The sequence below is a fragment of the Clostridioides sp. ES-S-0108-01 genome (genome assembly GCF_020662285.1).
Lineage (GTDB): Bacteria > Bacillota > Clostridia > Peptostreptococcales > Peptostreptococcaceae > Clostridioides.
Genome location: NZ_JADGMN010000002.1, coordinates 173,014 through 230,684, shown reverse-complemented (window position 1 = coordinate 230,684; position 57,671 = coordinate 173,014). Strand labels below are relative to the sequence as shown.

The window sequence follows — 57,671 nt, the reverse complement described above, 5'->3', positions numbered from 1 at the left end:
GATAAGTTAGTAAAATTCAGATATATTTTTACAATTTTAAGTATATATTAACAATATCAAAAAATATAATGTCTTAATACAACATATTATATATTAAAAGTTGTTAAAATGAACCTTTTCATAGTCCAAATCAGAGTCACTATATGCTTTCTTTTCTTCATCAGGATACCCTATAGAAATTATACATTCCACACTGTACTTATCAGGTACTTTCAACTCTTCTCTAATATATTTATCAGCGTCTATATTATCATCATGCATCCTATTTCTTACTTGTATCCAACAAGAACCTAATCCTAGTTCATGAGCTTGAAGTTGTATATATGAAGCAGCAATACTCGCATCCTCTATCCAAACATCATTTTTTTCTTTGTCTCCAATAACTACAATAGCTAAAGGTGCGTTTTTTAAGAAAAACCCACCCCCTTTAGTTCTACATTGAGATAAGTTAATCAGTTTTTCTTTATTATCTACCACTACAAATTCCCATGTTCTAAGACCCTTTGATGATGGTGCCAAAAGAGCAGCTTTTAGTATTTTATCTAGTTTTTCTTTTTCTATTTCAATATTTTTATACTTCCTAATACTTCTTCTTTTTTTTAAAAATTCAATCATCCAGACCATCCCTTTCATAATATCATTCAATAAGTCTATATAACACGACTATTAGCATTAAAAATATATCATTTACCCTTGTTATTATAAATGCCTTTTATAATATTTTATCATAACAATAAAAAGATTTCTCCTTTCCTAAAAAACTCATTTCTCCAATTTTGATAAAACCATACTTTGTAAGAAGTGAATTCATTTTTGAATTTATTGAATATGTATCACTCTTTAAATATAATACACTATTTTCCTCAGCTAATTTTTCTGCAAAATCAACTAACTTAGACGCTATTCCTTTCTTTCTAAAGTTTGGATTTACGGCCATTCTATGTATTACCATAGCTTTTTTATTAGAAGACCAATTTAAACCTACATATTCTTCTGGCTCTTCATAATTAAGACATATAAACCCCGCAACTTCTCCATCCACTTCTTCCACATATAAATCCTGTTTCTTAATATCTGAAACAAAGTCTTTTTCTAATGGGTAATTTTCATCCCATTGTGTATTATTATAAGTCTTCATTTCTTCCACTGTCGATTTTATAATTTTCATAATACTTTCTAAATCATTCATATTAGCTTTTCTAATCATAAAAATATCTCCTTAAATTAATGTATTTATTTACTATCTCTTTATTTTAAACCATTCTTTTTCTACATTTTTACTCATTTTTTCTAATATTTTAGTTGCCACTTGCTTTTCTTCATCTGTAAAATTTTCAAAACACATCTCTATACTTCTATTTTCTTCTTCAATTATCAAATCATAAACTTCTAAAGATTTATCCGTTGGAGTTAGATTGTACCCTCTTTTATCAAACTCATCTTGTTTTTTATTCACATACCCTGCTTTTATTAACTTCTGTATAGCCTTGGTTGTTGTAGCCTTATCTACCTTTAACATATTTGATAATTCTACAAGATTTATACCAGGGTTTTCACAAATTCTTGTCAAAAATGTAAATTATCCTTTTTGTAGCTTCAATTCCTTGTGCTTAATATCATTTATTGAATTTACTGCTCTAAATAAAGTACCTACTTCTCTTAATATATTACTGTCTAAGGTTTTAATAAAACACAACTCCAATCAATATATTCATTTTAGTTGAAAGTTCAACTTTATTTGAATTTTACCATATATCGGTTAAAAGTTCATTTAAAAACAATAAATTTATTTAATCTTTCTTTCTCTATTAATCAATTAATTTTAAAATTAAAATGGATATCCCAAAATGAACTTTTTCGTTCATGAGTAACTCTCTTTTGTATAAAATAAATACATTTTTATCATTTCAACAATGAAAAAGGCTTATCTCTATTTTGAGACAGCCTCTTTCTTTTAATCTATATTCTACTTTTTCCATAAATAAAATCTATACAATATATTTACATACTTCATCCACAAACTCTGTAGTTGAAGCTGAACCACCTAAATCTACAGTCAATTTACTTCCTTCAAGAAACACTTTTTCTAAAGCTGTTTCTATCTTTTGTGCATTTTCATACTCACCTAAGTATCTAAGCATCATTACTGATGATTGAATAAGTGCTGTTGGATTAGCTTTATTTTGACCAGCTATTTGTGGAGCACTTCCATGGACAGCTTCAAATATCGCACAATCTTTACCAATATTTGCACTTGGAATTATACCTAAACCTCCAACAAGCCCAGCACCTAAATCTGATAGTATATCTCCATAAAGATTTGGCATTACCATTACATCGTAATTTTCTGGATTTAAAACTAAGTTCATAGCTGCTGCATCTACAATCAAATCATCATACTCTACACCATGTTTTGATGCTACTTCCCTAAATACATCTAAAAACAATCCATCAGACATTTTCATTATATTTGCCTTATGTATAGCTGTAACCTTTTTTCTCTTATTATCTTTAACATAGTTACATGCAAAATCAACTATTCTTTCACTTGCACCTCTTGTTATTATCTTTATACTTTCAGCTGCATAATCACCTATTTTATGTTCTATGCCAGCATATAAGTCTTCTGTATTTTCTCTTACCACTACTAAGTCAACATCTTCATATCTTGATTTTATACCTTTAAAACTTTTAATTGGTCTTAAATTAACATATAAATCTAATGCCTGTCTTAAAGTTACATTTACACTTCTAAATCCTTTACCTACAGGAGTAGTAATTGGACCTTTTATGGCTATTTTGTTCTTTTTTATACTATCTATAATATATTCAGGAAGAGGAGTGCTATATTCTTCAATAACTGTCTCTCCGGCATTAACTTCTTCCCATTCTATCTCTACCCCAGTAGCTTCTACCACCTTTTTCATAGCTTTCGCAACTTCTGGTCCTATTCCATCTCCTGGTATAAGTGTCACTTTATACATTCAATATTCCCTCTTTTCATATTAATTAGCTTGATTTTTAGTGTAATTTAATTTTCCACCAGCTTTTAATACATCTACTTCTTTTGCTGATAATTCTACTTTAACCTTAAAGGAAGTTCCTTTAGTTGTATTCTTAACTTCCAAAATTCCACTACCTAGATTATCTAAAATATTTGGTATCTCCAGACTATCTAAAAGAGATATGTTTTCATAATCTTTCTCATCACAAAACTCCATTGGAATTATACCACTATTTATTAAATTAGCCTTGTGAATTCTTGCAAAGCTCTTCACTATCACCCCTTTAACACCTAAGTATAATGGTGCTAAAGCTGCATGCTCTCTACTTGAACCTTGCCCATAATTATCTCCTCCAACTATAAATCCACCATCGTTGTCTTTTGCTCTTTGAGGAAACTCTGTATCTACAGTGTTAAAACAATAATTTGCAAGATAAGGTATATTACTTCTAAAAGGAAGTAACTTAGCATTTGATGGCATTATATGGTCAGTAGTTATATTATCTTCCGTCTTTAATATAACTTTTCCATCTATAGACTGACTTAGCTCTGTATTAAGAGGGAAAGGTTTTATATTAGGTCCTCTAACTACTTCTACATCACTTCCTACATCAGCAGGTTTTATTATCATACTATCATCAATTAAAAATTCATCTACATCTAAGTCTGTAAATTTAATATCAAATTCTCTCGGGTCTGTAAGCTCTCCTTTTATTGCACTTACTGCTGCTACTTCTGGACTTACTAAGTATACTTGTGCTGACAGAGTCCCACTTCTACCATAGAAATTTCTATTGAAAGTTCTTAAAGACACAGAGTCAGTACCTGGAGATTGCCCCATACCTATACATGGACCACAAGAATTCTCTAGTATTCTGGCTCCAGCACTTATTATATCTGCCAAAGCTCCATTTCTAGCAATCATCTCCATAACTTGTCTTGAACCTGGTGCTATTACTAAACTCACATCCTTATATACCTTATTTCCTTTTAGAATTTGAGCTACTTTCATCAAGTCTTCATAAGAAGAATTCGTACAACTTCCTATTGCAACTTGGTCTATTTTAATTTTTCCTATATTCTCAACTTCATCTACATTGTCTGGGCTATGAGGTTTCGCAGCTAATGGTTTTAATTCATCCAAGTTTATAGTAATTTCTTCATCATAAACTGCATCTGCATCTGGTTTTAACTCTACCCATGCATCTTCTCTTCCCTGACTCTTAAAGAATTCTAGTGTTTTTTCATCACTTGGGAAGATTGAAGTAGTTGCTCCAAGTTCAGCACCCATATTTGTTATTGTAGCTCTTTGTGGAACAGATAAGCTTTTAACACCTTCTCCACCATATTCGTAAACCTTACCTACTCCACCTTTTACAGTTTGTTTTCTCAAAACTTCTAATATTATATCCTTTGATGATACCATATTATTTAATTTTCCAACTAGATTTACCTTACAGACTTTTGGTGCTTTTATATAATAAGCTCCCCCTGCCATAGCTAAAGCAACATCTAATCCGCCAGCTCCAATAGCCATCATGCCCACACCTCCAGCAGTAGGTGTGTGGCTATCAGAACCTAAAAGTGTATCTCCTGGTGTTGAAAATCTTTCTAAAAATACTTGGTGACAAATACCATTTCCTGGCTTAGAGAAATAAACACCATATTTATCCGCCACTGTTTGTATATACTTATGGTCGTCTGCATTTTCAAATCCTTGTTGTAACATATTATGGTCTACAAATGCCACACTTCTTTTAGTCTTTACTTTATCTATTCCCATAGCTTCTAGTTGAAGATATGTCATTGTTCCAGTAGAATCTTGTGTTAAAGTCTGGTCTATTTTTATACCAATTGAGTTGCCAGCAACAGCTTCTCCATCTACTATATGTTTTTTTATTATTTTATAAACTATATTATCTCCCATATTTTCCTCCTAAACAATTATGCCTTAAATATATGAACCTCTAACTGCTTCTTCTTCTGTTGTGCCCTTTTCATGTGCTAGTATATCACAATATAATTGAAGAATTTCCTTATCCATTAAACTTCTTTTTAATCTTATAGATGTAGCTCTTATAGCATTTAATAGTTTGGTAGCGTTTTCTGGAGAAATATACATTTCATACTCACTCAACTTATTTATAACTGCAGCTCTTCCTGAATGTTTACCTATTACTATTTTTCTTTCAAGATTTACTTCACTTGGGTCAAATGGCTCATAGTTATGTGGGTCTTTTAAAGCTCCATCTGCATGTATACCAGATTCATGTATAAACATATTATCTCCAACCACTGCTTTCCATGTAGGAAGAATTCTTCCTGATGCCTGTGCTACATACTCACATATTCCTCTAAATTTTCTAGTGTCTATATTGTTTAAATCACATTTATAAACGCACTTAAGTGCCATTAAAACCTCTTCTAAGGCTGCGTTTCCTGCTCTTTCACCTAATCCATTTACAGTAACTCCAACATAATTTGCTCCTGCTACTATTCCTGCAAGTGCATTTGCAGTTGCCATTCCAAAGTCATTATGTGTATGCATCTCTATGTCAAAATTAGTTCTTTCATAAAGAGTCTCTATTACATTCTTTATAGAAAAAGGATTCATAACTCCTACTGTATCACAGTATCTAAATCTATCTGCCCCTGCTTGTTTTCCAACATTTATAAATTCAGTTAAGAAGTCTATATCTGCTCTTGAAGCATCTTCTCCATTTACTGAAACATATAATCCATTTTTCTTTGCAAATTCAACTGTTTTAGCCATGTTTTCTAAAACCCAACCTCTAGAAGTTCTAAGTTTATTCTCTATATGAATGTCAGATACTGATATTGATATAGCTACTGCATCAACGCCACAAGAAATAGATTCTTCAACATCTTTTATTACTGCTCTATTCCAAGCCATTATATCTGATTTTAAATTTCTACTACATATGTGCTTTATTACATTTTTTTCATCTCCACCCATAGTAGGTATACCAACTTCAATTTGGTCAACACCTAGGTCACTTAGCATTTCAGCAATCATTATTTTTTCTCTATTTGCAAATACAACCCCAGCTGTTTGTTCTCCATCTCTTAAAGTAGTATCTACTATTTTTATTTCCTTTGCTCTATCTTTTGATATAATGCACATATTAACGCCCCCTTAGTATACTTTTAATTTTAAAAACATTAGGTCTTATTTTTCATTGATACCTCTAACTTATGATTATTTTTTTATTTTTCATTCATTTTAATTTCATTTGCAATTTATTTTTTTTACTTTTCATATCTTGTAATCTATTATATTACTTTATATCATTTATTGCACTATATTTTTTCTTTTTTATGAAAACTTCTTAAAAATGAAAGTTATTATATTTTTCTTGCATTTTAATTTAATTTTTAAATAGATTTATTTTCAAAAAACCTTTAAAAATAAACCTCTAAAATTTAATTTAAGCTACATTCCATTTTAAAGTATCTACATATATTTCTAAACTATATAAATAATAATTAAAAAAATTACTAAAAATACTTACAAATATGATATTATTAATTGGTTAATAAAAAAGAAAATTTTTTATGAAAGGTAAGATAATAATGAATTTTAAAAGCTTAGGGATTAGTGAAAATACAATAAACATTTTAAGAAAATCAGGAATAACAACACCTACACCTATACAAAAAGAAAGTATTCAATTGATAAAAGCAGGAAAAGATGTCATAGCAGAAGCTCAAACTGGGACAGGAAAAACATTAGCTTTTTTACTTCCGATATTTGAAAATATATCACTAGATATAAATGATATACAAGTGCTTATACTTTCTCCTACAAGAGAACTAGCTATTCAAATAACAGAAGAAGCTATGAAACTTAAAGAGTCTAAAGATGTAAGTATTCTAGCAGCCTATGGAGGAAAAGATATTGGTTCTCAAATAAAGAAGCTAAAAGGAAATATTCATATGATTATAGCTACACCAGGTAGACTTTTAGACCATCTAAATAGAAAAACAATTGACCTTAGTAAGTTAAAAACTTTTGTTTTAGATGAGGCAGACCAAATGTTGCTTATGGGATTTAAAAATGAAGTTGAGGCTATTTTAAAAGAAACTTCAACTAAAAAGCAGACATTATGTTTTTCTGCAACTATGAACTCCCAAGTAAAAAAATTAGCTTATAGATATACAAAAAATCCAGTTGTAGTTTCTATACAAAAAGAAGAAATTGCTCTTAATAATATAAAACAAGAAGTAGTGGAAACTACAGATAGAAAAAAATTGGATGCTCTATGTAAAGTTTTAGATAAAGACAATCCTTTTATGGCTATAATATTTTGTAGAACTAAAAGAAGAGTTGACAATCTTGAAGAAGCCCTTGCTATAAGAGGATATAATTGTCAAAAACTGCATAGTGATATTGCTCAGTCAAAACGAGAGAGAATAATGAAATCATTTAGAAATTTAGATATACAATATCTTATAGCTACAGATGTGGCTTCTCGTGGTCTTGATATATCTGGAGTAAGTCATATATATAATTACGATTTACCAGAAACACCTGAAGACTATATTCATCGTATTGGCAGAACTGGCAGGGCTGGTGAAGAAGGCTACACATGTGCTTTTATTGACCCTAAAAATGAACGAATGTTAAGTGAAATAGAGACAGCTATAGAATCTAAAATTAGTAGAAGAATTATAGAATTATAATTTATAGACTACTTAAATATAGACTACTTAAATATAGACTACTTAAAATACCAGGATTATATAAACACTGTAATATATAGAAAACTACAGAAAATATATACCAATCTGTTCTTTACTGTTATACTATTTTATATTAAATTTATATTAAAGAAAAAAAGCTGTCTAAAAATAGATATAAATGTATTTTTTATTGTCGAAATAATAAAAATATATTTGATTTCATATAAAAAAGAGTGCCTTATCAACTACAAAGTTCATTTTGAGACACTCTCTTTTTGTCTTTTATTCTTAGTTTTACGTTACCTGTTTCCAAATTCTTTAATATTAGGTTTTATAAATAACCTTAGTAAACGTATACAGCTATTATTCATAGTATTCTCTTTAACAATGTTTTTGCTAATACTTCTAATTTTCATTTAATTCTGCTGGCCATTTAGCCTCTGGATTTTCCTTGGCAAATTTCTTATTCTTATAATGACCTAATGTAAGGAATGGAATTACTATAGTGAATAGACCAAGATAACCACAGTATCCATATCCATATTTAACAATATTACTTAATCCTGTAAGTGATATAAGCATTGACACTACCATTATTGCACAAGCTGTAAATACCCTTCTTTTCATTCTTGAAGAAAGGAAAGAAAGTGCTTTATGGTCTTCAAATCTATTTACAAGACCAAATATAGTAGTTACTCCTGTAGACATTAGGCAAAGGAATAATGCTACATTGTAAATTATGTATATAGTATGATTTCCAGATTGACCTGCAACATAAAGAGTAGGAAGTGTTGTCTGCTCAGCAGCAATAATTTCTCTATACCATCCCATTAGCATAGTTACAGCAAGCCCTAATGCAATTGCATTCATAATAAATGAAAGTACCATTGCCTTAGTAGCTTCTTTTGAGTTCTTAAGAAGTGGTCTTGAACATCCTGCAAGTGTAGGTATAACAACCGATTGAAATCCTGCATAAATAAAAGTATTAAGTATTGGCTTGATATAGCCAGGTGTGAAGCTTGTTCTATTTGATAATATTCCAGTTATTTCTGGTAATTTGGCTTTTATACCTACTATAAAAATAGTAAGAGTGCATACTAGAATAGCTATTGTCATTGCTGTAGCTGCTTTAGATACAAGCATAGCTCCAAATATAGTAAAGACAAGAAGTACAATTCCAATAATAAATACAGCTACAAAATAATTTACCCCTATACTTTGAAACACTGCTGCTGCACCTGCTATAACAGCACTTACAGCTATTAAAACCATAAGATAGTAATATATTTCCCATATTATTTCAAGTTTTGGATATGGGCTCCAAAGCTCACAAAATAAATCCTTATAATTCCTACAATCATTATTATTATACATTATGATAACTTCTCTCATGGTAGCAGTAAGTATAATCATTGCTAAAATTGCCATAAGTGGTGCTGTCCATCCATACTGCACATAATACTGAGTTTCTTGATTCCCTGTAGCAAACCCTCCGCCTGCATGTGAACTAAAAAGAACGCTTGCAACTCCAAAAATAGCTAAAATAGAGCCTGTTACTTTTGCTTTCTTTACATTTTTTTGCATGAAATCATCCTCCTTAAAAATGATATTGAAAGTTTATATTTTAATACTTCTTTGATAAAACAATAACATTTTTGTTTATTAAATTCAACTATATTTTTCCAATAAATTTACATTTTTAACTTATTTCTACTCATATATCAATTTTTTTTACATATTTATTTTATATTCAACTTACTTTCAAATCTACTTCGTTTTTTAATTTTATGAAATATCTTTTTTAATGTTAAATTTTATACAAATTTTTCTTTATTATTTTACAATTATTTCTTTATAATTGTATAAAATCCCCTCTATTATTATATTCATTGGAATTATTTAGTTTGAAATACGACATCTTTAGTTTAATAGCATGATATCATAGAACATTTTACAATTTAATGTCTTTAATTTTCATAATAAAAGGAGAACTTTACAAAGTAAAATTCTCCTTTTATGAAATATATTATTTACTTATATAAATATCTATAGCTAATAGTTCCAAACTTCAATCTATACATGTTGTATATTTGTATAATTTGATATTTCAGAGTTAACTGTATACAAATCATCAACACTTAAATCATGTATATCCTTATGACCAGAAACTCTAGCAAAAGTCTTAAGTTCTTCTAAACTCACATTTAAGAAGTTTGCAACCCTATTGGCACTATTTTCTATATGTAATCTTTTTCTCAATCCCTCATCTTGAGTAGCTACCCCTACAGGACACTTACCAGAACCACATATACGATATTGTTGACATGCCGCTGCCATAAGAGCAGAACTTGCAATAGCAACTGCATCAGCTCCCATAGCTATTGCCTTAGCAAAATCAGTAGATATACGAAGACCACCTGTTATAACTAAGTCTATATCTAGTCCATGTGTATCTATGTATTTTCTAGCACGGTAAAGAGCAAATATTGTTGGAATTGAAGTTGCATCTTTAAGCAACTTTGGACTTGCTCCAGTAGCTCCACCACGACCGTCAATAGTCACAAAATCAGGTTTAGCATAAGCTATAAATTCCATATCTTTTTCAATATGACCTGCTGAGATTTTAACACCTATTGGACGCCCTTCTGAAACTTCTCTAAGTTCATCTACAAGTTTCTTTAAATCTTCTTTTGATTGTATTTCCTCAAAACAAGATGGGCTTATTACATCTTGACCTACAGGCTTATTTCTTACTTTTGCTATTTCTTCAGTAACTTTTTCTCCAGGAAGATGACCTCCCATACCAGGTTTTGTCCCTTGACCAATTTTTATCTCTATAGCATCAGAATTTTTAAGATTTTCTTCAGTGACACTGTACTTATTTGGCACATATTCAAAAATATACTTGTATGAAGCTTCCTTCTCTTCTGGTAATATACCACCTTCACCACTACACATAGCTGTCTTATTTTTAGCTGCACCCTTTGCCAAAGCTATCTTTAATTCTTTAGATAAAGCCCCAAATGACATGTGAGAAATATATACTGGATTTTCTATAACCATAGGTTTTTTTGCTTTTTTCCCTATTATCGTCGTTGTATTTACTTCATCATGTTCATTTAAAGGCAGTGGATTTAACTGAGCACCCATAATCAAAATGTCATCCCAAGAAATTACTGGTAGTTTAGTTCTCATAGGTTCTATTATAGATTTTCCTGTAACAGCCATTTCGTGAATTATGTCCATGTGCTTTTCAACTTCATCATCTCTTCTTAAATATGTACTTAAGTAATTTAAATCTCCTGCTTTTTCACTATTTAATTTAGATTCATCTTCAACTATATATTCACTTTCCTTTTCATCTTCTTCATAGTAAACAGTACTTATCTTTCCAAAATAACTACGACCTTTTGTACATACAGGGCATTCCCAGTCTTCATTTAATTCATCCCATGTTTTATCATTCTTAGATTCATCATAAATATATCCACAAACACTACATTTATAAATTGACATATTATTTTCTCCTTATGTTATATTGACATTAAATAAAATTAAAACTTGAATTTATATAAATTTATAGGAGGCTATTTGTATGAAAATACATTTATAGCCTCCTTTTTGACCCAATTTATTTAAATATTACAATTCAGCCTTCCATAATCCATGTAAATTACAGTAAGCATATGCAGAAATTACTTTATCATCATCATTCAAAGCAAATTTAACTATAGATTCTCCATCTACTGCTAGACACTTACGTTGACCACCTTGCTCAGTCATAAGGTATACCCATGCTATGTGGTGTTCTTTAGTCATTGGATGAGTGGCGCTACTTACTTTAACAGTAACATTATTTCCTTCTACTTCAATTACAGGTACATGCTTTTCAACTGCTGCATCTGTTGTATTAGGAACAAGTTCCTTCATAGGTTTTCCACAACAGAAAATAGGTACACCGCCACTTTGTATCATTCCTACAAGGTTTCCACAAGTCTCACATATAAAAAATTTTTGTTCACTACACATAAACTCACCTCATTAATCATTTTTTAGAATTTGAAAACTAACCTATTTGGCTACATTTTTTACAATTATTACAAATCCCTTTAAAACTTATGTTATAAGATGTTATTTTTATGTCTGTTTCCTCAGATATTAATTCTTTTAAATTATTAAGAACGTCAGATTCTAAATCGTATACCTCTCCACATACTTCACATATGATATGATAATGATTATCTATCCTACCATCAAATCTATCTGGATTTCCTGGAGTACTAACTTTCCTTATAAAACCATGTTCCGTTAACTGAGCTAAATTTCTATACACAGTTCCTAAGCTTAAATTTGGATTATCTTTTTTTAAGTTTTCATATAAGTAATCCGCAGTAGGATGAACCGGATTATTTAATATTTCATTCAAAATCAGTTCTCGTTGTTTAGAAAATTTCATAGTTAACATTCCTTTTTAATAATGATAATTTTTAATAGTTTTCAGCTTTTATATTGAAATATGCCTTTGGATGGTCACATACTGGGCATTTTTCTGGTGCTTCAGTACCTACGTACACATGACCACAGTTTTGACATTGCCAAACAACTTCTTCATCTCTCTTAAATATTTTTCCTTCATTTAAGTTTTCTAAAAGTTTTAAGTATCTTTCTTCATGTTCTTTTTCTATTTTTCCAACAGCTTCAAATAAATAAGCTATCTTGTCAAATCCTTCTTCCCTAGCTTCTTTAGCAAATTTTGCATACATATCAGTCCATTCATAGTTTTCACCTGCTGCTGCATCCTTTAAATTTTCTTCTGTTGAAGGCATACCATCATGTAAAAGCTTAAACCATAATTTAGCATGTTCCTTTTCATTGTTAGCAGTCTCTTCAAATATAGCAGCTATTTGATTATAACCTTCTTTTCTAGCTTTTGAAGCATAGTATGTATATTTATTTCTTGCTTCTGACTCTCCTGCAAATCCTGCCATTAAATTCTTTTCTGTTTTAGTTCCTTTTAAGTTCATAATTAATTCCTCCCTTTTTTAATAATAGTAATGATTACTATTTCTATATTTATATAATATATCAATTTCCACTTTTTGTCAACTATATAATATTATTTTTTTTATTTAAATATTCTTACTTTCAAATGTATTATTTAAACATGTATTTTAGGATATACTTAATATAATATACAACATATACATAACAGTGTCCGCCCTTGATACTACACCTATCGTAAGTATTAAGATGGTCGTGATTTAAAATATAAAAAGAAGCGACAGCTCTGAAAAATCAAACCTGTCGCTTCTTGGATACATGGTCATACAGCTACCGTACAACAAATTTTTTCTTTGTAACTGACCGGTAGCTTAAATAAAAGAAATAATATTGATTTTATTTATGAGAATACTTTTTATGCTTTGTCCCTTTTTTCTTAGATGTGGTCATAACTTTATCGTAATTTGGTGTAAATGCAAGTAAAATGGTTGTCAGGATTAGAATTACGACCAAAGTCACAACTCCAATAAGTGGCTGATAAACACTACCCGTACCATTATCATATCCAACTAGACCAAGCCCTGCTGTGATTGGATAAAAGTCTGTCAGATTCCTTCCAGCAACAAACACACCACAGAATCCGTAGACAAATGCAATCCCTACTCCTGTCAGAAAAGCATTTTGTTTATGACCAAAATAAGCAATAATCGGCAAAACAGCAACATAGCAACACAAATTAACAGCCAAAATCTGACCTAAGGATTTTACAACGAGTGTAATGGATATATTAATATTGCAAAATATCAATCCCAAAATAACTGTGCATAAGAAGCTGAAAAGACTTAGTAATATGGTAAGTCCTCCAACCATAATTAATTTTCCTGCTAGCAATTTTCGTAATGAAATTGGAACAGTCAGGATGTTCTTTAAGGTTTGGTCTGTATATTCTCGGTTAATAAGATATCCTCCAATAATCGTAATCCCAAAGGGAAAAGCAAGGCTGAAATTGTTCCAGATAACCCCGTTTGCAAAACTCTCATACGTTAAAGGGTCGCTTCCGTGGGAACTTACAATCTGGAAAAGTGCCAATAATACAGAAAACAGAGCAGCGACAACACCAACCCATAGAATATTGTATCGTTTTATTTTTTGAAATTCCGTAATAATTATATCAAGCATAGATACCTCCTAATTCTCCTGCTTCTTATAAATCATACAAATTAGCAGGGTTGCCACAATTGCTATCAAACATAAAATACCTACACAAGCAGGAGTTGAGAGTAAATATGGCTGTCTAAGCGCCGTATATTCACCAGTGGGATCTCCCCAAGATGCCATCCACCAACGCATAATAATGGGAGCAGGTAATACACTTAATAGCGGGTTATTTGGTTCAAAATTAATAAGATTTAAAGATATACCAAAATTGAAAATAGTATATGCAAAAGAAAGTATTATGGAAAAAATATAACTGCGATTGAAATATACAATGAGTACCACAACCGGAAGTGCAGCAATAAAAAACATAGTTCCAAAAGTTATACTCATTCCTAATTTTACAACTATCCCCTCTACTGTTCCAATAAAGAAACCTCCAATGATGGTAGCTCCTAAGCCAGCAACGGAATAAAACAGTGATATCACCAGAATCACAGCCAGTTTTGCCAGAGCCATTTTTCCTTTTGGCACTGGCACTGTTGCAAGATTTTTTAATACGTCATTATCCCTTTCTGTGAAAAACAGCTGGCTTGCAACAATGCTCAATACAATTGGTAGTAGCAAAAAATATCCAAAATTGATAACTAATTTGAACAATTGCTCAAAGGGCAAGTTGTCCTTTGCAATCAAAATTGTTGCGGGAATTGGGAATAGGCAAGCACCTAAAATAGAAATCAGGATAAATTTTAACCGCTTAATTTTTGAAAATTCACATAAAATTAGATCAAGCAATTCCTTCACCCCCTGTTACTTTCTTGAAGTAATCTTCAAGAGTATCCTCGCACAAATGAGATTCTGATACATTAATGTTGTTTTGAATGAAAGCGCGATTTATTTCTGCAACTGAAACATCTGTATCATAAAGCATAATATTGTGATTGTCTGCTACTTTGAAATTTTTCAGGTTAAGCCTGATTTCCAGAAGCCTTGCTGCCTGTGCTGCATCAGATACAGCAAAATGTATGTATTTACTGTTTTTTTCTTCCAATTGGGCAAGACTTTCTTCCTCCAATAAAATGCCATGGTCAATAATACCTATGTCATCTGCCAATAAGGAAATTTCAGAAAGAATATGGCTAGAAATCAAAATAGTTTTGCCTCGTTCTGTGCAGAGATTACGAATAAACTTTCTTACTTCTGCAATACCAATAGGATCAAGTCCATTGATAGGTTCGTCCAAAATCAACAGTTCCGGGTCGTGCATAATGGCGAGAGCAATCGCCAGCCTCTGTTTCATACCGAGAGAATATTGAGAAAATAGCTTTTTGTCATTGTTGGGTAAACCTACTACTTCCAGCGCTGATTCTACTGCATTTTTCTTTGGTATTCCCCTAAGTCTCGCAAAGATTTTGAGATTTTCTGTTCCAGTCAGATTAGGATAAAAACCTGGTGATTCAATCAAACATCCAATTCGAGGAAGAAGTTTCTTTTCGTTCTTCTGAATATCTTGACCAAAAATTTTAATTTCCCCATTAGTTGGTTTTGTTAGACCCAATAGCATTTTCATAGTAGTCGTTTTACCAGCACCGTTTCTTCCCAGTAAGCCGTAAATACGACCTTTCTGAACGTGAATATTCAAATTAGAAACGCTCTTTTGAGCGCCATACTGTTTAGTGAGATTTTTTGTTTCAACAATTAAATTATTCATATATAGTAAAAGCCTCCTTTGTTTATCAAAATAATCATACCACTTCAATCTTGCATTAACCTTACAACAACCTTGTATTAACCTTGCAACTTTAGAACTTACAAAAAATCCCCATGTGAATACATGCCACCTGGGGAGAAATAGCTTTATATTAATGGTAATCTCACTGTAAATACGGTGTACTTTCCAATGTCACTTTCTACGGAAATCTGACCTCCCATTCGCTCCACCATTTGGCTGACGATAGATAAGCCAAGACCACTGCCTTTTTCTGAACGCCCCTTATCACACTTGTACAGCCTCTCAAAAACGTGCTGTAAATTTTCTTTGGCAATCCCAACACCATTATCTTCAACACGTAGTAATACCATTTTAGAATCCTCACTCATGGTAATCTTGATTTGGCTAGCCTGACTGTGAGCAATAACATTCTGAACCAAATTATTGACCACACGTGAATATCCATCTGAATCGAGATTTACCATGAGTTGCTTTTCTGGGATATCAATTTCAAAATCCAGTTTCTTTTCATGGAAGATAGGAATCCAGTCTTTCAGAATATTCCGTGACAGCTCTGCAATTTCCACAGATTCTATTGACAGCGTAAATTCATCAGAGTTCAATCGGAACCAGTCAAAAAGAACATCTATATATTCCTTAAGATCGTAAGCTCTGCGCCTAGCGATTTCAATATATTCCTCACGTTCATCTCCCATGACGATTCCACTGTGTACGGCATCTAGATAGCCAATCAAGGTTGTTAATGGTGTACGAACATCATGAGATAGGCTAGTCATAAGTTGCTTGCTAGCTTTATCCGCCTTTTTCAGAGAAATCAGCTTATTTTCATAATCGTAGACAATCTCATTAAACTGATAAACTAAGGGAGCCATAACATCAGATGGCTTAACTAGTACTTTGCGATTTTCATTTCCACTTTGTATATCGGCAAGTGTTTCTTCTATATCTTTTAGGCTACGCCGAATATGCCCAAGCTTGGAAAAAGCAAATATAGAAAGGAGAAGTAGACCAATCGACAACAAGAGCAACAGGGGAATTACTGTTTGCACATCCATTTTCATACCTCCTTGTTGAATTGATACCCAATCCCTTTTACAGTTTGCAGATAGATGGGAGATGACGGGTCTAGTTCAATTTTTTTTCGCAGACGGCTGATAATAGCCATGATATTGCTGTCATCATATACATAGGGTTCACCCCACACTGCTTCATAAATCTGTTGCTTCGTCAGAATCTTTCCCTGATGCCTTGCACAGAAAAGAAGCACACCGAATTCCTTGGGCGGAAGCAACATAGGTTCGCCATTTGTGGTCACTGTATGCCGGTCAAGATCAATCAACAAACCTTTAAAAGAGAGTTGCTGAGGTTCTTCATTCTTTGGATTAAAACGGGTATAGCGTCGGATTAAAGACAGAACACGAGCATTAAATTCGGCAATCTCAAATGGTTTAGTCATATAGTCATCAGCACCAGCTCGTAATCCATGCACTTTACTGTAATTATCGCTTTTTGATGTCAACATTAATATGGGAATACTGCTGTATTTTCGTATTTGTTCCATAGTTTCAAAACCATCCATACCTGGCATCATTACATCGAGAACCACTAATTGATAATCTTGTTTTGAAAGTTCAGTCAGTCCCTCTTTCCCGGAATGACAATAGTTCGCTTCAAGCTGTTCAATGGAAATGCTCTTTTTTAGCAAAATACAAAGATCTTTATCATCATCTATAATTAAAACTTTATTCATCTAAATCCTCCTTTCTATCCCCATTAGTATATTTCATCATCTCGAAAAAATCAAGCGTATTATAAATGTGTTTAAACAAAGCAAGCACGCTAATCAAAGCTATAATGATATAAGAATTCAAAAAAGGAGTTGGCTTAAAATTTGATTAGAAAAAAATCAATTTTGAGACAACCCCCCTAAATAATTCAATTATTCAGATTTAAAATTTAGTTAATCTTTAGTTTTTTATAATATTACTGATATATTAAGATATTCTAACTATTTTCATCTAATTCTCCTAAAATCTTATGAATATGAATCATCAAATATAATTCCTCTTGTCTTGGCAATTCTCTAGAGTACTCTTTGTATATATAAGCTCCTATCTTTTTCACACATTCATATTCTTCCTTACAATTTTTTTGAACTTGTTCATATATAAAATCTATCTTTTCTTTTGATGGTTCGTTAGCTAGAAATCTTTGTGAAAAGGCCTTTAGATGCATTACAAATCTCCTATAATAAAATGATTCTTTATTATATACAATAGAAAAGTGATAATGAACTATTTGCAAAATAGCATTTACAATTTTGGCACTTCTCTTATTTCTATCACTATAAGGATTGTCTTGTTGTGCATTTATAAAATGGCCTGCTATATTACCAATCTCTTCTTCTGGTAGTTCTAAACCAAGAACCTCCTTAAAAACAGTAATTGCATATTTTCCTATATCATATTCTTTTGGATTAAACTCCTTAATTTCAAACAAATAGTGATTCTCAATCATTATACCTTCTTTAAAGCGTCTCACTGCAAAGGCTATGTGGTCAGTTAAGGACAAATATATATGGTTCATAAGTTTTAAGTTATATTTTTCTGTTCCATATGCAATTATCATTTGAGCTATACCAAAGTATTCTGCATCTATTTCTGATGCCAGTTGTATAATACTCTTTTTTATATTTTCATCATGAAGAACAAAAGTTTTTTCTATATCTTCTTTATTTAACTCAGCCCCAACCTTATAATTGTGACCAATACCTTTCCCCATCAATATTATTTCCTCACCATTATTATCCTTTGCAAGTAGCAACGAATTATTTAATACCTTTGTAATGTACATACTAAAACCCTCAATATATATTTATGTTTATTTTGTTATTCCATTGTTCTTTATAACTTCTTTGTACCAGTAAAAACTATCTTTCTTTATTCTTTTTAAATCTAAAACTTCATGGTCTGTTCTGTTTATATACACAAGTCCATAACGTTTATTGAAACCTTGTGAAGAACTTAAAAGGTCTGTAAATGACCATGGACAATATCCAATCATCTCTACACCATCTTCAATAGCTAGTTTACATGCATTTATATGACTTCTTAAATAATCTATACGATAATCATCATGAATTTTTCCATCTTCTAATACATCTTTAGCTCCAAGCCCATTTTCTGTTATTATAACAGGTAAGTGATATCTTTGCCAATATTCATTTAGAGCAACTCTAAGACCTGATGGGTCTATTGCTGCCCCATACTCTGAAGCCTTTAGATTAGGATTCATAGACATTTTAAATAATCCATACATACTAAAATCAACAGTTCCTTCTCTTAACCCAAATGGATGTTGTGAGTCTTCTGGTAAAGCTTCTGCACAATTTGTTCTATAGTAATTTACAGCTATAAAATCCATTTTAGACTTTTTAAGTATTTCTTTATCCCCATCTTCCATATGAGGAATTATATTTCTTTTTTCAAGATAATTCATATAGTATCCTGGATACTTGCCATAATGATGCATATCAAGCATATAATACACTTTGAAGTTATCATTCATTCTAGCTGCATACACATCTTCTGGTCTAGATGTAAGAGGATATGTTACAGATGATGATACAGCTGCTCCAATTTTACTGCCTTTTATCATTTCATGGCATGCATTAACTGCCAATGCATGTGCCAAACAAAGATTATAATCCATCTGAGCACGCATTTTATCTATCTTCCATGAATCTGTTTCATCATATATGTTAATTCTCTCTTCTACTCTGACAATTAAATTCTGCTCATTATGAGGTTGCCAATACTTTACTCTATCTCCAAAATGCTTAAAGCATATTTTAGCAAATCTTTCAAAAGCATAAACAGTCTCTCTACCTTCCCAACCATTGTATTTCTCTACTAGTGTAAATGGAAGGTCAAAATGATATAAAGTTACGAATGGCTCAATATCGCACTCTATTAGTTTATCTATTATTTTATTATAAAAGTCTATACCTTTCTGGTTTATTTCTCCTTCACCATTTGGAATTATTCTTGCCCATGAAATTGAAAAACGATAAGTTTTCATCCCTAATTCTTTCATTAATTCAATATCTTCTTCATAATTATGGTAAAAATCTGATGCCACTTTAGTATCTGCCTGTAAATGAGACTTTTTAAAAGAATTGTAGTCAGCTACTGTTTTTCCTTTATTGTCTTTATCCCAAGCTCCTTCCACTTGAAATGCAGAAGATGATGCTCCCCATAGAAAGTCTTTTGGAAATCCTGTATTCATAAATATTTCTCCTTTTTATATTGATTATTTTCTTTATTGACTCATTGCAAGAAGTTTACTCTCTATATTAACTATTTTCTTTGTTAATTCATTACAATAAACTTACTTTTATATATATTTAATTATTAATTTATTTATTTCTATTTAAACTAACTTACTTATCTCTATTCAAATTAATCTAATTACTAGCTAATACTAATGAAATTATATTATCATTGGTTGAAACATAACTAGATTTACAAGAAACTACTTGTCCAAAGTCAAATGTATTGTTTACTATAACTGGTGTAGTTACATCGTAACCAGCCTTTTTTATTTTATCTATATCAAAGGATATAAGTTTATCACCCTTCTTCACTAAATCCCCTTGATTAACATGTTTTGTAAAGTATTTGCCATTTAACTCTACTGTATTAATTCCAACATGTATTAACATTTCTGCTCCATTATCTAATTTTAATCCTATTGCATGCAATGTTGGAAATAAAGAAGCTACTTCACAATCAGTAGGAGCTGTTATTACTCCTTTTGTAGGTAATACAGCTACACCTTCTCCCATAGCTTTTGATGCAAATACATCATCCTTTACTTCTGATAATTCTATACATTCTCCCTCTACAGGCGAAGTTATATCAATAACACCATCTTTCACTTCTACTTTTATAGATGAATTTTCTTTATTAGAAGATTCTTCTAAATCTTCAAACCCAACTAGGTAAGTTGAAATAGCCGAACCAAAAAACGCTATAGCACAACCACCTAAATAACTTAAGAAACCTAATGCACCTGCTTCAGCATATACAGGTATAGTTAAAACACCTTGGTTTGCAAATGCATTACCATAAGCTCCACCCATTCCCATTATGGCACCTCCAATTGCACCACATATTACAGCACATACCATAGGTTTTTTTAGTCTAAGATTGGCACCGTATATTGCAGGTTCAGTTATGCCAAATAACGCTGTTATAGTTGCAGACATAGAAATTGTTTTTAATCCTTGATTTTTAGTTTTAAAGAATACTCCTAGTGCAGCTCCTGCTTGTGAAAAGTTTGCAGCCCCTGCAAATGCCAATAAATTTTGTCTTCCTGTTTGGGCAACATCACTTATACCGATTGGTAATAGTGCTCTATGCGCACCAAATATAACCAACACACACCATAACCCACCTACAAATGCTCCACACAATGCTGGGCTTAGTTCATAAATGTACTTATAAGAAAAGTTTATAACATTTCCTATATATATTCCAATTGGTCCAAATAAAAACAATGTTGCAGGTAACATTATAACCAATGATAAAGTTGGAACCATTATTATTTTAATTACCTCAGGTATATACTTTTCTAATGCTTTTTCAACATATGAAAGAGCCCATATAGCAATAATTATTGGAATAACAGATGATGTATACGTAGCTTTTGTTACTGCTAGCCCTAAAAATCTAACAGCTTCTTCACCTGCCATCAAAGCAGTAAAAGTTGGATAACAAAGTGTAGCTCCTAATACCATAGATATTATTTTATTTGCATTAAATACTTTAGCCGCAGTATATCCTAGTATAATAGGCATAAAATAGAATATAGAATCAGCCATAGCATTTAAAATAATATAGCTTTGAGTTTCTTTTATATCTACCCCTTGTTTATTCATATAATACATAGCAAGAACTGATAAAATACCTTTAATCATACCAACCCCTGCTATAGCAGGTATTGTAGGTGTAAAAATACCAGCTACTGCTGATAATATAGAGTTCATTATACCTTGTTTTTCTCCACTTTCATTTTTTTTACCTACTTCATTAGATTGAGGTACAATTTTTATAACCTCATCATATACTTTTTTTACTTTATTGCCAATTACAACTTGTATTTGACCCATACTTTCAACAACAGTTATTACTCCCTCAGTTTTAGATAACTTATCCTTATTCACTTTAGAAGCACTTTTGACTTTAAATCTAAGTCTTGTCATACAATGAGTCACTTCATTTACATTCTCTTTCCCTCCTACATTTAGTAGAATTTCTTGAGCTATATTTTTATAATCCATAAAAAATCCTCCATTTCAATTATCGGCTTTTTGTTTTATGGCCATTTAAACAAAAAAATCGAACCAAATAAATAGATTATACCCATAGTACTCTATAGATAATCTATAAAAATTGATTCGATCTTGCCTGCATTACCAGTAACACGTCTACTGTTATAATATTCAAATTTGTTAACTTTATAGTATCACAAGCGTTTTCTTAATTCAACTATAAATTATAATTTTTTAGTAAATAATAATTATATGTTTAAATTTTTTTTAGCAGAGAAGGTACTTGATTAAAAACTCTAAATGGTATATTATTTACATTATAAAAATACCATATGGAGGATAATATGAAAAAAATATCTAATCAAAAACTACTTTTACTTGCCATTGTCGCGTTTTTCTGGTTTTCACAATATGTATATATACCTTTCCAAAGTCCATATTTAAGTGCGTGCAATGTATCTACAAACATGATTGGTATAATAATAGGTGCATATGGAATCTCACAATGTCTACTAAGACTTCCTGTTGGAGTATTTGCCGACTCCATAAACAAACATAAAATATTTATACTATCAGGAATTTTATTTGCTGGTTTAGCATCTCTTATAAGAGTCTTCTCTCCTGAAGGCAATGGTTTTCTTATAGCTAATATTTTATCTGGAATATCATCATCAACTTGGATTTCTTACATGGTTCACTATACCAACTTTTTTTCTACAGAACATCAACAAAAAGCTACAAGTACGATAATATTAGTAAACAATCTAGGAATGTTGATTGGATTCGTTATGAGTACTTTATTTTATGAAAAATTAGGAATGACAGCCCTATGTATCATGAGTGTATTGTCTTCAATTATTGGAACAATTCTAGCCTTAAACATAAAAAATCATAATTCAAAAAAAATACAAGAAAAAACATCAGTTAAAAAATATCTATCTATCTGTAAGGATAAAAGACTTATATTTTTTTCTTTTATGGCATTGATTCAACAAGGTATTCAAATGTCTACAACAATGTCATTTACTACTCAAATTCTTAAAAACTTAGGTTCTAGCTCTACCCTTATAGGTCTATCTTCTATATTTTACATGGTGTGTGCTGTTGCCTCTTCTGGCTTTGCTTCTACTAAGTTTTGTAGTAAACATGGACCAAAATTTTGGATTCCTCTAGTTTTTATTTTAATTTCAGCTTACTGCTTTTTAGTTCCAACAATAAAAAATATTAATATAATATTTGTGCTACAAGTGTTACCAGGTATATCTACAGGAATACTTCTTTCTTATCTTACTAGCGAATCTATGAAAAATGTACCAAAACATCAGAAATCTACTGCAATGGGCTTTTTTCAAGCAATTTATGCTATAGGAATGTCTGTATTTCCAATGCTAGTTGGTAAAATATCAGAACATACTTCAATACAATATGGATACTTTGTCTTAGCTATTATAGCTATAGTGGCCTCTATCTTGTCTTATACATATTATAAAAAAGTAGACTTAACTCTTAAATATGATATAATACAATCATAAAAAAATTATATGTTTAGGAGTTTTTATGAAAAACTTAAATGCCACTGAAAAAATCATTGATTATATTAAATTAAACATTCTAAATGGAACTTTTAAAATTAATAGTAAATTACCAAGCGAGAGAAAGATTGCTGACCTGTTTAACATAAGTAGAATACCTGTAAGAAATGCCATAAATATACTCTGTAATGAAGGAATACTTAGAGCTGTACCTTACTCAAGCCCTATAGTTGAAGGATTTAAAAAAGTTGACCTGTTTGATGATAATGAAGTCTATAAAAATCATAACATACAAGAATTTTATGTTGAATCTTTAAGAGCAAGGCAACTTATCGAAAGTGAAGCTACTAGATTAGCAATTTTAAATGCTACCTCCAAAGAACTTCAAAAAATAAAATATACTTACTTAAAGTCAATAGAGGAACTGGATAAGGTTTATCAAGGTTTGATGGAAGAATGTTATGATGCTGACTTTCAATTTCACAAAGAAATAATTTTAGCTTCTCATAACCCAATTTTTATAAAGTATTATGAGTTAATACCTAAAACAGTTTCTTCTAACCAATACTTTGGTTTTAAATATAGAAATTCTCTCAAAGACATGATTAGCCACCATAATGAGATAATGATGGCATTTGATAGTAAAAACTCTGACTTAGGTTATACATCAATGTACAATCATTTAGAAGATGTAATTCAGTTATTTCAACATGATTAAACTTCTATTTTACCTTAAATGCAACTGTCATATAAAAAGGTGTCGCTCTATTCTTAGTGCGACACCCACGATTAATTTAAGTCTATTAAAATTTCACTTACTATAGATTTTGCATCCTCTATTATATACTTTGGATCGACTTCATAAAATTCTCTATCTATAAATCTATCAATCTTCTCCATGCTTTCTATAGAATCACTTGTAACAAATAATACTATAGATGCATCTTCTATATCGTAAATAGAAAGTTCATTTTTTATATTATCATTATCTTGAATTTCATAAACTAAATCAAACCCTAAATCATTTGCAGCTGCCTTAAGAGAATTTAAACTTCTTTCACTTTCACAAACTGCCACTATCTTTTTATTCATATTTCAAATACCTCTCTAATTCTACTCCGGTACAATCATCACTATACATTTTGCCTGTTTAACTACACTTGCTGTAACTGAACCTATCATTCTTGTAAGACCTTTTTTAGTAGATTTTGTCATAACTATAATATCTACATTATCTTCTTTTGCTTTTCTAATTATTTCATCTCCTGGATACCCAAAAGTAAAGTGGACTTTAACATCGTACTCTCCCATTATATCTGCTGCTTTGTCCAGGATTCTTCTTCCTAAGTTTTCAGAATTCTTTATCTCTTCCGCCAGGGATATGCCATCAATAAATACTAGTTCTTTTACATTCATTATTTCTACTTCGATTTCATCTTTCTTGAATATTCCTTGTATAAATTCCAAAGAATGCATACTTCTTTCTGTTCCATCAATTGGCACTAATATTTTCTTTTTATTCATGTCACATCTTCCTTTCTCACTTTAGAATAATTAAGTAAAATATATATTCTAAGTTATAAAAATATATAATAAATCTTTACTTCAGGAATTAATATTAATAGTATGTATAATAAATTTAATATTTATTATTGTGTTAATTTTATAATATATAGCTGATAGTGTCAATGAACAAAATTGTAATTAAAAAAATAAAGGATATTAACCTGTAAAACTATTTTCTTTCAACAAATTTTTTAAAACTTCTGCAATTCTTCACACTCTGCAAATAGTTCTTTTGCCTTAGTAGCAATTCTTTCCCCAAATATTTTAGCCTTTTCATCTTGTACTTCTGGACCTTCAACTGAATGTACATGTCCCAAATGTATGAATGGCTTTCCTAAAGAACCACCTCCAGAGTACACAAGCATTCCTTTAACCATCAAGTGCCCTACTATAGTAAGTATTGCAACATCTGGACCTCCACATATATAATCACATGTAGCAAAAACAGCTCCTAATTTTCCAGCTAAATTGACTTTTTTTGAATCTTCATCAAACCATTTTTTTACTTCCCAAGTTGTATTTGCTAAATAAGTAGGTGTTCCAAATATTACTGCCTTACTTTCACTTAAATACTCTAAATCAATATTATCAAGTCTCATAAGTTTAACGTCTACTCCATCCACCTTTTTAGCTCCGTCTTGTATTAGCTTAGCTACCCTTTCTGTGTTTCCACTTCTAGTTTGATATAATATCGTAATCTTCAACTTTAATTCCCCCTTATTTAATAAAAATAATTCATTATATGTCAAAGTATAGCACTAATTTTACTGTACTACAAAGAACTAGTCGATTATTTTTTTATTAACTATTTCCCGTAAAAAACACATAAATTTATTACCTTAAAAAATGCCCAAACTCACTTTTAACTTGCTTATTTCAATTTCAACTATATCTGATATATCTTCAAAAGACATACCTCTATCATAAAGTTTTCCTGCAATTTTGATTTTTGCATTTTCTTCTCCCTTTTTAATCAATGCTCTGTTTTCTTTTTCTATTACATTTCTAACGTATCGCTTTGCAAATGGTTCATTATTATCACATAAAGCCTTGTATTTTTCCTTGTCTCCTTTTACAAAACTAAGTGCCCTTTTATCTTGTTTTATAGCTTCTGTACAAATTTCTTCTGTTTGTTCTTTTACAAATTTTAATGCCATTCCGTATTGTCTTACTGCTTTTAAACAGATACCAACAGTTTGCTCCTTTACAAATTCTAGTGCCAGTCCATTTTGTCTTACTGCTCTCAAACAGATTGTTTCTGTTTGATTTTTTACAAATTTTAAATCAAGCCCATTCTGTCTCACTGCTTCCATGCAGATTTCTTCCGTTTGATTTTCTACCCATTTTAGATTATAGCTACAATGTTTAACTGCTTCCATGCAGATTTTTTCTGTTTGATTTTTTACTCTTACTAGTCCAAATTCGCTATTTCTAACTGCTTCTATACATATTTCTTCTGTCTGTTCTTTTACATATTCCAAAGCAACACCATTTTTTTCAACAGCTCTTAAACATAATTCCTCTGTTTGATTTTCTATATATTTTAATGCTGTTCCATCTTGGTTAATAGCTAACATGCAAATTTCTTCTGTTGGCTCTTCTACAAATTCCAACATTCTCCAATCTTGTTTAACTGCTTCCATACATATTTTTTCTGTCTGATTCTGAATACATTTTATTGCATTACAATTTTGTCTAACAGCTTCTAGACATATCTCTTCTGTTTGATTTTTTATGTATATTAAATTCAATCCATTTTTTCTTACTATCTCTAAACATTCTTCTTCTGTCTTATTATTAAAATCCTCAGTATCTATTGATTCAAATATATCATTTTTATCTTCGTGCATATCTTAAACTCACCCCTTATAAATTTTATAAAATTCAATAAATTTACTCTCAATTTTATTCTATCAAAGAATATAAAAATTTTTGAGTCTTGTTTTTTTTCACAGAATCATTTGCATGTTAAAAAATAAATTAATTGCTCTAATTCCAGTATACAATACCCAAAATATGTGGTATATTTTAACTATAATATATTTTTATATATTATTGTCAGAATATTTAAAGTAAAATTTATATAGAATGTCTTTATTTATATATTACTTAATTTATATATCACTTATATTAAGTATATTTTTCTTTTTTAGTTTTGGGGTTAGTAAGGGGTTAGTAATTTAGATTTTCATAGGATATTATTTTTACAATTAGTTTTTATTTTTATCAAGCCTATTTGTATTATAATTAATAAAACTAAATACGATTTAAATAATTCCTTGAGATAAATTTAATAAAACTTAGAATCCTTATCTAAGCTTAAAGTATAAAATTATTGGGAGGATGTAAATTATGAACCAAATCAAGCGCTTACATGAATTGCAACAAAAATCATACTTAACTAAAGAAGAATTTGATGAATTAAAAAACATCACATATATTGAAAAATTTGAATTAAGAGACGAATGTGATAACTCTTATATTTATACATTTTACACTAATGACAAATGTAATGATATAAAATTTATAAAATCACAATTTATTGTTACACTTATAAAAATTGGTTTCTTATGTGAGTGTGGCGGTGTATTTAGACAAAAGAAAATAGTTGATGAATATGATTACGGATATAATGCTATATACAAATGTGATTCTTGTGGAAAAGAACTTGATAGAGAAGTAGAAAATTATGATTAAATAACAAAAGAGCTATTTAAAATATTTTTTATAAATGCTCGATAAAAGTCACTCTAAATTGTGAACTATCCCCCTCTTAGGAGACAGTTAAAACATGTAAAACTGTCTAAAACTAGGAGGGTTTTGTTATGTCTAAAATTAAGTATAATAATTTTGAAATCAAAAGAGACTGAAATATAGATAGTAATTATAAATTTAATAAAAAAAGTACTAATGATTTACACTAGTACTTCATAGCTACTTTTACATGTTTTAACTGTATGAAATATCCTTAGATAATAGTGATTTTTTATGCCTTAATCTTAAGGCAAGTCATCTTAATTCAAGCCATCTTAATTGTTTAATTCAATTTCATATTTTTTTATTTTCTTATATAAAAGACTTTTATGTATTCCCATAATCTCTGCTGCTTTTGAACATTTCCAGTTGTACTTCTTCAACACATCAATAATTAAACTCTTCTCATAATTCTCAACCATTTCATGAATTGAGCAATTACTATCCACATTACATTGAGCCACTCTGCTGATATTATCCATCTTAGATGGAAGGTCACACATCATAATTACCATATCATCACTTACAGCATAGGCGCTTTTTATTACATTTTCTAGTTCTCTTATATTTCCTGGCCAAATATAGTTAATAAAACAATTTTTAACATTATCACTTAAAACTTTCAATTCTTTATATTCAACATTTAATTTATTTAGTATATAGTTTGCTAACAATAAAATATCATCTTGTCTGTCCTTTAATTCCATCATATGAATATTTATTACATTTAGCCTATAGTATAAGTCTTCTCTAAATAATCCCTCTTCAACCATCTTGCTTAAATTCTTTCTTGTAGCAGAGATTACTCTTACATCTATCTTTATAGTTTTAAGACCTCCAACTGGCTCTATCTCACTTTCCTGAAGAACTCTTAAAAGTTTTGCTTGCATGGTCAAAGGCATGTCACCTATTTCATCTAAAAAGATTGTGCCATTATTCGCAACTAAAAACTTACCTTTTTTGCCTCCTTTTTTTGCTCCTGTAAAAGCTCCTTCGTCATACCCAAATAGCTCTGATTCTAATAGTTCTTCTGGTATTGCAGCACAGTTTATACTAACCATAGGCTTGTCTGCTCTACTGCTGTTATTGTGAATTGCTCTAGCAAATACTTCTTTACCTGTACCTGTTTCACCCGTTAAAAGTACTGAGAAGTTTGTTTTAGAAGCTTTCATACCTGTTTTCTTAAGTTCTATGAAATCTTTATTTTCACCTATGAGCTTGTCAAAACCAGATTCATCCTTGAATTGTTCTTTATAATATTGGAGCTCCATATATTCTGACATTAACTTTTTAGCCACATCAAAGGATTGTAATCTAAATTTAACTTGAGCCACTCCTGCAACTACTTCTCCATTGTCATTTTCCACATAGGATCTACTTACTATTACACTCTTTTCTTTTGTTTTTCCACCAGAGTAATGGTGTATAGCTCCTTCTTCACAATATTTGTCTCTCATAACATCTAACATTTTTGTATTTGGTATAATACTTTGTATATTGTGTCCTATTATCTCTTCTCTGTCTGTACCTAAGAAGTCACAATATTTATCATTAATATCTATGATTACTCCATCTTTATCTACAACAATAAAACCATCATCAGTCATGGATAATACTCTTGCAAATATATCCTTATACCAGTGCTTTTTCATTGTTTCACCCCTCCACTATACCTTCAGCAAAAATAATAAGTCTTACAATACAATATTATAAGACTTACCATTCTATGTATTCAATGTTTTCTAAAAGTTATCTACTTAATGATTCTATCATTTCAGGTAGAATTTCATACAAATCCCCTACAATTCCATAGTCACATATATTGAAAATAGGAGCTTTTGAATCTTTATTTATAGCAACTATATATTTAGAATCACTCATACCTGCTAAATGCTGTATCGCTCCAGATATCCCACATGCAATGTACAACTCTGGTCTAACAGTAGTTCCTGTTTGTCCAACTTGATGAGAATGCTCTATCCACCCTGAATCTACTGCCGCTCTTGAAGCACCAATCTCTGCCCCCAATTTATCTGCCAATTCTTTTATGAGTTCAAATCCTTCTGCCTTCTTTAACCCTCTTCCTGCTGATACTATTATTCTAGCATCAGTTAGATTTATGGATTTCTTTTCTTGTGGAAGTATTTCTACTAATCTAGTTCTAATCATATTTTCAGTAAGTTCTGGAGTAACAACCTCTAAAACTCCAGTCTCTGATTCAGTTCTTACAGCTTTTGCCATAACCCCTGGGCGAACTGTTGACATCTGTGGTCTATTTTTTGGACAAACAATAGTAGCCATTAAATTTCCGCCAAATGCTGGTCTTGTTTGTAATAACTTATTATCTGTTAAATCTATTTCAAGTTTTGTACAGTCAGCAGTTAGACCTGTCCCAACTTTACCTGCAATTCTAGGTGCGATATCTCTTCCTATAGAAGTAGCTCCTACTAGCACAACCTCTGGCTTCTTTCTTTCAATTAAACTTGCAATTGAAATTGCATATCCATCAGTTGTAAAATCTTTAAGAAGAGGGTCATTGATATAATATGCTTTATCAACACCATAGTGAAGTAACTCCTTTACTTCTTTCTCTACTTCATATCCAGCTATTACAACTGCAAGCTCTTTTCCTAATTGGTCAGCAAGCTTTCTTCCCTCACCAATGAGTTCTATAGTAACAGGATTGATTTTGCCTTCCCTTTGCTCTCCTATTACCCAAACACCATTATAATCATTTAAATTTATACCTTGATTAACTTTTGCTCTCATCATCTTAACACTCCTATACTAGTTTCAAATCGAATAGTATTTCTATTAATTTATCAGCTTTTTCCTTTTTATTTATACCTTCGATTATTTCATTATGCTTGTCTTTAACTGGTACAAAAGACTTGTAAACATTTGTAGGTGAACCCTTTAATCCAATTTGAGTTGTATCAACAGCTAAGTCTGCAAGTGTTAGCACAGTAATTTTTGTATCTCCATTATTGTAAGCTTCTAAGATTCCTTTGACACTTGGATATCTTGGACTATTCAACTCTTTTATAGCAGTTAGTAAAACTGGCATCTTTGCTTCTATTAAATAATCTCCTGTTTCTGTATAACGAGTTACTAGTAATTTATCACCTTGAACTTTTACTTCTTTTGCATAGGTAACCTGTGGCACTCCCAAGAATTCTGCAACCTCTGGTCCAACTTGAGCTGTATCTCCATCTATAGCTTGTCTTCCACAGAATATTACATCATACTTTCCAACCTTCTCTATCGCAGCAGCAATAATTGTAGATGTAGCCCAAGTATCTGAACCACCAAAAGCTCTATCTGAAATTAAATATGCTTCGTCAGCACCCATTGCCAAGGCTTCTTTTAAAGCGCTTTTAGCTTGAGGTGGTCCCATGCTTATAACTTTAATCACTGCTCCCATTTCATCTTTTATTTTTAAAGCTTCTTCTAAAGCATTTCTATCATCTGGATTGATTATACTTGGTACTCCATCTCTTATTAGAGTACCTGTCTCTTTATTTATTTTAACTTCATTAGTGTCTGGAACTTGCTTTAAGCAAACAACTATATTCATGCTCTTCCTCCTATCCTAGTACTGCTCTTGAAATAACAACCTTGTGTATTTCTGAAGTACCTTCGTAAATTTCTGTTATCTTAGCATCTCTGTACATTCTCTCTAATGGATAGTCTTTCATATATCCATATCCTCCATGAATTTGAAGAGCTAGGTTTGTAACCTCTCTTGCAATACGTGACGCATTGTATTTTGCCATGGCAGCTTCTTTAGTATGTTTTTCTCCTCTAGCTTTCAAGTCTGCTGCATAATATACCAACAACTTTGCTGATTCCACCATAGTAGCCATATCTGCTATATACCATTGAATACCTTGCAAAGCTGAAATTGGCTTGCCAAACTGAACTCTTTCTCTAGAATATTTGATACTTTCTTCTAAAGCCCCTTCAGCAATTCCTACAGCTTGAGCTCCAACTCCAATTCTTGCTCCATCTAGACAAGTCATAGCTATGTTAAAGCCTTTGCCTTCTTTTCCTAATAAGTTAGACTTTGGAACTCTACAGTTATCAAATATTAACTCTACAGTCTCTGAACCATGGATACCCATTTTTTCTTCAATTTTTCCTATTGAAAAACCTGGAGTACCTTTGTCAACAATGATAGCAGACATTCCCTTTATGCCCTTTGATGGATTTGTCAATGCAAATATTATTAATGATTCTGCTTGACCTCCACCAGAAATAAAACACTTAGTCCCATTTAAAACGTATTCATCAGTTGCTTCATCGATTATTGCAGTTGTTGCAGCTCTTGCTGCATCTGAGCCAGCATTGGGCTCAGTTAATGCAAACGCGCCTACACACCCACCTTCGGCCATCATCGGAAGGTATTTTTTCTTTTGTTCCTCAGTACCAAATTTTAAAATAGCTTGAGCGTATATTGTATGTATTGATAATATCGCTGCAGATGATGCACATTTTTTAGCAACCTCATTAACCACAATTACCTTTTCTATATCTGCTCCACCAGAACCACCATACTCTACAGGTGTTCCAATACCATTAAATCCTATTTTAGCCATTTTGCTAAAAAGCTCTCTTGGAAAAATACCTGTTCTATCTATTTCAGCAGCTATTGGCGCTATTTCATTCTCTGCAAATTCTTTTGCTACTCTTTGAAGCATTAATTGTGCTTCTGTTAATCTAAAATCCATAAAATTCCCTCCTATTTATTGACATACTTCACATGTTTATTAACATATTTCACATGCTTCTTTATTCATCGTTACAATTCCAGATTCAATTAGAGCCTCTATATCAGAATCACTGTATCCAAGTTCTCTCAATATCTCATCTGAATGTTCTCCTATAAGTGGAGCATCACAAGTTATGTTAACTTCAATATTTCCAAATTTAACTGGAGTGGATGCAAGCATTGTCTTATTTCCATTTTTACTTGTATGTTCATATATATAGTTATTAGCGATAGCCTGTTCATCAGTTACTACATCACTAACATGTTGAATTCTTTCATGGGCCATATCCGCAGTAGTAAGCTTTTCAACCATCTCATTTTGAGTAAATTTTGCAAATTCACCATCCAAAATACTAATAAGTTCTGTAGCATTTTTCTTACTTTCTACTGAAGATGCAAATTTCTCTTCTTTTATTAGGTCTTCTCTTCCAAATAATCTGCAAAGTGCCTCAAAATATCTTTCATGCTCTAGGATACTTAAGAATATCCACTTTCCATCCTTACAACGATAAGAGTTTATTACTGGAGAAATAGCATTCTTTCTAGTTTTTGGATACTCATCGCTAAACTGTGTAGATGCTAATAAAGATGATGCATTCCATATTGCTTGTCCAAATAAAGATGCCATTACTTTTTGCCCTTTTCCAGTCTTAGCTTGCTGGTATAAAGCTGCACATATACCTCCAGATAAACTACAGGAAGTTGTGGCATCTCCAAAAGCTATAGGTGGATTTATTGGACTTGTATCCTTCTCTGCAATATCAAGCATAGCTCCACTTCTTGCCCAAAAGGCAACTGTATCAAAACCCGCATTATCCTTAGCAGGTCCAAAATCGCCAAAACCATTTATTTGTCCCCAGATAAGATGTGGATGCTTTTTGCTTAATGATTCATAGTCAAGACCTAATCTTTTTAACGCTCCTGTTCTATAACTTGAAACAAATACATTTGCTTCACTTAAAAGCTTATCCATAATTTCAATTCCTGCCTCACTCTTAAGATTTATAGACAAACCTCTTTTATTTGAATTATATGTGCTGTAAAAAGGATTATTATAATCATCTATTGGCATTGTCATTGTTGCCCCTGTCTTTCTTCCTGGGTCTCCAAAGCTTGGCTCTACCTTAATAACATCAGCACCCCAGTCAGCTAATATTTTAGAAGTTCCTGGACCTGCTACAAAATATGTTAAGTCAATAACCCTAACTCCTTCTAATGGCTTATTTAACACTTTCAATTCCTCCTTATACTATCAACTTGATATTTTAAATATGGTATTTATGGTATTAAAACATAAAATTTATTGTACATACTTTGAAAATTGATTTTATAATATCAAAATATAATCTATAATTTTGTCTTTTCTGTTATGGTAACCCTGGGAACATAGTAAACAGAAGAACTGCTACTACAGTTCCAATAATCGGGGTTAAAACAGTTACCCAGAATATTGGCATATAAGCGTCCTTATGTGATTCTTTACATAGACCATTTGTTACAGTAACTATATATCCGTTGTGTGGAAGCGAATCTAATGCTGCTGATGAAATTGCCATAGTTCTAGTTAATGCAGCAGCAGAAACACCCTTAGCTAAAAATACTGGTCCAAGAAGTGGAGCCGCAATCCCAAGTCCACCTGAAGCTGACCCACAGATACCTGCAATAACTGTAGTCCCAACTGCAGCTCCTGCAATAGGAGGTCCAGGAATGCTAGTCATTGCATTAACTATGAAGTCAAAACCAACTGCTGATTTTACAACTGAACCAAATGCAACTACAGCACAAGTATTACATATTGCTACTACTGTAGTTTTACATGCATCACCAACATGTCCAACTATTTTGGAATTATCTTGATATTTATTTAACAATAAATATACTAATAAAGCTCCAATAAACACTCCTACCTCAATAGGTACTATCGCTTGTCCATTAACTTTTACATTAATTATTAAGATTGATACTATTAATGGAATTAAAGCAATTAGACCATTAGGACCATTTTCTCTCTTAGAATTAGTTGAGACTACTTCATCAAATATATCTGATTCATGTGCTATAAAATGCCCACCATTGCCCTTTTCCTTTGAAACCATTTTGTATAAAATGGTGCTTCCAACTATAAACATTACTGCACATGATATAAATCCATTTACTGCTCCAGCCATAATATCTGTCCCTAATGTTGAAGCTGGAACAATATTATGAATCTGGGGTGCTCCTGGTGCAACCATAGCAAAAGTTGAACATCCAAAAGTCAAAGCTGCCGGTATAAATCGTCGTGGCAAATCAGCTTCTTTAAAAATTTCCAAAGCTATTGGAAACACTGCAAAGCTTACAACGAAAACACTTACTCCTCCATAGGCTAATATTCCACAAGCTATTGGAATAGAAAGTAATGCTTTATCCTTCCCAATCCATCTTACAATCATCTTAGCAATAGATTTTGCTCCACCAGTAATCTCCATTATTTTTCCCATTAAGGTACCTGTTAGGAAAATAAAGAAATTTGCCTGGAGAAATCCAACAAATCCTGTCATATAATCCACCTTAAGTGCATTATATACATTTAAATTTCCTGTTATAGCAACTAATAATGAACATACAATTGCTATTATAAAAATATTTACTCCCTTCATAACCATTACAACTAGAAGGGATAGGGCTATAATAATCCCTACTAAACTTATAATTACTCCCGTATTCATAAATTAACTCCTTTTAAAATTAAACTATAAAACTATATGTATTTTTCACGAAATTTAGATTTTGAATATGTTCTACATTTGTTCCAATTTAGTTATAATAGCTACTTATTTTCAAAAACCGGTTTTCTCTTTTCAATAAATGCATTCATTCCTTCTTGCTTATCTCTTGTAGCAAAAGTTAAACCTGCAATATCTTTCTCTAGTTCAAGAGCATTTTTTAAATCCATATCTATTCCCTTATTGATAACAACTTTTGCATATCTTATTGCTATTGGTGCTTTTTCAACTATTTCGTTCATCATCTTCATTGCCTCTTCTAAAAGCACACCACTTGGAACAACTTTATTAATAAGACCAATAGATTTAGCTTCTTCTGCGTTTACTTGTCTTCCTGTAAAAATTAATTCTTTGGCTATCCCAGTTCCAACAAGCCTTGATAATCTTTGAGTTCCACCAAAACATGGAATGACCCCCAAATTAACTTCAGGTTGTCCAAATATAGCCTTCTCTGATGCAATTCTAATGTCACAACTCATAGCAAGTTCACATCCACCACCTAATGCATATCCATTAACTGCTGCTATTACTATCTTCTCAAGAGCCTCAATTTTATCAAAAATCCCTTGGGCATAACCAGCATATTTTCTTCCTTCTTCACTTTTATAGTTTTGCATCTGGCGTATATCAGCTCCAGCTACAAAAACTTTACCTTCCCCAGTAATAATAACTCCTAATATTTCGTCCTGTTCTGATACTACATCAATAACTTGAGATAATTCTCTAAGGGTGTCATTATTAAGAGCATTTAAGGCTTTAGGTCTATTTATAGTAATAATACAGACTTTGTCCTTAACTTCCACATTAAGATTTCTCAAACTTTCCACTACAGATTCCATCATATTCCCCCCATTATACATTGTTATTTTTTCTACATTTCTTGTTAACATATAGTAGCAAGTTCTACGCCAACTCATATTGAATTCCTTTATTTTTATTAAAAAGTTATCTTTTTGGGGTAAAATAAACGAAATATACATAAATTTCACTGTATTTTTAATAATTTTTAACTTTAGAATTGATTAAATTACAATTTACTAAAGAATTTTTATCCAATAAAATCTATAAAGCAATATTTTTGTCTCATTTTAGAGAAAATACTTAAAAAACACAGTATCACTTTTGAGAATACAGTCTCATTTTTGATACTTCATTAAAATATTTTAGTTGGCATCTCTATAAGCTTATTTGCACTCTAATAAAGGAGTCCTTATTCAATATAGATAGTTTATTTTCTGGAGTAAAAGTTATTGTTTAGTAACAACTGAGCACTTATTCACTTATAGACAGTTTATGTTTATTAATTTAAGTTATTAATACTTTAATTTAGTAAATCTATGTATTTCTTCTAATATCATAAATTTTTTAATGAAAATAGGAAAAACCACAAAGACTCAATGTCTAAATAGCTTTTCCTATCTCAAATGCTACTAATAATTTTAGATTGATTTACAATATTGATTTAATCTTTTTTGATATTATTCTGAAATCTCCACGTGTATTCATAGATAAATTAACAATATTATATTTATACTTTTTCTCTAAAATTAAATAACTCCATTTTCTTTTAAATCATTTATTTTATCACTATCAAAACCAAGCCAACCGCTATAAATCTCCTCATTATTTTCTCCTAAAGATGGTGCTGGTACATTAATTTGAGCTTTTGTTGTCATTAACTTAACTGGATTTCCATTGACTCTCATATCTCCTATAATAGGGTGTCTCATATCTACAATCATTTCCCTTGCTTTTGCAATATGTTCATCTGTTGTTACACAGCTAAGATTATAAATAGGGGCAGCTGGAACACCGGCCTTTGATATTAAGTCAACTGCTTCTTTTATTGTATGATTAACAGACCATTTTTCTATTTCTGGTTTAAGAGCCTTGTGATGTTCACAACGATTAAGATTTGTTTTAAATCTCTCATCTGTTAAAAGGTCTTCTCTAAAAAGTACCTTTTTACATAACTTTTCAAAAAGTTTGTCATTACCACAACCTATTACAAAATTACCATCACTTGCTTTAAAAGAGTCATAAGGATAAGCAGAAGCATATCTATTACCCATAAGTTCAGGCTGACCTGAATCAAAGTATCTCTGTATACCAGTTTCGAGAGATGATACAACAGAATCAACGAGGGAAATATCTACTCTTTGTCCTTTTCCTATTATCTTTCTAGCATTAAGTGCTGCAAGTATACCAATAGTTAAATTCATTCCACCTAATACATCCCCCATAGCATTACCTACTCTCGTTGGCTCTCCTCCTTCTGTACCTGTTATACTCATAAGACCACCCATTGCCTGTGCAATAATATCGTAACCTGGACGTTCTGCATATGGTCCATAACATCCAAACCCTGACACAGCTCCATAAACTATTTGATTGTTAATTTTGGCTAATTCATCATAACCCAACCCTAGCTTTTCCATAACACCTGGTCTATAATTTTCTACTACAACATCAGCTTGTTTTACCATTTCTAAAAATATATTTTTACCTTCTTCTGACTTAAGGTTTAGAGTTATACCTTTTTTATTTCTATTTATATTTGCATAGTATAGGCTCTCTCCATTTACAAAGGGTCCAAAACCTCTTGTATCATCACCTTTTCTTGGCATCTCTATTTTTATAACATCAGCACCAAAATCTGCCAACATCATTGTACAATATGGACCTGCAAGGACTCTAGTAAGGTCAAGTACTTTTATATTACCTAATGCTCCCTTTTTCATAACTATACCTCCAATTTATACTCTATTACTCAATATTAAAAGTTAATTTTAATAACAAATTCTTCGATTATCGAAATTAATTCATAATACGTGCTATTCCATTAAAGAATAAAACTGATACTACTGCAATAACCAATAATCCAACTACACTCATAATGAACAGTTGAACAAACACCTTATTTTGTTCTTCTTTATTAAAATCTTTCTTACTTGACCCCATAGCTGCTAAAATCAACGCACCACCAGTAGAAAGCGGACTTACACCAGCAAGAGAACCTCCTACACCAACTGCTGCAATAAGTGCTAGTGGGTCTACTCCTCCAACTGATTTAGCTATATCAACACACATAGGCATCATAGTTGGATACACTACTGCTAAGGCAGAACTTACCATAGACATAAGCCCTGCTGAAATACTCATAATAGGAGTAGCTGTTTTACTATTCATTAGTGATGATAATGCATTACTCATCAAGTCAATACCTCCCGCTGCATCCACAATTGTCATCATTGCTCCCACTCCAAGTACCATTACTATTGTACTCCATGGAATTGCCTTGATACATTCTCCATCTTCAGCAATATTGAAAAAAAGAAGTATAGCAGAAACTGAAAAAGCAGCAAGTCCAACATTCACATCAAAAAATATAATAAAAGCAATCATGACTAGTATACTTATAAGAGAAATTATTTGCTTTATATTAAACTTTTCTATATTCTTACTATCTATAATATCTATAGATTTTTTAAGTTTATATCCTTTAAAAATTATGAACAATACTATTGAAAATACAATCGTTGATAGGGTTTGACATGCTAAAATAGTTGGCATAACATTTTCAATTCCAACCCCTTCTGCAACAGTTTTTATAATTTGACCTTCTGGAGTAATAGTAGTCATACGACCTGCCATTAATCCACATTCGCCTATAAGTGCAAGCATTACAGGATTATAACCAACAGTTATTGCTACAGGAACAGCCATTGCTGGAATAATTGCAAGCGCCGGAATTGCTCCAGGTCCAACACCGGCAACAACAAATCCTGCTATAAAAACTGCTATAGGTATAAGCCAAACACGTTTACCAGAGACAGCTACAATTTTTTCTGCAACAAGCTTCAATGCTCCTGTTGAGTTTACTATTGCAAAGAGCAGTGTTATACCAACAAGTGTAGTAAACATTGAGTTGCTTATAGCTCCATAAAGGTCTTTATCATCCATACCAAAAACTCTAACAGCTATAACACCAATAGCTAGAGCTAAAATACCTGCATTATTCTTACGTACAAATGCAATAATAATAACTCCTAAAAATAAAAGTAAAGCTATAATATCCATACTAATCCCCTCAATTCCTTTGTTTATTTTATTAGTTGATGTATTTTTATTAATTGATATTTTTTATTAATAAATCTATTTTGCTAATCAACGTATTTTGTTAATCAGTTAATCAATAAAACTAATAATTACAACTATTAGACTTTATATTTAGATGATGACCACTATACATCCCATTTACAAAACTCATCTGATACTTTGATAATTCAAGGAGTTTAACAAAATCAACTCCTGTATCATATCCCATGCGTTCGAGCATGTACACTAAATCTTCAGTTGCAGTATTTCCAGATGCTCCAGGAGCAAAAGGACACCCTCCTAATCCCCCAAGTGTAGACTGAACAGTATTAATACCAGACTCAATAGCTACAAGAGTATTAACCATCCCCATATTTCTAGTGTCATGTATATGTACCTGCCATCTACATTCTGGTAATGCTTCGACTAATGCACTAATAGTGTCTCTAACTTGTTTTGGGTCAGCAATACCTATTGTATCTGCCAAATTCATCTCTCTGACACCGTTTTCCCAAAGGCATTTACTAAACTCCACCGCATCCTCTATTTTTGGTATGCCTTCAAAAGGGCATCCAAATACTGTGGCTATTCCAACACATATATTCATTTCAGGATAGAAATCTATTATTTTTTTAAGTTCAGTAATGGATTCTTCATGAGTTCTATTTATATTTTTCTTATTGTGAGTTTCACTTAAGGAAATAACATAAGATATATCTCTTATACCACACTCCCATGCGACTTTAGCACCATATAAATTTGGAACTAATGCATAAAGTTTCACATTAGGATATTTTTCTACACAATAAGTTGCTATTTCTTTTGCATCTTTCATCTGAGGTATTGCCTTTGGGCTTACAAATGAACTAATTTCAAGCTGTCTAATCCCTGAAGCAATAAGACCATCAATAATCTTAAGTTTTTTATCAGTTTCTAAAAACTCTTTCAGGTTTTGAAATCCATCTCTAGGACCAACTTCAAATATATTTATCTTACTCATTTCTTTTCCCCCTTTTACAGTCACATAACAAGCTAGCATTGTATGTTCCTGCTTAACTTTACTTAAATTAAGTTAATAATAAGCTTATTTAAGCATATTATAATTCTTCTAACTAAATTATGTCAACATAAAGTAAGGAGTTTTTTTAATTTCTCTATTCTAATCCTGTAAAATATGCACGTTGTAGAATATTGTTCTTTAGTTGAATATATGTTAAGATTATTGATATAAGCAAATTTAAGCAACTATTTAAGGAGGATTTTATTATGGCAACAATCAAAGATATTGCAAAAGACTGTGGTCTTTCTTCAGCAACTGTCTCGTACGTCTTAAGTGGTAAAGGAAATGAACGTAGAATTCCACTACAGACACAAGAACTTGTATTAAATTCAGCTGATAAGCTTGGATATAAACGTTCTACTCCTATTAAACATAACAATATTCAAATAGCATTTTATTGGCAGGATGAGGGATTTGAGTTGGCATCAACTAATATACTTCAAGCAATAAACCATATAGTTTCTTTAGAACATTTAAATATAAATATCATAATACGACCTTACAAAGTTGGTCATCTATGTGATGATGAATATCTTTTTTCAAATAATTATTATGATGGAATCGTTTTAACAGGCATAAATGCTAATGATATAGAATATCTATTAAAAAATAAACCTAAAATTCCTGTGGTTGTTGTAAATCGTGAAATACCTGGTTTTTCAAGTGTATCTATTGATAATGAAGAAACTGGTCGTATAGCAGCTTTACATGCTATTCAGAATGGTAAAAATGATATTGCTGTTGTATTCAATCCAACTTCCTTTACATGCATGACTTTGAGAGGCAAATCTTTTTTAAAAACATGCAAAGAACATGGAATACATCTATCAGATTCTATATATTATTGTTCTAATAAAATAGATAGTGGATATGATATTGCTCAAAAAATGCTTGCAAAAAATTCACTAAAAAAAGTAATTTTCTGTAATCATGATTTGGTAGCTCTTGGTATGATGAATGCATTTCATGAATCGGGAATTGTAATTGGAGAGGATGTTCAAATATTTGCGGCAAGTAATGGACCTTCACGACTAATGGCAAGAAGTATTCCTCCTTTGACAGTCATAGATTTGAAAATGGAAGAGACAGCAGAACGTAGTCTTAGGATGATTATTGATACAATAACTGGTCGTATAAATGGTATTCAACAACAAGTGGTATATCCATCAATTATTTATAGGCAATCAAGCCCTGCTCAAAACTTATTTTAAATTGTCTTAATCTATAAGCACAAAAACACCTCTGACCTATGTTTACATATTGTTATGCAAATATAGGTTAGAGATGCATATATTCATTTTAGTAATTTCCTATTTTATAAAATTTATCACATATTAAAATTTATGTAATAATTATAAATTTCAATATACTTACAATATCTATTCTACTTCCCAGTTATGATATATATCTTGAACATCATCATCTTCTTCAAGCATATCAACCAATTTATTCATCATTTTTAAATGAGATTCTTCAGTCAATACAGTTGTAGTTTGAGGTATCATCTTAACATCAGCAGATATAAACTCATATCCTTTAGCTTTCAACTCATCACGAACACTAGAAAAATCTTCTGGTGTAGTTATTATTTCATAGCCATCTTCTTCTGTTATAAAATCTTCAGCTCCTGCTTCTAATGCAACATCCATCAATTCTTCTTCTGAAACTCCATCTCCCAAACCAACTAATATTTGTCCTTTTTTATCAAACATAAAAGATACACATCCAGTAGTTCCCAAGTTTCCTCCGTTTTTATCAAAGTAATATCTTACATTACCAGCAGTTCTGTTTTTGTTGTCAGTTAAAGTTTCTACTATAACAGCAACTCCACCAGGACCATAGCCTTCATAAACTATAGTTTCATAGTCCTCTCCAGCGCCTGCTCCAGCACCTTTAGCGATAGCTCTATCTATATTATCATTTGGCATATTGTCTGCCTTAGCTTTTTCTATAGCTGTTTTTAACGCTGCATTGTACTCTGGGTCTGCTCCACCTTCTTTAGCTGCAACGGCTATTGCTCTAGCATGTTTAGTAAATATCTTTGCTCTTTGAGCATCTTGTTTACCTTTTCTATTAATTATATTACCTATACGTCCCATATTTCCACTCCTTAATACGTACAATTAATTATTCTAATTTTCATCACTTGTAAATTTTATCACAAATCTTATAAATAGTAAATTAGAACTTAGGAGGTTGTGCAGGCGTTTTTCTCTTGTGTTCGCTTAATCTATGAAGTCTTTCAATTATCTCTTGGTCTCTTTTAGGAACTTCATCTAATCTACCTTCTAACACAGCATCTATCATATTGTAAGTAGTTCCCATTTCATCTTCATCTGTTTGACCTTCCCAAAGACCTGCTGAAGGAGCTTTATTTATTAAATCTTCATGAACACCAAGTTCTTTTGCCCATTCATACACTTCTCCTTTAGTTAAATTTGCAATTGGTAAAATATCAACTCCACCATCACCAAATTTAGTAAAATATCCTGTGTGTATTTCTGCAGCATTGTCTGTACCAACAACTAGATATCCTAGATTGTTAGCAATTGTATAAATAGTACTCATTCTTACTCTTGCCCTTAAATTTGCATCTGTCATCTTTAAATATTCTTCTCTATATAAATGTTTATCTTTTAAATTTCCTACTACCATGTCTAATATAGCACTTTGTGGTTCTATAAGGTCTAAATCAAGATATTCTATATCACATCCCTCTATAACCTTAAGTGCATCTTCTCTATCCTGAGGATTACTTTTTATGCTCATTATAACTCCCATAGAGTTTTCTGGAAATGCCCTTTTAATTAAATTAGCAACTACTGCTGAATCAATTCCTCCAGATACACCAACAATTAATCCTTTTGCATTTGCCTCATTAACCTTATTTACAAGCCATTCTACAGTTTTGTCTATTTGTATTTTTATATTTGACATTGTTATCTCCTCTCAAATTTGCTACTTTGTTTTAATATATTATACCATATATTAATATGTTGTTTTAATATGTTTTTTTTTATGCAAAATCAAACAAACATTAAAGATTATATTTAATCTTATTTTATATAAATATAATTTGCCTATTTTGGTAAAACTATTTCAGAAGGTGATTTTTATGAAAAAAACTGATGATTTAAAGAAAAAATATTTTAATTTTAACTTAAAAAATACAATAATTGGTGTTTTTACAGGATTTATAAATGGGGTGTTTGGTTCTGGAGGAGGTACTCTTTTAGTTCCAATATTAAATGACATTGTTAAGATAGAAGAACATAAATCTCATGCAACTGCTCTTTCTATAATAGTTTTCTTAACGACAGCAAGTTCTGTTTTATATGTATCTAAAGGTACTTATGATGTTAATTTAACAATTAAAGTTGCAGTTGGAAGTATTCTTGGTGGTATTATAGGAGCTAAGTTACTAAATAAGGTTACTGGAAAGTTTCTTAGAATTTCTTTTGGAATAATCATGATAATTGCAGCATTAAGGATGGTGTTTTAATGTTATTTGCTCTAATTGGATTTTTTGCAGGAATTATTGGAGGAATGGGAATGGGTGGAGGAACAATCCTTATACCTGCACTCGTTTTGCTTGCTGGTATAGATACTAAAATAGCACAAAGTGTAAATTTACTTTCATCTATCCCTATGACACTTATAGCACTTGCTATACATATAAAAAATAAAAATGTAGTTTTTAAATTGGTCATACCTATAGCTGTGTTTGGGGTTTTAGGAGCTGTGTTTGGTTCACTATTAGCTAATTATCTGTCTTCAGATATATTAAAAAAAATATTTGGGGTATTTTTACTTTTAGTTGGTTTATTTGAAGTAAAAAAAGGATTCTGTGCAAAATCTGATAAAAAGCCATTAAATTGATTTAGATTAAAACAATTTAATGGCTTTTCATTCAAAAATACTAATTAGTTATTTAATGAGGCATTGACTATTCTAATAACCTTATAAATTACAGTAAAATTTCTCCATTTTGTTCAGACAAATAAAATTCCTCCCCCAAAACTATTTTTCCTGTTCCACTTGTTATATCAATCATTTTTTCTGATAATTTCTCTACATCTTCTAATCTTGAATATACTACTATCTCAACATTATCCTCATATATAGTATCTTTTATAAAATACCCTAAATTCATTAACTCATTTTGTACTTTTCCAAGTTGAGTATAGTCTATCTTAATCTTAACTTCTTGATACATTACCTTATAAATTATCTTACCTGCTTCAAGTCCCAGCTTAGCACCTTTTGTATAAGCTCTAACTAAACCACCTGCACCTAATTTTGTGCCTCCAAAATACCTAGTAACAACAACTACTACATCTCTCAAATCTTCTTTTTTTATAACCTCTAATGTAGGTATCCCCGCTGTTCCTTGTGGCTCTCCATCGTCACTGTATCTTTGTATATTCATATTTTGTCCTACTGTATAAGCCCACACATTGTGCGTTGCATCTTTATGCTTTTTCTTTATTTCATTTATAAATTCTAATGCTTCCTCTTCACTCTTTATAGGACTAGCATATCCAATAAAAACAGACTTTTCAATCGTTATTTCATCCGTTCCAAATTCATGTAATGTCCTGTAATTGCTCATTATAATTCCTCCCATTTTAATCCTTCGCTAATATATACATTTATTTATAAAAATTATTTTACTAAACCATAAATATAATTTTTAGTGTTTATTTAATCAACATCATAAAACAATTATATAATAAAATTGCATACTTTTTAATTTTTATTTTAGGTGTAAAGCACTTATTTTAGATATAAGTTTAATAATCTATAAAGATTTAATATAATATTACACTAAATCATAATCTATAGAGATTATAAAATTTATATTTAAGATAACTTTAATTAAAAAAGGAAGGGGCTTATCCCTTCCTCAGAATTCTCTAGATTCACAATTAATTTGCTGGAACATCATCGCCCTCTGAAACTAATTTCTTTAATTCCTTAAACTTTTTATAAGACACTTCTACTAAAGCTTGTTCTTTATGATGTGACAACATTTCTAAAGCATCCTTTACTTTATAAAATCCACCTTCTTGGAATTCAGGAGCAAGTACACAATCAGTGTTACAAGCCTCCATAACATACCACATTATTGCATTACAAACTTCTTGTTGTCTACTTCTTGAGAAAAATTCATACATAGTATCACCAGCCACATCTATCATTTTAGCATCTATACCAGTCTCTACTTTAACTCTTTGAACAGCACTCTCATATGGAAGTCCTCCTCCAAGTATCTTTCCTTTTGGAAGTGTCCATTCACCTCTATCATTTTTTACAATAAGTACTTTATTAGCATAAAACACTACTCCACCTGCACAACGTCTTACTATCATTTGAAACCCCTCCCATTAATTTATTTATTACCTTGTTAAACTCTAGAAATACATCACTAAGTAAACAAATTGCCTTAATAAAAAATTACTTTTTCAAATTTTTTGCATTTTCCAATGACTTAATGGCTTCATCATAAGCTCTAAGTACATATTCTTTTTCAAAATTCTTATTCTTGTCTTTCAACTGCTGTAAAATCTTTAAACTGTTTTTATCTCCCAATTTTGAAAGAGCTTTTGCACAATACTGTCTAGTTTGTGCATTTTTATCGTAGAGACCTTTTTGCAGTACTTCTCTACTACTCGGTGATTCAATCTTTCTGATTGCTGAATAAGTTATTCTTCTAATATCTGAGTGTCTGTGGTTTGTGAGCTGATGAAGCAATTTCAAGAATCTATCATCTTTTAACTCACCTGTCGCCCAAATTAAAACAATTAAATCTTCAGCATTTTTTTCCACAAGGATTCTTTTGAAAACCTTTCTCTTAAAGTATACCATTTTTTCGTCATCTAAGCTATCCATAAAATCAAGTCTCTTAATTTTATCTAATTCTAAAAATTTATCTAAAATATCCTTAGATGCTTCAAAATCATCTTTTTGCATTTCCTTTATTTTTAATTTTGCTTGTATAAGTTGCTCACTTGCTTCAGTACTTGAAATATTTCTAATTTTACTAATTTGAGATACTGTTTTAGATTCTTTATAAAGAAGATAGGTTATAAAATAATCTTCGAGATTATCTATATTTTCCCAATTTATATCCATATTCAACCTATTTTTCTAGTATGTACCCTCTATAGATATTAAAATCTTCTTCATCTAAGTTTACATCTAGTGTTATACCATTTTCCCCATACTCAAAATTCTCCACATTATATTTATCTTTTATTCTACTAAATATATCACCTCTCTCATAAGGTAACATCAAGCTTACTGAATAAGTATTTTCCATTAAAGCAATTTCTATCATATTTAATAGCTTATCCATATTTATGCCTTGTTTTGCAGAAATATACACAATATCTTCTTGACTTTTAGGATATATATCCAATTCTAGCTTGTCCACTTTATTATATACAAGTATATGTTTTTTATCATTTACACCAAGTTCTTTTAATACACCTTCAGTAGTACTTTTTTGCAATTCATAACTAGTATTTGTCGCATCAATTACATGTAAGATTAAATCTGCATACTGTACTTCTTCCAATGTTGCTTTAAACGCTTCTACTAAATCATGGGGAAGTTTACTTACAAATCCAACAGTATCTACTACTAAAAATTCTTTTTTATTTGGCAAAAGAGCCTTTCTTAAGGTTACATCTAAAGTTGCAAAAAGCATATCTTTTACAAAAACTTCTTTTTCTTGCTCATAATCCTTGTGTGTCTTTATTAATTCGTTTAGCAAGGTAGATTTTCCTGCATTTGTATACCCAACAAGTGCTACAATCGGTATATTTGACTTTAAACGCTTAACTCTCTGTGTCTCTCTATTCTTTTTTACTTCTCTAAGTTCACGTCTTATATCTGCTGCTTTATTAAGTATATGTCTTTTATCTATTTCTAGTTTTTGTTCTCCAGGACCTCTAGTACCAATCCCTGCACCCGTTCTACTCATCTCACCACCCATTCCATAAAGTCGTGGTAATCTGTACTTTAATTGTGCTAATTCAACTTGTAATTTACCTTCTTTACTAAGTGCCCTTTGAGCAAATATATCTAAAATCAAGGTAGTTCTATCTATTACTTTTCTTCCAACAACATTCTCTATATTTCTGATTTGAGCACCAGATAGTTCATCATTAAAAATTACTAAAGTAGCATCTAAAGAGTCACTATATGCTCTTATTTCTTCTACCTTACCTTTTCCTATATAATAAGCTGCATCTATAGAATGTTTATTTTGAATTAAGCTACCTACAACCTCTGCTCCTGCAGCTTTTGTTAATTCTTTTAATTCTTCCATAGATTCACTAGTGTTTATATCATCACTTTTTTTCACCATTGTCGTCAAATTCAAACCTACAAGAAGTGCTTTTTCTTGAATTTCTTTCACTATAATCACCTCATTTTTTGTTATAAAGAATATTCTAATTGCAAAATACACTTACATTATTTTTACATTATTTTTCTGTTGACTAATTATACCATTAATACTATGATTAATAATACTATATTATCAACTATTTACAAAAATATTTAGTATAATTATATTATCACCAAAATCTTATATAGTTATAAAAAATTTAAATTTTATTTAATTTAGGAGGAAAATATGGGCGAAAATTATAAGTTTTTTAATCACAAAGATTGTGAATTTTTCCCTTGTCATAAAACTAATAAACCAGAAGAATTTAATTGTTTATTTTGCTACTGTCCTTTGTATGCTTTAGGAGAAAACTGTGGTGGAAATTTCAAGTATACAGATAAAGGTATCAAAGATTGTAGTAGTTGCATGCTACCTCATAAAAAAAATAATTATAATTATATTATGGGAAAATTTCAAGATTTAGTTAAAATCACTAGTAAAAAGTGATTTTTCATTAGAAATAGCTATGCGTAAATATTTATTAACTACTTTTAGTCTAAATATTGTTACATAGCTATTTTTATTGTATAATTTTTAATCTAATTTATTTTTATTATCTTATTTTGAACGATTTACATAATTTATACATTACAAAAAGTAATATACTTGCTAACAAAACTAATATTAAAATCATCATTCCTGAGTGAAAGAAGAATTCCTCTGGCAACATACTTATAACTGGGTCTAAATTAGGGTCAAATATCCAATAATCGTTTCTAAATAATAACTTATGAAAAATAATAAACGACTTTTCAAAATTCAATAAAATTGGAACTGCCAATAATAATGGCATAATTATAAGTGTTATTGATGTAGTTTTCAACATTTTTATATTTTTATTCTTTACACTTAGTACAATTCCTACTAAAGAAACTACCATTAATAATTTAGCTAATTTATTGATATTTTGAAATATATTCCTAACTTCTTCAAAATGTATCTTCCCTTCTGGAGAAGATTTTAATGTTGGTAACTTGAACTCAGACACATTCTTACTTAAATTATAATCAATTAGATAATCGTAGTTTAATTTTATATCATCTTTAGATAAACCAGATAACTGTGATATACTTAAATAATCAATGTCAAAATAATAAAGTTGTTTAAATCCAACAGTAAAATTAATAACACCTACTATTATAACAATACTAATACAAACTGAAAAAAGTATATTTAGAAACTTTTTCATGAAATCCCTCCAGTAATAAGTTAAATTACTACACGATTTTAGTTGTAAAATCTTCTATATTCCATACATCATCAACAATTTCTGAATAAAATTCTGGCTCATGGCATACCAAAAGAACTGTTCCCTTAAACTCTTTGATAGCCTTCTTCAATTCATCTTTTGCCTCAACGTCCAAGTGATTTGTAGGCTCATCTAATACTAAGAAATTTATATTTTTTAGCATTACTTTACAAAGTCTAACCTTAGCAGCTTCTCCACCACTTAGCACTCTCATTTGACTAGTTATATGCTCATTTGTAAGTCCACATTTTGCAAGAGCCTGTCTAACTTCAAAGTTTGTAAGCCCTGGAAATTCACTCCAAATTTCATCCATAGGTGTATTACTATTTTCTCTTGAACTCTCTTGTTCAAAATATCCAACTTCCAAATAGTCACCTAACTTAACATTTCCTTCAAATGGTTTTATTATTCCAAGTAAAGTTTTTAATAAAGTAGATTTTCCAATACCATTCATTCCTTTTAAAGCAATCTTCTTTCCTCTTTCTAAGTGGAAATTGAGTGGTTTTGTCAATGCTTCATCATATCCTAACACTAAATTTTCTGTTTCAAAAATTATTTTACTTGCTACTCTAGCGTCTTTAAAAGCAAAAGTAGGCTTTATTTTTTCTTTTGGTCTTTCCAATATTTCCATCTTATCAAGTTGCTTTTGTCTACTGTTAGCCATTCCTCTAGTTGCTACTCTAGCTTTATTTCTAGCTACAAAATCCTCTAGTCTTTTTCTTTCTTCAACTTGCTTATCATAGGCTTGTTCTTCTTGACGTTTCTTTATATCATTAAGTCTTACAAATTCATCATAGTTTCCTTTGTATCTATTTAACTCTCCATTTTCCATATGATATATTACATTACAAGTATTGTTTATAAATTCAATATCATGAGAAACTAATACAAAGCTATTCTCATACTCTTGAAGGTACTTAGTAAGCCACGTTATATGTTCTTCATCTAAATAGTTTGTAGGCTCGTCCAATATAAGAATAGTTGGATTTTCAAGTAGAAGTTTAGTAAGAAGTACCTTTGTTCTTTGCCCTCCACTTAAGTCAGTTACATCTTTATCAAGACCAATTTCTCCAAGACCAAGACCATTTGCAACTTCTTGTATCTTTGCATCTATCATATAAAAACCACTATTTTCAAGTATAGTTTGTATTTCTGCTGTTTCTTCAAGAAGCTTACTCATTTCATCATCACTAGCTTCTCCCATTTTATCATACATAGCAATCATTTCTTGCTCTAAGTCAAACATATGCTTAAAAGCTTCTCTAAGCACTTCCCTTATAGTTTTACCCTTACTTAATACCGTGTGTTGGTCTAAATAACCTACTGTAGCTCTTGAAGACCATTTTATATTTCCAGCATCTGGCATAAGCTTCTTTGTTATTATATTTAAAAAACTCGATTTTCCTTCTCCATTAGCGCCAACTAGTGCAATATGTTCACCTTTTCTAAGTCTAAAAGATACATTTTCTAATATTGTTCTTGCACCAAATCCATGACTCACATTTTCTACTACTAGCATTCTAACACCTCTCAAAAAAATTTTACACATTCTATACTATAATATATTCTTTTTAAACTTAAATCAAGTATTACCAATATTTTTAGTTATATTTACGACAATTTAACTTAAAATAAACCTTATCATTATATTATGTACAATAAAAAATAGAGATAAAATTAGGAAAATAATACCAACCTAACTTTTTCTCTATTCATACTTTATTTAAAATATGCATCTAATCCATCAGCTATACATTGCATCATTTTTCTTTGATAGTCTGGATTTGACATCATTTGGTCTTCATTATAGTTACTCATAAATCCCATTTCTACTAATACAGCTGGTACTTTTGACCAGTTAAACCCAGTCAAATCACCTCTTTGAAAGATTCCATTAATTTGTATCCCTGCTTGTTCCATATTCTGTTTGATAAATTCAGCACAGTTATTACTCTCTTCATATATAGGAGCTGTATATTTTCCATCTTTTTCAGGAATCAATATAGATGCTCCAGTTTTTGAAGAATTATTTAAACTGTCTGCATGTATTCTTACAACCATATCTGCCTTTTTATCATTAGCAAGTATTGCTCTTTCTGAATTACTTATATTTACATCATGTGTCTCTCTAGTCATTATTACATTATAACCTTTAGATTCTAATATACTCTTTAAAACAAGAGAGGCTTCTAAGTTTAAAACGTATTCTGGTTTTTTTGTAGCAATACCCTCTGTTCCTGAAGATACTCTCGCTTTTTTAGAGGAAGAACCTGGAGCTACTGGTTCTAGATTGCTATCTCCTTTTCCTTGATGCCCTGGGTCTATACAAATTAAAAATTTTTTATTTTTTTGAGTTTCATTTTTACTATCTGATGATTTGTCTTCTGATGACTTGTCTTTATTATTTTTAGAATTTGATTTGTCCTCATCTTTATCTTTAGTATTTTTGTTTGAACTTTTATCTTTATCTGCTTTTTCATTTGTAATATTTCCTGAACTAATCAAATTTGTAGTCTTGTAAAAATTGCTAACTGGATTTGATGTTCCTATAATTATAATTCCCATGGCAATTATACAAGTAACTAACAATCTATATTTTTTCATTTTTTGCTCCTTTCTAATGATAGACAGCCATTATTTATTTTTATTTATATGAATATGTATCTATTTTATCATATACACTCTTTATTTTATTTATTTTTATGAAAACTAAGGTGTTATTGAGCCAGTTTTCCAAGCATCAAAAACTAATTCTTGAGCAACATAATATAGAAGCAGCAAGAAAACTTCAATTCTATTATTAAAATAATTTAATAAGAAAGAGGTGTTTTATGCAACTTAAAAATTTTTATTTTAAAGATAAAGCTTTAATTAAAAATACCAACTTAGCTAAGTCTAAATTTACAATTGTTTTAACCTTTTTATTTTTATTATATTTTTTCTCAAATAATTTAATTTATGCACAAAATTTACAAAAAAATGAACCTGAATATTTAATACCGATTGGAAACGTCCTTCAAATCGATGCAGAATTAAAAAATATCATCGTTAGAAATCCTGGAGAAGCATCTCCATTTAGATTAGGTGACGCTATAGTGAAGGTAAACAATGTTGAAGTTGATGGATATAGCGACTTTGCTAATACCTTAAATGCTTTACCTGAAGAAAAACAAGTATCTATTTTATTAAATAGAGGTGGTCAACTTATAACGATGAAAACTACTAAACACATATTAGAAAAAATTAGTTTTAATAACTTACTCTCTGGATTTGCTACTTTGACATATATTAATCCAGAGACATCAGAGTTTGGTGCTGTAGGTCATCCAATAAGTGTTGGTAATGCAAGAAAAATACCTATTAAAACAGGTTCAATTTCTACAACTAAGCATCTTAATATAGAAAAGTCTTATAAAGGTAGTGTTGGATGTATAAATGCAAAACGAGAAAATATTATTGGTAGCTTTACAGAAAATACTGATTTTGGAATAAGAGGTCAAATTAATAACTTTGATATTTCTAATTTAAAAAAATATAAAGTAGCATCTTTAGATGAAGTCAAATTAGGAAAAGCTCAAATAATTTTACAAGATAACTTTAATGAGTGTAAAAAGTATAATATTGAAATTATAGATATAGAAAACCAAAAACATCCAGAAAGTAAAAGTTTTAAAATTAAAATTACAGACAAAAAGCTTTTAACTCAAACTGGTGGTATTGTACAAGGTATGAGTGGTACTCCAATAGTTCAAGATAATAACATAATCGGAGCAGTGTCACACGCTATTGAAAATGACCCAGCTGTAGGTTATGGTGTATTTATCAAATGGATGTTGTAAATAATATAAATAAATAACTTTTAAGATGTTATTAAATTATTAATAATATATTTGGTCTAAAGGTATTTTTATTTAACCTACAGACCAAATATATTAGATATTTTACATAGTATAAAATATAATTTTCTATTGAAATTATATTAATATTATTTCCAAAATTTTTATTTATAAACTAATATTTTAAATTTATTTAAAAATATACAACTTTATATTACTTGTTAGTATTCTTTCCAGTGTTAGGTAAAACATTGCCTAGATTTTTTTCTGGTATATTTACATAACTTTCTGGAACATCACCTACTATTATAGTTTCACAAATAGGTATTTGAGCTTTAATTTGTTTTGTTGATGTTATAAGTGGTATCACTACTTTAACTTGTGTTTGGGCTTCTAGATATATTCTATGTCTTGTTTGATTTATACCTGAGGACTCAAATTCCGTTTTAAAGTTTACTGATACTGTTCCTATAGGTTCAATAGACACTTCAAGTTTAGGACCGTATTTAGCTAATATAGGACTTCCTAACGCCGTTCCTATAGGTATGTAAGAACTTGCTGTCTTATCCTTTTTTAATTCATCTTGTATTTCTAAAGCTATTGCAGATGCAATCTCATTCATCATTATAGTATTTGCTTGTATCATAGTTATTTTACCATTATTATCAAGCTGTATATCCATTAAGTCTTCATAATTTATTTTTCCTTCTACCATCTCAGCAACAGCTTTATTTATGGACCTATTTGCTAGTTCAAGAGCTTTAGTTTCTGCCAAAACTGTTATTGTCGGTCTTAAAGTTTTATCTATATATATAAAACTGCCTATAAATACAGACAAGAAAAGAATTACCAAAAAAATAGCTGCGATTTTTCTAACTTCATTTTTATTTTTTCTATCTACTATCCTATTCAAAATTATCCCCTCCTATTTATTTATATGTAGCTTTGGCATAACTTTTATAATATTTGTCAAAAATAAATAAAATAAAAATATAGACTTTTTAATACATTATGTTTATACATATTTACAATGTACAGAATATTATAGCAAATTCATTTTTTCTATTAATTACAAAACTACTCCTATTTGTGTTATAATATTGCATTAAGTAAGGAGGTTAAAATCTTATGAATAACGATAATGATAAAAATGGAAATAAAATCAGAAGAAAAAAAGTTAGTTCCTCTAGTAATACAAACAAACCAATTAATAGGGGCTCAACTAACAAAACTCGTTCAACAAAAAACAAGAAAAAATCTAAAAAAAGCGATAAATTTAGAAAACTAAGAGTATTTGGGATAGTATTTTTAGTTTTACTAGTTGTTGGTACTGCTGGTACTGCTGGTTTAGTATTTGCATCATTAAGAGATGTTACTCCAGTCACAGAAGCTGTCTTGGATAAACAGACAAACCAAACAACTACAATTAAATACGCTAATGGAAAAACATTATCTACAGCTCCAAGTGTAAATAAAAAGACACCTGTTCCACTAGATAAGATTTCACCTCATCTTCAACATGCTGTAATTGCAATAGAAGATGAACGTTTTTATGAACATAATGGTGTCGATATTAAAGGTCTATTTAGATCAGTATTAAAGACCCTTACAGGTACTAAACAAGGGGGTAGTACTATTCCTATGCAGGTATCTAAAATGTTGTTGACTACTGAACAACAGACTCTACCTCGTAAAATAAAGGATATTTACTATGCATATGAGATGAGTAAAACAGTAAGTAAAGAAAAAATACTAGAAACTTATTTAAATAACTTTTTCGTCGGTAAAGGTCTAGCAGGAGCTGAAGCTGGTGCACGTGGTTATTTTGATAAGTCTGCAGCTGACCTTACTATAGCTGAGTCAGCACTTCTTGCTGGTTCGACTAAATATCCATCAAAATTTTCAGCTTATAAAACTTCTAAATTGGATGGAAGCGAAACTAAAAGTGATTTAGAAAATAAACTATTATTTTTTGTTAACACATCTGATGATGAGTTAGACGACCCTACTCAAATAGACTTTGATATGATTGAAAAAATAAAGTCTTGGGAGCTTATATCTAATGATACTTATAAACAACTAAAAGCAGGTACATTAGTTGTCAGAAAGGCTGTAAGTAACCCAGAAGCTAAGAAAAGACAAAAAGTTGTTCTAAAGAAAATGTTAGAATTAGGATATATAAAGCAAAACGAATATGACGAAGCAATCAAAGCTAAAATAGAAATAAAATTGCCTAAATCATCAGACAAAGTTTCTTCATCTCTAGAAGACCTTATTGAAAGTGAAGTTATAAATGCTTTAATGGAACAAGGACATACAAATGATGAAGCTCAAAACTTATTCTATAATGGTGGTCTAATTGTAAATACAACTATAGACCCTAAAATGCAAGATGCTTTAGAAGAAGAATTTGATAAAAATAGTAATTTCCCAGGACATATGGTCGGTTCTGATGGAGTTAGCCAACCACAAGCTGCAATGGTAATCTTAGATTATAAAAATGGCGAAATAAGAGCACTAGCTGGAGGAAGGAATATAAGTGGTAGAAAAACTTTAAATCGTGCTACTAACCCTCATCAGCCGGGTTCTTCTATAAAACCTCTAGCAATATATACACCAGCTATTGATACTTTAAAAATCACACAATCAACTGCTCTAAGTGATTCCAGAGGAGGATATAAGTTTGAAGAAAATAATACATGGAATCCAAGAACTACTACTTCTGGTCATGGTTCTATGAGTTTACGTAGAGCACTTGCTAAATCTTCAAACACAATAGCTGTCAAGACTGCTGAAATGCTTGGAGATTCTTATGATGAATGTGTAGATATAATGATGGATTACTTAAAGAACTTTGGTATAACAACTTTGAAAAATAATCACTTAAGTTCATCTGAAGCAAGTGATAGAAAATTCACATCATTGACACTAGGCGGTATGGCAAATGGTATTACTCCACTCCAAATGGCTGCTGCTTATGGTACATTGGCAAATCAAGGTGTTTATGTAGAACCTTCTATTTTTACTACTATAACTACCTTTGACGGTCAATTATTAGTTAAAAATGCTCCTGAAGAACATAAAGTTGTAGACCCTGAAGTAGCTTATGTTGTTACAGATATGTTAGAAAGTGTAATTACTGAAGGTACTGGTGGTGTCGCAGCACTTCCAAGTGGAATGCCTGTAGCAGGTAAAACAGGTACTACAAATAGTGCATATGATGCTTGGTTTGTCGGTTACACTCCTTATTATGTTGGTGCAACTTATATTGGAGATGATGCTGGTAGAAAAGATGATGCTGGTAACACTATAAAACGTAGAGAAGTACCACGTGGAAGTACTAGTACTGCAAAACTATGGGAAAAAATCATGGCAAAAATACATGCTAATTTGACAGTTACTGAATTTGAAGTTCCTAAAAACGTGTATTTTACAAAAATTAATTTAGAAGATGGAGGAAAGCAGTCTTCTGGTTCTAAAGCAGCATTTATTGAAGGTACTGCTCCTACTAGAGTAAGTTCTCAACCATCATCTGAAGACACAAAGAAACCAGATAATAATCAACAAGAAGAAAATAATAATAACAACAACAATAATTCAGGTAATAATGGTGGTGGTTCCACTCCTCCTGATAATGGTGGTGGCTCTACTAATCCCCCTGATAATAGTGGTAACAACAATGGTGGTGGCTCTACCCCTCCTGATAATGGTGGTAATAACAATGGTGGTGGCTCTACCCCTCCTGATAATGGTGGTAATAACAACAGTGGTGGCTCTACTAATCCCCCTGATGGCGGTGGAACTCCAACACCTTAGCTTAACAAAAATCGAAATTTAAATAAAAATATAAGAAGTTGTCTCAAAGTGATTTTTAAAAATCATTTATGAGACACTTCTTTTTTTGTAATTACAGCATATTATTTGTTTTCGTAAAAAAGAGAATCCTGATAAACAGAATCCTCCTTTCTTATATAAATAAATATTTTATTTTTAAAGTTTTTAACTAAATATTTTATTTCTAGTTGTTTATATATTATAGATAGTTGTATCACAAAATTATATAAACTTAATATTTTTCTAACTACTGTATACCAAATGTCTGAAATCTATTTAATTTTCCATATCTTTTAATAAGCTCTTCCCACTCTTCTTTATCATAGAAGTTACACTTATTTCTACCAAATAGCTTGGCAACTTCAATTGCAAATCTACCAGCTGAATCTAAATCACTAAAATTAGTTGCACCTGTAGCACATCCAGCAACAGGCATCTCTGTAGTAATCGCTACCCCTACTACTGGTGCATCTATAGCAACTGCTGGCTGTAAAATACTATTTAAGTGATACAGATTATTTCCATATGGTGTTATATCTTGAATTGATAAAGGGAATACAAATGGAGATTTTCCAGTTACAGTCTGCATAATATCCAAAAGATTGTCACTAGTTCTTAGTATGTAACCTTCTTTAACAGTTGGCGATATTGCAAATCCTCTATTGTTGATTACTCTATTTCCTTTAGTAGTATCTATAGAAAGTATTGCATCACATCTACTATCAACTTCATTTTCATTCATAGTAATCATATCAATTGGAGAATCCATAAAAGGAGTAGGATAGTGTTCTTTAGTTGGAGCATCTGGGCAAATATG

At 30.8% G+C, this 57,671-nt stretch carries 54 protein-coding genes (1 of these 54 running past the window's edge); 10 read left to right on the top strand and 44 right to left on the bottom strand.

Annotated features, from left to right (window positions below):
* Positions 1 to 93 precede the first annotated feature (93 nt).
* The 6 genes from IR152_RS03450 to nifV form a co-directional block, all read right to left on the bottom strand.
* On the bottom strand, positions 94 to 615 hold the full coding sequence (locus IR152_RS03450; RefSeq protein WP_227450412.1) for a nitroreductase family protein: 522 nt from the start codon (positions 613 to 615) through the stop codon (positions 94 to 96).
* A 97-nt stretch (positions 616 to 712) separates the two neighbouring features.
* Complete coding sequence (locus IR152_RS03445) at positions 713 to 1,207, bottom strand: GNAT family N-acetyltransferase (protein ID WP_227450411.1); 495 nt, start codon at positions 1,205 to 1,207, stop codon at positions 713 to 715.
* 33 nt (positions 1,208 to 1,240) lie between these two features.
* Positions 1,241 to 1,570 (bottom strand): MarR family transcriptional regulator, encoded by a 330-nt coding sequence (locus IR152_RS03440; protein WP_227450410.1) that lies wholly within the window; start codon positions 1,568 to 1,570, stop codon positions 1,241 to 1,243.
* A 418-nt stretch (positions 1,571 to 1,988) separates the two neighbouring features.
* On the bottom strand, positions 1,989 to 2,984 hold the full coding sequence (locus IR152_RS03435) for an isocitrate/isopropylmalate dehydrogenase family protein (RefSeq protein WP_227450409.1): 996 nt from the start codon (positions 2,982 to 2,984) through the stop codon (positions 1,989 to 1,991).
* A gap of 21 nt (positions 2,985 to 3,005) precedes the next feature.
* Positions 3,006 to 4,931 (bottom strand): aconitate hydratase, encoded by a 1,926-nt coding sequence (locus tag IR152_RS03430; protein ID WP_227450408.1) that lies wholly within the window; start codon positions 4,929 to 4,931, stop codon positions 3,006 to 3,008.
* Between the two features lie 24 nt (positions 4,932 to 4,955).
* On the bottom strand, positions 4,956 to 6,149 hold the full coding sequence (gene nifV / locus IR152_RS03425; RefSeq protein ID WP_227450407.1) for a homocitrate synthase: 1,194 nt from the start codon (positions 6,147 to 6,149) through the stop codon (positions 4,956 to 4,958).
* 431 nt (positions 6,150 to 6,580) lie between these two features.
* Here nifV and IR152_RS03420 point away from each other — a divergent pair, with 431 nt between their 5' ends.
* Positions 6,581 to 7,708 (top strand): DEAD/DEAH box helicase, encoded by a 1,128-nt coding sequence (locus IR152_RS03420; protein ID WP_227450406.1) that lies wholly within the window; start codon positions 6,581 to 6,583, stop codon positions 7,706 to 7,708.
* Between the two features lie 405 nt (positions 7,709 to 8,113).
* Here the strand turns inward: IR152_RS03420 and IR152_RS03415 are convergent, their stop codons facing one another.
* The 13 genes from IR152_RS03415 to IR152_RS03355 all read right to left on the bottom strand — a co-directional run bounded on the left by IR152_RS03415 (position 8,114) and on the right by IR152_RS03355 (position 21,939).
* Positions 8,114 to 9,292 carry a hypothetical protein gene (locus tag IR152_RS03415; RefSeq protein WP_227450405.1) on the bottom strand — a complete coding sequence of 393 codons (1,179 nt, stop codon included), beginning with the start codon at positions 9,290 to 9,292 and terminating at the stop codon, positions 8,114 to 8,116.
* Between the two features lie 489 nt (positions 9,293 to 9,781).
* Positions 9,782 to 11,224, bottom strand: a complete 1,443-nt coding sequence (locus IR152_RS03410) for a glutamate synthase-related protein (protein ID WP_227450404.1) — start codon at positions 11,222 to 11,224, stop codon at positions 9,782 to 9,784.
* 126 nt (positions 11,225 to 11,350) lie between these two features.
* Complete coding sequence (locus IR152_RS03405; protein WP_227450403.1) at positions 11,351 to 11,737, bottom strand: desulfoferrodoxin family protein; 387 nt, start codon at positions 11,735 to 11,737, stop codon at positions 11,351 to 11,353.
* Between the two features lie 37 nt (positions 11,738 to 11,774).
* On the bottom strand, positions 11,775 to 12,164 hold the full coding sequence (locus tag IR152_RS03400; RefSeq protein ID WP_227450402.1) for a Fur family transcriptional regulator: 390 nt from the start codon (positions 12,162 to 12,164) through the stop codon (positions 11,775 to 11,777).
* 31 nt (positions 12,165 to 12,195) lie between these two features.
* Entirely contained in the window at positions 12,196 to 12,732 is a 537-nt protein-coding gene (gene rbr, locus IR152_RS03395; RefSeq protein WP_003418513.1) for a rubrerythrin, read from the bottom strand.
* Between the two features lie 373 nt (positions 12,733 to 13,105).
* Positions 13,106 to 13,888 (bottom strand): ABC transporter permease, encoded by a 783-nt coding sequence (locus tag IR152_RS03390; protein ID WP_227450401.1) that lies wholly within the window; start codon positions 13,886 to 13,888, stop codon positions 13,106 to 13,108.
* Between the two features lie 9 nt (positions 13,889 to 13,897).
* A complete protein-coding gene (locus tag IR152_RS03385; protein ID WP_227450400.1) occupies positions 13,898 to 14,668 on the bottom strand; it encodes an ABC transporter permease in 771 nt (256 codons plus the stop codon).
* Complete coding sequence (locus IR152_RS03380; RefSeq protein WP_227450399.1) at positions 14,652 to 15,575, bottom strand: ABC transporter ATP-binding protein; 924 nt, start codon at positions 15,573 to 15,575, stop codon at positions 14,652 to 14,654. The genes IR152_RS03385 and IR152_RS03380 overlap by 17 nt, the downstream gene beginning before the upstream one ends.
* A 146-nt stretch (positions 15,576 to 15,721) precedes the next feature.
* Positions 15,722 to 16,657, bottom strand: a complete 936-nt coding sequence (locus IR152_RS03375; protein ID WP_227450398.1) for a sensor histidine kinase — start codon at positions 16,655 to 16,657, stop codon at positions 15,722 to 15,724.
* Entirely contained in the window at positions 16,654 to 17,346 is a 693-nt protein-coding gene (locus tag IR152_RS03370) for a response regulator transcription factor (RefSeq protein WP_227450397.1), read from the bottom strand. The genes IR152_RS03375 and IR152_RS03370 overlap by 4 nt, the downstream gene beginning before the upstream one ends.
* Before the next feature lie 254 nt (positions 17,347 to 17,600).
* A complete protein-coding gene (locus IR152_RS03365; protein WP_227450396.1) occupies positions 17,601 to 18,449 on the bottom strand; it encodes a PRD domain-containing protein in 849 nt (282 codons plus the stop codon).
* Between the two features lie 27 nt (positions 18,450 to 18,476).
* On the bottom strand, positions 18,477 to 19,883 hold the full coding sequence (locus IR152_RS03360) for a glycoside hydrolase family 1 protein (RefSeq protein WP_227450395.1): 1,407 nt from the start codon (positions 19,881 to 19,883) through the stop codon (positions 18,477 to 18,479).
* A gap of 178 nt (positions 19,884 to 20,061) precedes the next feature.
* Positions 20,062 to 21,939 carry a beta-glucoside-specific PTS transporter subunit IIABC gene (locus IR152_RS03355; RefSeq protein WP_227450394.1) on the bottom strand — a complete coding sequence of 626 codons (1,878 nt, stop codon included), beginning with the start codon at positions 21,937 to 21,939 and terminating at the stop codon, positions 20,062 to 20,064.
* Positions 21,940 to 22,274: 335 nt separating this feature from the next.
* Between IR152_RS03355 and IR152_RS03350 the strand changes: the two genes are divergently transcribed.
* The gene (locus IR152_RS03350) at positions 22,275 to 23,462 is read left to right on the top strand and encodes an MFS transporter (protein WP_227450393.1); all 1,188 of its coding nucleotides are present in this window, start codon (positions 22,275 to 22,277) and stop codon (positions 23,460 to 23,462) included.
* A gap of 25 nt (positions 23,463 to 23,487) precedes the next feature.
* Positions 23,488 to 24,180, top strand: coding sequence for a FadR/GntR family transcriptional regulator (locus IR152_RS03345; RefSeq protein ID WP_227450392.1), 693 nt, complete (start codon positions 23,488 to 23,490; stop codon positions 24,178 to 24,180).
* A gap of 71 nt (positions 24,181 to 24,251) precedes the next feature.
* Here the strand turns inward: IR152_RS03345 and IR152_RS03340 are convergent, their stop codons facing one another.
* The 4 genes from IR152_RS03340 to IR152_RS03325 form a co-directional block, all read right to left on the bottom strand.
* Positions 24,252 to 24,554 carry a PTS sugar transporter subunit IIBC gene (locus IR152_RS03340; protein ID WP_227450391.1) on the bottom strand — a complete coding sequence of 101 codons (303 nt, stop codon included), beginning with the start codon at positions 24,552 to 24,554 and terminating at the stop codon, positions 24,252 to 24,254.
* 21 nt (positions 24,555 to 24,575) lie between these two features.
* Positions 24,576 to 24,986, bottom strand: coding sequence for a universal stress protein (locus IR152_RS03335; RefSeq protein ID WP_227450390.1), 411 nt, complete (start codon positions 24,984 to 24,986; stop codon positions 24,576 to 24,578).
* Between the two features lie 233 nt (positions 24,987 to 25,219).
* Entirely contained in the window at positions 25,220 to 25,732 is a 513-nt protein-coding gene (locus tag IR152_RS03330) for a flavodoxin family protein (RefSeq protein WP_227450389.1), read from the bottom strand.
* Positions 25,733 to 25,867: 135 nt separating this feature from the next.
* The gene (locus IR152_RS03325; RefSeq protein ID WP_227450388.1) at positions 25,868 to 26,878 is read right to left on the bottom strand and encodes a DUF4116 domain-containing protein; all 1,011 of its coding nucleotides are present in this window, start codon (positions 26,876 to 26,878) and stop codon (positions 25,868 to 25,870) included.
* Positions 26,879 to 27,380: 502 nt separating this feature from the next.
* Between IR152_RS03325 and IR152_RS03320 the strand changes: the two genes are divergently transcribed.
* Positions 27,381 to 27,725 (top strand): hypothetical protein, encoded by a 345-nt coding sequence (locus IR152_RS03320; RefSeq protein ID WP_227450387.1) that lies wholly within the window; start codon positions 27,381 to 27,383, stop codon positions 27,723 to 27,725.
* 332 nt (positions 27,726 to 28,057) lie between these two features.
* Here IR152_RS03320 and IR152_RS03315 read toward each other — a convergent pair whose 3' ends face one another.
* The 10 genes from IR152_RS03315 to IR152_RS03270 all read right to left on the bottom strand — a co-directional run bounded on the left by IR152_RS03315 (position 28,058) and on the right by IR152_RS03270 (position 40,416).
* Positions 28,058 to 29,434 carry a sigma-54 interaction domain-containing protein gene (locus IR152_RS03315; protein ID WP_227450386.1) on the bottom strand — a complete coding sequence of 459 codons (1,377 nt, stop codon included), beginning with the start codon at positions 29,432 to 29,434 and terminating at the stop codon, positions 28,058 to 28,060.
* Between the two features lie 97 nt (positions 29,435 to 29,531).
* Complete coding sequence (locus IR152_RS03310) at positions 29,532 to 30,551, bottom strand: electron transfer flavoprotein subunit alpha/FixB family protein (RefSeq protein ID WP_395970786.1); 1,020 nt, start codon at positions 30,549 to 30,551, stop codon at positions 29,532 to 29,534.
* A 13-nt stretch (positions 30,552 to 30,564) separates the two neighbouring features.
* The gene (locus IR152_RS03305) at positions 30,565 to 31,359 is read right to left on the bottom strand and encodes an electron transfer flavoprotein subunit beta/FixA family protein (protein ID WP_227450384.1); all 795 of its coding nucleotides are present in this window, start codon (positions 31,357 to 31,359) and stop codon (positions 30,565 to 30,567) included.
* A gap of 10 nt (positions 31,360 to 31,369) precedes the next feature.
* Positions 31,370 to 32,512: an acryloyl-CoA reductase gene (gene acrC, locus IR152_RS03300; protein ID WP_227450383.1), complete on the bottom strand. Its 1,143-nt coding sequence runs from the start codon at positions 32,510 to 32,512 to the stop codon at positions 31,370 to 31,372.
* A 39-nt stretch (positions 32,513 to 32,551) separates the two neighbouring features.
* Complete coding sequence (locus tag IR152_RS03295; protein WP_227450382.1) at positions 32,552 to 33,784, bottom strand: CaiB/BaiF CoA transferase family protein; 1,233 nt, start codon at positions 33,782 to 33,784, stop codon at positions 32,552 to 32,554.
* 136 nt (positions 33,785 to 33,920) lie between these two features.
* Entirely contained in the window at positions 33,921 to 35,261 is a 1,341-nt protein-coding gene (locus IR152_RS03290; protein WP_227450381.1) for a GntP family permease, read from the bottom strand.
* 101 nt (positions 35,262 to 35,362) lie between these two features.
* Positions 35,363 to 36,157, bottom strand: a complete 795-nt coding sequence (locus IR152_RS03285) for an enoyl-CoA hydratase-related protein (protein WP_227450380.1) — start codon at positions 36,155 to 36,157, stop codon at positions 35,363 to 35,365.
* Between the two features lie 708 nt (positions 36,158 to 36,865).
* Positions 36,866 to 38,059 carry a CaiB/BaiF CoA transferase family protein gene (locus IR152_RS03280; protein ID WP_227450379.1) on the bottom strand — a complete coding sequence of 398 codons (1,194 nt, stop codon included), beginning with the start codon at positions 38,057 to 38,059 and terminating at the stop codon, positions 36,866 to 36,868.
* 76 nt (positions 38,060 to 38,135) lie between these two features.
* Positions 38,136 to 39,398 (bottom strand): SLC13 family permease, encoded by a 1,263-nt coding sequence (locus tag IR152_RS03275; protein WP_227450378.1) that lies wholly within the window; start codon positions 39,396 to 39,398, stop codon positions 38,136 to 38,138.
* Between the two features lie 121 nt (positions 39,399 to 39,519).
* Positions 39,520 to 40,416 (bottom strand): hydroxymethylglutaryl-CoA lyase, encoded by an 897-nt coding sequence (locus IR152_RS03270; RefSeq protein WP_227450377.1) that lies wholly within the window; start codon positions 40,414 to 40,416, stop codon positions 39,520 to 39,522.
* 266 nt (positions 40,417 to 40,682) lie between these two features.
* Between IR152_RS03270 and IR152_RS03265 the strand changes: the two genes are divergently transcribed.
* Entirely contained in the window at positions 40,683 to 41,687 is a 1,005-nt protein-coding gene (locus IR152_RS03265; protein WP_227450376.1) for a substrate-binding domain-containing protein, read from the top strand.
* A 168-nt stretch (positions 41,688 to 41,855) separates the two neighbouring features.
* On the opposite strand, the gene IR152_RS03260 is transcribed toward IR152_RS03265, so the two are convergent.
* Together IR152_RS03260 and nadE are read right to left on the bottom strand one after the other, a co-directional pair.
* Complete coding sequence (locus IR152_RS03260; RefSeq protein WP_227450375.1) at positions 41,856 to 42,575, bottom strand: YebC/PmpR family DNA-binding transcriptional regulator; 720 nt, start codon at positions 42,573 to 42,575, stop codon at positions 41,856 to 41,858.
* 82 nt (positions 42,576 to 42,657) lie between these two features.
* Positions 42,658 to 43,413 carry an NAD(+) synthase gene (nadE, locus tag IR152_RS03255; RefSeq protein ID WP_227450374.1) on the bottom strand — a complete coding sequence of 252 codons (756 nt, stop codon included), beginning with the start codon at positions 43,411 to 43,413 and terminating at the stop codon, positions 42,658 to 42,660.
* Positions 43,414 to 43,480: 67 nt separating this feature from the next.
* Between nadE and IR152_RS03250 the strand changes: the two genes are divergently transcribed.
* Both IR152_RS03250 and IR152_RS03245 read left to right on the top strand, forming a co-directional pair.
* Positions 43,481 to 43,978, top strand: a complete 498-nt coding sequence (locus IR152_RS03250) for a sulfite exporter TauE/SafE family protein (RefSeq protein WP_311315423.1) — start codon at positions 43,481 to 43,483, stop codon at positions 43,976 to 43,978.
* Positions 43,978 to 44,355, top strand: a complete 378-nt coding sequence (locus IR152_RS03245; RefSeq protein WP_054272728.1) for a sulfite exporter TauE/SafE family protein — start codon at positions 43,978 to 43,980, stop codon at positions 44,353 to 44,355. Before IR152_RS03250 ends, IR152_RS03245 begins: the two co-directional genes overlap by 1 nt.
* Positions 44,356 to 44,443: 88 nt before the next feature.
* On the opposite strand, the gene IR152_RS03240 is transcribed toward IR152_RS03245, so the two are convergent.
* The 4 genes from IR152_RS03240 to hflX all read right to left on the bottom strand — a co-directional run bounded on the left by IR152_RS03240 (position 44,444) and on the right by hflX (position 47,902).
* Positions 44,444 to 45,088, bottom strand: a complete 645-nt coding sequence (locus tag IR152_RS03240) for a YigZ family protein (RefSeq protein ID WP_227450373.1) — start codon at positions 45,086 to 45,088, stop codon at positions 44,444 to 44,446.
* Positions 45,089 to 45,404: 316 nt separating this feature from the next.
* The gene (locus IR152_RS03235; RefSeq protein ID WP_003437525.1) at positions 45,405 to 45,848 is read right to left on the bottom strand and encodes an NUDIX domain-containing protein; all 444 of its coding nucleotides are present in this window, start codon (positions 45,846 to 45,848) and stop codon (positions 45,405 to 45,407) included.
* An 85-nt stretch (positions 45,849 to 45,933) separates the two neighbouring features.
* Positions 45,934 to 46,611, bottom strand: a complete 678-nt coding sequence (locus IR152_RS03230; RefSeq protein WP_227450372.1) for a HEAT repeat domain-containing protein — start codon at positions 46,609 to 46,611, stop codon at positions 45,934 to 45,936.
* Positions 46,612 to 46,618: 7 nt separating this feature from the next.
* A complete protein-coding gene (hflX, locus tag IR152_RS03225; RefSeq protein WP_227450371.1) occupies positions 46,619 to 47,902 on the bottom strand; it encodes a GTPase HflX in 1,284 nt (427 codons plus the stop codon).
* Positions 47,903 to 48,121: 219 nt separating this feature from the next.
* Here hflX and IR152_RS03220 point away from each other — a divergent pair, with 219 nt between their 5' ends.
* Positions 48,122 to 48,382: a cysteine-rich small domain-containing protein gene (locus IR152_RS03220; RefSeq protein ID WP_227450370.1), complete on the top strand. Its 261-nt coding sequence runs from the start codon at positions 48,122 to 48,124 to the stop codon at positions 48,380 to 48,382.
* A gap of 106 nt (positions 48,383 to 48,488) precedes the next feature.
* Here the strand turns inward: IR152_RS03220 and IR152_RS03215 are convergent, their stop codons facing one another.
* From IR152_RS03215 to IR152_RS03205, 3 genes are all read right to left on the bottom strand, one after another.
* Positions 48,489 to 49,124 carry a TIGR01906 family membrane protein gene (locus IR152_RS03215; RefSeq protein ID WP_227450369.1) on the bottom strand — a complete coding sequence of 212 codons (636 nt, stop codon included), beginning with the start codon at positions 49,122 to 49,124 and terminating at the stop codon, positions 48,489 to 48,491.
* 28 nt (positions 49,125 to 49,152) lie between these two features.
* On the bottom strand, positions 49,153 to 50,703 hold the full coding sequence (locus tag IR152_RS03210; RefSeq protein ID WP_227450368.1) for an ABC-F family ATP-binding cassette domain-containing protein: 1,551 nt from the start codon (positions 50,701 to 50,703) through the stop codon (positions 49,153 to 49,155).
* A gap of 200 nt (positions 50,704 to 50,903) precedes the next feature.
* Positions 50,904 to 51,788, bottom strand: a complete 885-nt coding sequence (locus IR152_RS03205) for an N-acetylmuramoyl-L-alanine amidase (protein ID WP_227450367.1) — start codon at positions 51,786 to 51,788, stop codon at positions 50,904 to 50,906.
* Between the two features lie 227 nt (positions 51,789 to 52,015).
* Between IR152_RS03205 and IR152_RS03200 the strand changes: the two genes are divergently transcribed.
* Positions 52,016 to 53,023, top strand: coding sequence for a SpoIVB peptidase S55 domain-containing protein (locus IR152_RS03200; RefSeq protein WP_227450366.1), 1,008 nt, complete (start codon positions 52,016 to 52,018; stop codon positions 53,021 to 53,023).
* Between the two features lie 211 nt (positions 53,024 to 53,234).
* On the opposite strand, the gene yunB is transcribed toward IR152_RS03200, so the two are convergent.
* Entirely contained in the window at positions 53,235 to 53,933 is a 699-nt protein-coding gene (gene yunB / locus IR152_RS03195) for a sporulation protein YunB (RefSeq protein ID WP_227450365.1), read from the bottom strand.
* A 215-nt stretch (positions 53,934 to 54,148) separates the two neighbouring features.
* Here yunB and IR152_RS03190 point away from each other — a divergent pair, with 215 nt between their 5' ends.
* A complete protein-coding gene (locus IR152_RS03190; RefSeq protein ID WP_227450364.1) occupies positions 54,149 to 56,836 on the top strand; it encodes a transglycosylase domain-containing protein in 2,688 nt (895 codons plus the stop codon).
* Between the two features lie 265 nt (positions 56,837 to 57,101).
* On the opposite strand, the gene IR152_RS03185 is transcribed toward IR152_RS03190, so the two are convergent.
* Positions 57,102 to 57,671, bottom strand: partial view of a DUF1177 domain-containing protein gene (locus IR152_RS03185; RefSeq protein ID WP_227450363.1) — the 3' portion only. 366 nt of this gene lie beyond the right edge of the window; only the last 570 of its 936 coding nucleotides appear in the window; the start codon falls outside the window, past its right edge; its stop codon occupies positions 57,102 to 57,104.

Coding starts and splice junctions, on each gene's coding strand:
- IR152_RS03220 (WP_227450370.1), top strand. CDS start 48,122: ATGGGCGAAAATTATAAGTTTTTTAATCACAAAGATTGTGAATTTTTC.
- IR152_RS03290 (WP_227450381.1), bottom strand. CDS start 35,261: ATGAATACGGGAGTAATTATAAGTTTAGTAGGGATTATTATAGCCCTA.
- nifV (WP_227450407.1), bottom strand. CDS start 6,149: ATGTGCATTATATCAAAAGATAGAGCAAAGGAAATAAAAATAGTAGAT.
- IR152_RS03230 (WP_227450372.1), bottom strand. CDS start 46,611: ATGGATATAAATTGGGAAAATATAGATAATCTCGAAGATTATTTTATA.
- IR152_RS03345 (WP_227450392.1), top strand. CDS start 23,488: ATGAAAAACTTAAATGCCACTGAAAAAATCATTGATTATATTAAATTA.
- IR152_RS03310 (WP_395970786.1), bottom strand. CDS start 30,551: ATGAGAGCAAAAGTTAATCAAGGTATAAATTTAAATGATTATAATGGT.
- IR152_RS03340 (WP_227450391.1), bottom strand. CDS start 24,554: ATGAATAAAAAGATAGTGGCAGTTTGTGAAAGTGAAAGAAGTTTAAAT.
- IR152_RS03245 (WP_054272728.1), top strand. CDS start 43,978: ATGTTATTTGCTCTAATTGGATTTTTTGCAGGAATTATTGGAGGAATG.
- IR152_RS03260 (WP_227450375.1), bottom strand. CDS start 42,575: ATGGGACGTATAGGTAATATAATTAATAGAAAAGGTAAACAAGATGCT.
- IR152_RS03265 (WP_227450376.1), top strand. CDS start 40,683: ATGGCAACAATCAAAGATATTGCAAAAGACTGTGGTCTTTCTTCAGCA.
- IR152_RS03200 (WP_227450366.1), top strand. CDS start 52,016: ATGCAACTTAAAAATTTTTATTTTAAAGATAAAGCTTTAATTAAAAAT.
- IR152_RS03400 (WP_227450402.1), bottom strand. CDS start 12,164: ATGAAATTTTCTAAACAACGAGAACTGATTTTGAATGAAATATTAAAT.
- IR152_RS03420 (WP_227450406.1), top strand. CDS start 6,581: ATGAAAGGTAAGATAATAATGAATTTTAAAAGCTTAGGGATTAGTGAA.
- IR152_RS03365 (WP_227450396.1), bottom strand. CDS start 18,449: ATGTACATTACAAAGGTATTAAATAATTCGTTGCTACTTGCAAAGGAT.
- IR152_RS03280 (WP_227450379.1), bottom strand. CDS start 38,059: ATGAAAAAGGGAGCATTAGGTAATATAAAAGTACTTGACCTTACTAGA.
- IR152_RS03405 (WP_227450403.1), bottom strand. CDS start 11,737: ATGTGTAGTGAACAAAAATTTTTTATATGTGAGACTTGTGGAAACCTT.
- IR152_RS03335 (WP_227450390.1), bottom strand. CDS start 24,986: ATGAATAAAAAGAAAATATTAGTGCCAATTGATGGAACAGAAAGAAGT.
- rbr (WP_003418513.1), bottom strand. CDS start 12,732: ATGAACTTAAAAGGAACTAAAACAGAAAAGAATTTAATGGCAGGATTT.
- IR152_RS03240 (WP_227450373.1), bottom strand. CDS start 45,088: ATGAGCAATTACAGGACATTACATGAATTTGGAACGGATGAAATAACG.
- IR152_RS03430 (WP_227450408.1), bottom strand. CDS start 4,931: ATGGGAGATAATATAGTTTATAAAATAATAAAAAAACATATAGTAGAT.
- IR152_RS03320 (WP_227450387.1), top strand. CDS start 27,381: ATGAACCAAATCAAGCGCTTACATGAATTGCAACAAAAATCATACTTA.
- acrC (WP_227450383.1), bottom strand. CDS start 32,512: ATGGATTTTAGATTAACAGAAGCACAATTAATGCTTCAAAGAGTAGCA.
- IR152_RS03210 (WP_227450368.1), bottom strand. CDS start 50,703: ATGCTAGTAGTAGAAAATGTGAGTCATGGATTTGGTGCAAGAACAATA.
- IR152_RS03355 (WP_227450394.1), bottom strand. CDS start 21,939: ATGGATTATAAAAATATAGCTCAAGAAATTCTACTAAATGTAGGAGGG.
- IR152_RS03315 (WP_227450386.1), bottom strand. CDS start 29,434: ATGAAAAAGCACTGGTATAAGGATATATTTGCAAGAGTATTATCCATG.
- IR152_RS03235 (WP_003437525.1), bottom strand. CDS start 45,848: ATGATAGTAAGACGTTGTGCAGGTGGAGTAGTGTTTTATGCTAATAAA.
- IR152_RS03215 (WP_227450369.1), bottom strand. CDS start 49,124: ATGAAAAAGTTTCTAAATATACTTTTTTCAGTTTGTATTAGTATTGTT.
- IR152_RS03415 (WP_227450405.1), bottom strand. CDS start 9,292: ATGCAAAAAAATGTAAAGAAAGCAAAAGTAACAGGCTCTATTTTAGCT.
- IR152_RS03190 (WP_227450364.1), top strand. CDS start 54,149: ATGAATAACGATAATGATAAAAATGGAAATAAAATCAGAAGAAAAAAA.
- IR152_RS03380 (WP_227450399.1), bottom strand. CDS start 15,575: ATGAATAATTTAATTGTTGAAACAAAAAATCTCACTAAACAGTATGGC.
- IR152_RS03445 (WP_227450411.1), bottom strand. CDS start 1,207: ATGATTAGAAAAGCTAATATGAATGATTTAGAAAGTATTATGAAAATT.
- IR152_RS03325 (WP_227450388.1), bottom strand. CDS start 26,878: ATGCACGAAGATAAAAATGATATATTTGAATCAATAGATACTGAGGAT.
- IR152_RS03435 (WP_227450409.1), bottom strand. CDS start 2,984: ATGTATAAAGTGACACTTATACCAGGAGATGGAATAGGACCAGAAGTT.
- IR152_RS03350 (WP_227450393.1), top strand. CDS start 22,275: ATGAAAAAAATATCTAATCAAAAACTACTTTTACTTGCCATTGTCGCG.
- IR152_RS03370 (WP_227450397.1), bottom strand. CDS start 17,346: ATGAATAAAGTTTTAATTATAGATGATGATAAAGATCTTTGTATTTTG.
- IR152_RS03285 (WP_227450380.1), bottom strand. CDS start 36,157: ATGGAATCTGTAGTGGAAAGTTTGAGAAATCTTAATGTGGAAGTTAAG.
- IR152_RS03270 (WP_227450377.1), bottom strand. CDS start 40,416: ATGAGTAAGATAAATATATTTGAAGTTGGTCCTAGAGATGGATTTCAA.
- IR152_RS03360 (WP_227450395.1), bottom strand. CDS start 19,883: ATGAATACAGGATTTCCAAAAGACTTTCTATGGGGAGCATCATCTTCT.
- IR152_RS03305 (WP_227450384.1), bottom strand. CDS start 31,359: ATGAATATAGTTGTTTGCTTAAAGCAAGTTCCAGACACTAATGAAGTT.
- IR152_RS03375 (WP_227450398.1), bottom strand. CDS start 16,657: ATGAAAATGGATGTGCAAACAGTAATTCCCCTGTTGCTCTTGTTGTCG.
- IR152_RS03275 (WP_227450378.1), bottom strand. CDS start 39,398: ATGGATATTATAGCTTTACTTTTATTTTTAGGAGTTATTATTATTGCA.
- IR152_RS03410 (WP_227450404.1), bottom strand. CDS start 11,224: ATGTCAATTTATAAATGTAGTGTTTGTGGATATATTTATGATGAATCT.
- nadE (WP_227450374.1), bottom strand. CDS start 43,413: ATGTCAAATATAAAAATACAAATAGACAAAACTGTAGAATGGCTTGTA.
- IR152_RS03390 (WP_227450401.1), bottom strand. CDS start 13,888: ATGCTTGATATAATTATTACGGAATTTCAAAAAATAAAACGATACAAT.
- IR152_RS03450 (WP_227450412.1), bottom strand. CDS start 615: ATGATTGAATTTTTAAAAAAAAGAAGAAGTATTAGGAAGTATAAAAAT.
- IR152_RS03205 (WP_227450367.1), bottom strand. CDS start 51,788: ATGAAAAAATATAGATTGTTAGTTACTTGTATAATTGCCATGGGAATT.